At 33.6% G+C, this 57671-nt stretch carries 55 protein-coding genes and 3 pseudogenes (1 of these 58 only partly in view); 16 read left to right on the top strand and 42 right to left on the bottom strand.

Going from position 1 to position 57671, the window contains the following annotated elements; translation table 11 throughout:
- Nucleotides 1-567: the 3' portion of a succinate dehydrogenase/fumarate reductase iron-sulfur subunit gene (locus MK119_RS04515; RefSeq protein ID WP_290671332.1), read on the top strand. Its footprint begins 180 nt before the window's first position; only the last 567 of its 747 coding nucleotides appear in the window; the start codon falls outside the window, past its left edge; it ends in the stop codon at nucleotides 565-567.
- A 186-nt stretch (nucleotides 568-753) separates the two neighbouring features.
- Here MK119_RS04515 and MK119_RS04510 read toward each other — a convergent pair.
- Together MK119_RS04510 and MK119_RS24205 are read right to left on the bottom strand one after the other, a co-directional pair.
- Nucleotides 754-1006 (bottom strand): annotated as a pseudogene (locus MK119_RS04510) (IS3 family transposase); the annotation flags it as partial.
- Nucleotides 967-1161 carry an IS3 family transposase gene (locus MK119_RS24205; protein WP_366512750.1) on the bottom strand — a complete coding sequence of 65 codons (195 nt, stop codon included), beginning with the start codon at nucleotides 1159-1161 and terminating at the stop codon, nucleotides 967-969. The pseudogene MK119_RS04510 and the gene MK119_RS24205, both read right to left, overlap by 40 nt.
- Nucleotides 1162-1901: 740 nt before the next feature.
- Here MK119_RS24205 and MK119_RS04505 point away from each other — a divergent pair.
- Both MK119_RS04505 and MK119_RS04500 read left to right on the top strand, forming a co-directional pair.
- Nucleotides 1902-3680, top strand: coding sequence for a DNA mismatch repair protein MutS (locus MK119_RS04505; RefSeq protein WP_366512769.1), 1779 nt, complete (start codon nucleotides 1902-1904; stop codon nucleotides 3678-3680).
- Nucleotides 3681-3701: 21 nt separating this feature from the next.
- Nucleotides 3702-4664, top strand: coding sequence for a GTP-binding protein (locus MK119_RS04500; RefSeq protein WP_366512768.1), 963 nt, complete (start codon nucleotides 3702-3704; stop codon nucleotides 4662-4664).
- Between the two features lie 6 nt (nucleotides 4665-4670).
- Here the strand turns inward: MK119_RS04500 and MK119_RS04495 are convergent, their stop codons facing one another.
- The gene (locus tag MK119_RS04495; RefSeq protein WP_290671328.1) at nucleotides 4671-5375 is read right to left on the bottom strand and encodes a GldM family protein; all 705 of its coding nucleotides are present in this window, start codon (nucleotides 5373-5375) and stop codon (nucleotides 4671-4673) included.
- A gap of 352 nt (nucleotides 5376-5727) precedes the next feature.
- On the opposite strand from MK119_RS04495, the gene MK119_RS04490 reads away from it, so the two are divergent.
- Complete coding sequence (locus MK119_RS04490) at nucleotides 5728-6192, top strand: hypothetical protein (protein ID WP_290671327.1); 465 nt, start codon at nucleotides 5728-5730, stop codon at nucleotides 6190-6192.
- Between the two features lie 60 nt (nucleotides 6193-6252).
- Here MK119_RS04490 and MK119_RS04485 read toward each other — a convergent pair whose 3' ends face one another.
- On the bottom strand, nucleotides 6253-6456 hold the full coding sequence (locus tag MK119_RS04485; protein ID WP_290671325.1) for a hypothetical protein: 204 nt from the start codon (nucleotides 6454-6456) through the stop codon (nucleotides 6253-6255).
- A gap of 417 nt (nucleotides 6457-6873) precedes the next feature.
- On the opposite strand from MK119_RS04485, the gene MK119_RS04480 reads away from it, so the two are divergent.
- Nucleotides 6874-8016, top strand: coding sequence for a methionine aminotransferase (locus MK119_RS04480; protein WP_290671478.1), 1143 nt, complete (start codon nucleotides 6874-6876; stop codon nucleotides 8014-8016).
- Between the two features lie 364 nt (nucleotides 8017-8380).
- Here MK119_RS04480 and MK119_RS04475 read toward each other — a convergent pair whose 3' ends face one another.
- The 5 genes from MK119_RS04475 to MK119_RS04455 all read right to left on the bottom strand — a co-directional run bounded on the left by MK119_RS04475 (nucleotide 8381) and on the right by MK119_RS04455 (nucleotide 12368).
- Nucleotides 8381-8536, bottom strand: coding sequence for a hypothetical protein (locus tag MK119_RS04475; protein ID WP_290671323.1), 156 nt, complete (start codon nucleotides 8534-8536; stop codon nucleotides 8381-8383).
- 34 nt (nucleotides 8537-8570) lie between these two features.
- Entirely contained in the window at nucleotides 8571-8729 is a 159-nt protein-coding gene (locus MK119_RS04470) for a hypothetical protein (protein ID WP_290671321.1), read from the bottom strand.
- 196 nt (nucleotides 8730-8925) lie between these two features.
- Nucleotides 8926-9066, bottom strand: a complete 141-nt coding sequence (locus MK119_RS04465; RefSeq protein WP_290671320.1) for a hypothetical protein — start codon at nucleotides 9064-9066, stop codon at nucleotides 8926-8928.
- Between the two features lie 115 nt (nucleotides 9067-9181).
- A complete protein-coding gene (locus MK119_RS04460; protein ID WP_290671317.1) occupies nucleotides 9182-10870 on the bottom strand; it encodes a helix-turn-helix domain-containing protein in 1689 nt (562 codons plus the stop codon).
- A 610-nt stretch (nucleotides 10871-11480) separates the two neighbouring features.
- Nucleotides 11481-12368, bottom strand: a complete 888-nt coding sequence (locus MK119_RS04455) for a thioredoxin family protein (protein WP_290671315.1) — start codon at nucleotides 12366-12368, stop codon at nucleotides 11481-11483.
- 224 nt (nucleotides 12369-12592) lie between these two features.
- On the opposite strand from MK119_RS04455, the gene MK119_RS04450 reads away from it, so the two are divergent.
- The 4 genes from MK119_RS04450 (at nucleotide 12593) to MK119_RS04435 (ending at nucleotide 16351) form a co-directional block, all read left to right on the top strand.
- Nucleotides 12593-13561, top strand: a complete 969-nt coding sequence (locus MK119_RS04450) for a sensor histidine kinase (protein WP_290671313.1) — start codon at nucleotides 12593-12595, stop codon at nucleotides 13559-13561.
- 88 nt (nucleotides 13562-13649) lie between these two features.
- Nucleotides 13650-14354, top strand: a complete 705-nt coding sequence (locus MK119_RS04445) for a LytTR family DNA-binding domain-containing protein (protein ID WP_290671311.1) — start codon at nucleotides 13650-13652, stop codon at nucleotides 14352-14354.
- 82 nt (nucleotides 14355-14436) lie between these two features.
- The gene (locus tag MK119_RS04440; protein ID WP_290671309.1) at nucleotides 14437-15219 is read left to right on the top strand and encodes an amidohydrolase; all 783 of its coding nucleotides are present in this window, start codon (nucleotides 14437-14439) and stop codon (nucleotides 15217-15219) included.
- Nucleotides 15220-15274: 55 nt separating this feature from the next.
- Nucleotides 15275-16351 carry an AAA family ATPase gene (locus tag MK119_RS04435; protein WP_290671307.1) on the top strand — a complete coding sequence of 359 codons (1077 nt, stop codon included), beginning with the start codon at nucleotides 15275-15277 and terminating at the stop codon, nucleotides 16349-16351.
- Nucleotides 16352-16353: 2 nt separating this feature from the next.
- Here MK119_RS04435 and MK119_RS04430 read toward each other — a convergent pair whose 3' ends face one another.
- Both MK119_RS04430 and MK119_RS04425 read right to left on the bottom strand, forming a co-directional pair.
- Nucleotides 16354-17925 (bottom strand): Ig-like domain-containing protein, encoded by a 1572-nt coding sequence (locus MK119_RS04430; RefSeq protein ID WP_290671297.1) that lies wholly within the window; start codon nucleotides 17923-17925, stop codon nucleotides 16354-16356.
- A gap of 105 nt (nucleotides 17926-18030) precedes the next feature.
- The gene (locus MK119_RS04425; protein ID WP_290671295.1) at nucleotides 18031-18720 is read right to left on the bottom strand and encodes a phosphoribosyltransferase family protein; all 690 of its coding nucleotides are present in this window, start codon (nucleotides 18718-18720) and stop codon (nucleotides 18031-18033) included.
- Between the two features lie 21 nt (nucleotides 18721-18741).
- Between MK119_RS04425 and MK119_RS04420 the strand changes: the two genes are divergently transcribed.
- The 3 genes from MK119_RS04420 (at nucleotide 18742) to MK119_RS04410 (ending at nucleotide 21407) form a co-directional block, all read left to right on the top strand.
- Nucleotides 18742-19143 (top strand): hypothetical protein, encoded by a 402-nt coding sequence (locus MK119_RS04420; RefSeq protein WP_290671293.1) that lies wholly within the window; start codon nucleotides 18742-18744, stop codon nucleotides 19141-19143.
- Between the two features lie 128 nt (nucleotides 19144-19271).
- Nucleotides 19272-19826, top strand: coding sequence for an rRNA adenine N-6-methyltransferase family protein (locus MK119_RS04415; RefSeq protein ID WP_290671291.1), 555 nt, complete (start codon nucleotides 19272-19274; stop codon nucleotides 19824-19826).
- A gap of 36 nt (nucleotides 19827-19862) precedes the next feature.
- Nucleotides 19863-21407 carry a glycine--tRNA ligase gene (locus tag MK119_RS04410; protein ID WP_290671289.1) on the top strand — a complete coding sequence of 515 codons (1545 nt, stop codon included), beginning with the start codon at nucleotides 19863-19865 and terminating at the stop codon, nucleotides 21405-21407.
- A gap of 87 nt (nucleotides 21408-21494) precedes the next feature.
- Here MK119_RS04410 and MK119_RS04405 read toward each other — a convergent pair whose 3' ends face one another.
- The 13 genes and pseudogenes from MK119_RS04405 to MK119_RS04345 all read right to left on the bottom strand — a co-directional run bounded on the left by MK119_RS04405 (nucleotide 21495) and on the right by MK119_RS04345 (nucleotide 32043).
- Nucleotides 21495-22043 (bottom strand): hypothetical protein, encoded by a 549-nt coding sequence (locus MK119_RS04405; protein ID WP_290671287.1) that lies wholly within the window; start codon nucleotides 22041-22043, stop codon nucleotides 21495-21497.
- Between the two features lie 167 nt (nucleotides 22044-22210).
- The gene (locus tag MK119_RS04400) at nucleotides 22211-25540 is read right to left on the bottom strand and encodes a hypothetical protein (protein ID WP_290671285.1); all 3330 of its coding nucleotides are present in this window, start codon (nucleotides 25538-25540) and stop codon (nucleotides 22211-22213) included.
- A 286-nt stretch (nucleotides 25541-25826) separates the two neighbouring features.
- Nucleotides 25827-26246, bottom strand: a complete 420-nt coding sequence (locus tag MK119_RS04395; protein ID WP_290671283.1) for an arsenate reductase ArsC — start codon at nucleotides 26244-26246, stop codon at nucleotides 25827-25829.
- Between the two features lie 184 nt (nucleotides 26247-26430).
- Nucleotides 26431-26760, bottom strand: coding sequence for a metalloregulator ArsR/SmtB family transcription factor (locus MK119_RS04390; protein WP_290671281.1), 330 nt, complete (start codon nucleotides 26758-26760; stop codon nucleotides 26431-26433).
- 70 nt (nucleotides 26761-26830) lie between these two features.
- Nucleotides 26831-27475 carry a hypothetical protein gene (locus tag MK119_RS04385; RefSeq protein WP_290671279.1) on the bottom strand — a complete coding sequence of 215 codons (645 nt, stop codon included), beginning with the start codon at nucleotides 27473-27475 and terminating at the stop codon, nucleotides 26831-26833.
- 87 nt (nucleotides 27476-27562) lie between these two features.
- Complete coding sequence (locus tag MK119_RS04380) at nucleotides 27563-27748, bottom strand: energy transducer TonB (RefSeq protein WP_290671277.1); 186 nt, start codon at nucleotides 27746-27748, stop codon at nucleotides 27563-27565.
- A gap of 176 nt (nucleotides 27749-27924) precedes the next feature.
- Nucleotides 27925-28197: a hypothetical protein gene (locus MK119_RS04375; RefSeq protein ID WP_290671275.1), complete on the bottom strand. Its 273-nt coding sequence runs from the start codon at nucleotides 28195-28197 to the stop codon at nucleotides 27925-27927.
- Between the two features lie 328 nt (nucleotides 28198-28525).
- A pseudogene (locus MK119_RS04370) lies at nucleotides 28526-28912 on the bottom strand (VOC family protein).
- Nucleotides 28913-28936: 24 nt separating this feature from the next.
- A complete protein-coding gene (locus tag MK119_RS04365) occupies nucleotides 28937-29452 on the bottom strand; it encodes a DUF4199 domain-containing protein (protein WP_290671273.1) in 516 nt (171 codons plus the stop codon).
- Between the two features lie 144 nt (nucleotides 29453-29596).
- Entirely contained in the window at nucleotides 29597-29851 is a 255-nt protein-coding gene (locus MK119_RS04360) for a DUF4199 domain-containing protein (RefSeq protein ID WP_290671476.1), read from the bottom strand.
- 341 nt (nucleotides 29852-30192) lie between these two features.
- A pseudogene (locus MK119_RS04355) lies at nucleotides 30193-31131 on the bottom strand (2-hydroxyacid dehydrogenase).
- A 5-nt stretch (nucleotides 31132-31136) separates the two neighbouring features.
- Nucleotides 31137-31502 (bottom strand): cupin domain-containing protein, encoded by a 366-nt coding sequence (locus tag MK119_RS04350; RefSeq protein ID WP_290671271.1) that lies wholly within the window; start codon nucleotides 31500-31502, stop codon nucleotides 31137-31139.
- A 19-nt stretch (nucleotides 31503-31521) separates the two neighbouring features.
- A complete protein-coding gene (locus MK119_RS04345) occupies nucleotides 31522-32043 on the bottom strand; it encodes a GNAT family N-acetyltransferase (RefSeq protein WP_290671269.1) in 522 nt (173 codons plus the stop codon).
- Between the two features lie 205 nt (nucleotides 32044-32248).
- Here MK119_RS04345 and MK119_RS04340 point away from each other — a divergent pair, with 205 nt between their 5' ends.
- Together MK119_RS04340 and MK119_RS04335 are read left to right on the top strand one after the other, a co-directional pair.
- Nucleotides 32249-32374, top strand: a complete 126-nt coding sequence (locus MK119_RS04340) for a hypothetical protein (RefSeq protein WP_290671267.1) — start codon at nucleotides 32249-32251, stop codon at nucleotides 32372-32374.
- Between the two features lie 185 nt (nucleotides 32375-32559).
- Complete coding sequence (locus tag MK119_RS04335) at nucleotides 32560-32718, top strand: hypothetical protein (protein WP_290671265.1); 159 nt, start codon at nucleotides 32560-32562, stop codon at nucleotides 32716-32718.
- Nucleotides 32719-32776: 58 nt separating this feature from the next.
- Here MK119_RS04335 and mgtE read toward each other — a convergent pair whose 3' ends face one another.
- The 10 genes from mgtE to MK119_RS04285 all read right to left on the bottom strand — a co-directional run bounded on the left by mgtE (nucleotide 32777) and on the right by MK119_RS04285 (nucleotide 42313).
- Entirely contained in the window at nucleotides 32777-34129 is a 1353-nt protein-coding gene (gene mgtE / locus MK119_RS04330) for a magnesium transporter (protein WP_290671263.1), read from the bottom strand.
- Nucleotides 34116-34898, bottom strand: coding sequence for a 16S rRNA (adenine(1518)-N(6)/adenine(1519)-N(6))-dimethyltransferase RsmA (gene rsmA / locus MK119_RS04325; RefSeq protein ID WP_290671261.1), 783 nt, complete (start codon nucleotides 34896-34898; stop codon nucleotides 34116-34118). Before rsmA ends, mgtE begins: the two co-directional genes overlap by 14 nt.
- 3 nt (nucleotides 34899-34901) lie before the next feature.
- A complete protein-coding gene (locus MK119_RS04320) occupies nucleotides 34902-35345 on the bottom strand; it encodes a hypothetical protein (RefSeq protein WP_290671259.1) in 444 nt (147 codons plus the stop codon).
- A 5-nt stretch (nucleotides 35346-35350) separates the two neighbouring features.
- Nucleotides 35351-35665: a DUF4286 family protein gene (locus tag MK119_RS04315; protein WP_290671257.1), complete on the bottom strand. Its 315-nt coding sequence runs from the start codon at nucleotides 35663-35665 to the stop codon at nucleotides 35351-35353.
- A 100-nt stretch (nucleotides 35666-35765) separates the two neighbouring features.
- Complete coding sequence (locus MK119_RS04310) at nucleotides 35766-37559, bottom strand: tetratricopeptide repeat protein (RefSeq protein ID WP_290671255.1); 1794 nt, start codon at nucleotides 37557-37559, stop codon at nucleotides 35766-35768.
- A 161-nt stretch (nucleotides 37560-37720) separates the two neighbouring features.
- On the bottom strand, nucleotides 37721-37897 hold the full coding sequence (locus MK119_RS04305; protein ID WP_290671253.1) for a hypothetical protein: 177 nt from the start codon (nucleotides 37895-37897) through the stop codon (nucleotides 37721-37723).
- 65 nt (nucleotides 37898-37962) lie between these two features.
- The gene (locus tag MK119_RS04300; protein ID WP_290671251.1) at nucleotides 37963-38106 is read right to left on the bottom strand and encodes a VOC family protein; all 144 of its coding nucleotides are present in this window, start codon (nucleotides 38104-38106) and stop codon (nucleotides 37963-37965) included.
- A gap of 359 nt (nucleotides 38107-38465) precedes the next feature.
- On the bottom strand, nucleotides 38466-39737 hold the full coding sequence (gene serS / locus MK119_RS04295; protein ID WP_290671249.1) for a serine--tRNA ligase: 1272 nt from the start codon (nucleotides 39735-39737) through the stop codon (nucleotides 38466-38468).
- A gap of 199 nt (nucleotides 39738-39936) precedes the next feature.
- On the bottom strand, nucleotides 39937-41391 hold the full coding sequence (locus MK119_RS04290; RefSeq protein WP_290671247.1) for an HTTM domain-containing protein: 1455 nt from the start codon (nucleotides 41389-41391) through the stop codon (nucleotides 39937-39939).
- Nucleotides 41381-42313 (bottom strand): bifunctional riboflavin kinase/FAD synthetase, encoded by a 933-nt coding sequence (locus MK119_RS04285; RefSeq protein ID WP_290671245.1) that lies wholly within the window; start codon nucleotides 42311-42313, stop codon nucleotides 41381-41383. Before MK119_RS04285 ends, MK119_RS04290 begins: the two co-directional genes overlap by 11 nt.
- 224 nt (nucleotides 42314-42537) lie before the next feature.
- Here MK119_RS04285 and MK119_RS04280 point away from each other — a divergent pair, with 224 nt between their 5' ends.
- Nucleotides 42538-45885, top strand: a complete 3348-nt coding sequence (locus MK119_RS04280) for a reprolysin-like metallopeptidase (RefSeq protein WP_290671243.1) — start codon at nucleotides 42538-42540, stop codon at nucleotides 45883-45885.
- 51 nt (nucleotides 45886-45936) lie between these two features.
- On the opposite strand, the gene pth is transcribed toward MK119_RS04280, so the two are convergent.
- The 8 genes from pth to MK119_RS04240 form a co-directional block, all read right to left on the bottom strand.
- Nucleotides 45937-46503, bottom strand: a complete 567-nt coding sequence (gene pth / locus MK119_RS04275) for an aminoacyl-tRNA hydrolase (protein WP_290671241.1) — start codon at nucleotides 46501-46503, stop codon at nucleotides 45937-45939.
- Nucleotides 46504-46658: 155 nt separating this feature from the next.
- Nucleotides 46659-47252: a 50S ribosomal protein L25/general stress protein Ctc gene (locus MK119_RS04270; protein WP_290671239.1), complete on the bottom strand. Its 594-nt coding sequence runs from the start codon at nucleotides 47250-47252 to the stop codon at nucleotides 46659-46661.
- A 25-nt stretch (nucleotides 47253-47277) separates the two neighbouring features.
- Nucleotides 47278-48219, bottom strand: a complete 942-nt coding sequence (locus tag MK119_RS04265) for a ribose-phosphate pyrophosphokinase (RefSeq protein ID WP_290671237.1) — start codon at nucleotides 48217-48219, stop codon at nucleotides 47278-47280.
- 403 nt (nucleotides 48220-48622) lie between these two features.
- Nucleotides 48623-50023 (bottom strand): hypothetical protein, encoded by a 1401-nt coding sequence (locus tag MK119_RS04260; RefSeq protein ID WP_290671235.1) that lies wholly within the window; start codon nucleotides 50021-50023, stop codon nucleotides 48623-48625.
- Nucleotides 50024-50109: 86 nt separating this feature from the next.
- Nucleotides 50110-51258: an alpha-hydroxy acid oxidase gene (locus MK119_RS04255; protein ID WP_290671233.1), complete on the bottom strand. Its 1149-nt coding sequence runs from the start codon at nucleotides 51256-51258 to the stop codon at nucleotides 50110-50112.
- Nucleotides 51259-51260: 2 nt separating this feature from the next.
- Nucleotides 51261-52616: an FGGY family carbohydrate kinase gene (locus tag MK119_RS04250; RefSeq protein WP_290671231.1), complete on the bottom strand. Its 1356-nt coding sequence runs from the start codon at nucleotides 52614-52616 to the stop codon at nucleotides 51261-51263.
- Nucleotides 52617-52761: 145 nt separating this feature from the next.
- On the bottom strand, nucleotides 52762-54045 hold the full coding sequence (locus MK119_RS04245) for a TIM barrel protein (protein ID WP_290671229.1): 1284 nt from the start codon (nucleotides 54043-54045) through the stop codon (nucleotides 52762-52764).
- A 16-nt stretch (nucleotides 54046-54061) separates the two neighbouring features.
- On the bottom strand, nucleotides 54062-56167 hold the full coding sequence (locus tag MK119_RS04240) for a bifunctional aldolase/short-chain dehydrogenase (RefSeq protein ID WP_290671227.1): 2106 nt from the start codon (nucleotides 56165-56167) through the stop codon (nucleotides 54062-54064).
- 630 nt (nucleotides 56168-56797) lie between these two features.
- Between MK119_RS04240 and MK119_RS04235 the strand changes: the two genes are divergently transcribed.
- Nucleotides 56798-57061, top strand: a complete 264-nt coding sequence (locus MK119_RS04235) for a hypothetical protein (RefSeq protein ID WP_290671225.1) — start codon at nucleotides 56798-56800, stop codon at nucleotides 57059-57061.
- The last annotated feature ends 610 nt before the right edge of the window (nucleotides 57062-57671 follow it).

Below are 57671 nucleotides of genomic sequence, written 5' to 3'. Positions count from 1 at the left end.
GGAATCTGTGGAATGTGTTCTTTATATATTAATGGAGAAGCGCACGGACCAGATCGTGGCGTAACAACCTGTCAGTTACATATGCGAAAGTTTAAAGATGGAGATACTATTTATATTGAACCATTTAGAGCTAAGGCGTTTCCTGTAATCAAAGATTTAGTGGTAGATAGAAGTGCTTTTGATCGTGTACAACATGCAGGAGGATTTGTTTCTGTGAATACTTCAGGAAATACCATTGATGCTAATGCAATTCCTATTAACAAGCATGATGCAGATACTGCTTTTGATGCTGCAACATGTATTGGTTGTGGAGCTTGTGTAGCAAGTTGTAAAAACTCAAGTGCTATGTTATTTGTTTCTGCAAAAGTATCGCAGTTTGCATTATTACCGCAAGGACAAGTTGAAGCAACAGATCGTGTATTAAACATGGTAAAGCAAATGGACGAAGAAGGTTTTGGAAACTGTACCAATACTGGAGCTTGTGAAGTAGAATGCCCGAAAGGAATTTCACTTGAAAATATTGCACGTATGAATCGTGAGTATTTAAAAGCTTCTTTTAAAGGATAAAATTTAACAATCCATATATCTAAAAAAATCCCAAGTATGACCTGCTTGGGATTTTTTATTTATTTTCATTAAAAAAACGCACTATGTTACGATTAAAATTCTTTCTACCTGTATGCTTGTTAGTAATATCGAATTGTATGGAATAACAACAAAAAATTAGACAAAAAGTTAAGGGATTTATGCTGCTTTTCTACTCATAGATTGTTTGACAAACCCTTTATAACTTTTAAGAACAGAAGCGAATAGATTACTTGCATATTGCGAGCCTCTATCTGAATGAAAAATCAATAATTACAGTTAAATACAGCCAACCTTTGCTAGTGTGTAAATAGGTAATATCATATACCCATACTTAATTTTTTCTATGGACTTTAAAATCCTGATCTAATAGATTAGCTGCTACAGGATAGGTATGATTGCTATCTGTTGTAATTTTAAACTATGTTTACGCTTTACAATTAGATTAAGTTCTCGCATTAATCTTGCTATTTTGCGTTTAGATACATAATGATCATATTTTTCTAATTCAGCTTTCATTCTTTCTGCTCCATAGCTTTGATAACTATATTCAAAAATATGTTTGATGAAATACATAATAGAATGATTGTTTAACCATCGTTTTGATGGACCTTTGCTCAACCAACTATAATAACTACTCCTACTTACTTATAATACTTTACACATCTTCTCAACTGGATACTTCAATTTATGGTGCTTTATAAATCTATAGTTGTCCTGTCGCTCTTGGAAAAGATGCTTACCGCTTTTTTTAATATTTCATTCTCTAAGGGACACTCTGGTAATTGTTTCTTTAGTTTGGCTATTTCTTTTTGATCATCTGTTTGTTTTGGATTTGCGCGTCCTGGAAAACTGTTTTGACCATATTCATTATACGCTTTTCACCAACGTTGCAACACTGATGTTGATAATCCTAATTCTCGGAAAGTTTCTTCTACATTACCCTTTTGATGGCTTAATGCTAGAGCTTTGCGCTTAAATGACTCTGTGTGAGTCTTTCGTTTTGTTGACATCTTTTCAAAGTTGAGTTAATTAATAATTTAATCTCTTAACTCTATGTCCAATCAAATGTAAACATTCCAGTCTGGTAAAACCTTATTAATTGGAATTGTAGATAAAACTAAAAGTATAAATGTACAGCAATTAAGCAAAGGAATGTATTTTATCCAACTAGAAAAAGAGTGTTGAGGTTTATCAAAAAGTAGTATCGAGTACGTATAATTGTTAAACTTTTCTTAGGATGAAATACTAACGAACGCAAAGCTATTTGTTTTGTATTTTTTTTTGTTTCTTGTTACGATATTTCTTAGTGAATCATGATGCAAGACCCTAAAGCCTTTTACACAGAACAAAAAGCCAAATTTGAAGCCGAATTAAAAATACAACGTCGAAAACTCAATCAATCAAGTTTTTTACGATTGGTCGTTTTTTTAAGTATTGCATTCTCAATTTATCTCTTGTTCGGACAATGGGCGTATGTGGTAATGACTTCAGCAGTCGGAATGGCAATTTTTCTATTTTTAGTCTTTCGTCATTCAGATTTGGTGTATAAAAGCAATAAACTAAAAGCCTTGATTCAATGTAATCAACTAGAACTGGATGTGTTAAATGGCGATCTTTCTAAATTGCCTACAGGCGAAGAATTTTTAGATGCGTCTCATGAGTTTAGTTATGATATTGATCTCTTTGGGAATGCTTCTTTTTTTCAATATATAAATAGATCAACTACAAAAGAAGGAAAAAACGAATTAGCAGCTTTGCTAGCGAGTAATGATATTTCAACGATTGCCAAACGACAAGAAGCCATACAAGAATTGGCTCAAAAGGCAAATTGGCGACAACATTTTTCTGCTATTGCTTTATTGATAAAAGTGGAAACAACCTCCAAAAGCATTACGAGTTGGTTGCAGGAATACAAAAGCTTTATTCCTAAACCGATGCGAATTTTACCCATGATTTTTTCTGGAATCTCTATTGCCATTATTACCTTGGTTTCTTTGGGAATATTACCATTTTTAACAGCGCTAATATGGCTTTTTGTAGGATTGGGAATTACAGTTAAATTCTTAAAAAGTATCAATCAACTTTCCATCAATACCAACAAAGCCAAAGATACTTTTCAGCAATACGGACACTTATTACAACGAATTGAAGAAGAAACATATTCGTCAGAATTACTAAAAGAAAAACAACGAAATATTCACAGTAATGTGCAAAAGGCTTCTACCTTGGTTAAAGGATTTTCAAAACGCATCGATGCTTTAGACAATCGAAATAATATTTTAGTTGGAATCTTTTTAAACGGGTTTTTATTATGGGATATTTCGAAATCGTATCAAATAGAAATTTGGATTCAAAAACACAGTCAAAAAGTAGCCCAATGGTTTGAGGTCGTTACTTTTTTTGATGCCTACAACAGTTTAGGGAATTTTGCGTTTAACCATCCACAATTTACATATCCAACAATTGAAACTTCTGCCAAAGAAGTCATCAAAGCAAGACAATTAGGACATCCATTGTTGCGAGCAGCCAACAGAGTTGATAACGATTTTTTAATAGGAAACTCAGAGTTTTATATTGTTACAGGTGCAAATATGGCTGGAAAAAGTACGTTTTTGCGAACCGTTTCTTTAGGCATTGTCATGTCTAATGTAGGATTGCCAATTTGTGCGAAACAAGCAGTGTATTCGCCTATAAAGCTTATTACAAGCATGCGTACGACTGATTCACTAGCAGAAGGCGCTTCGTACTTCTTTTCAGAATTGCAACGCTTAAAAATGATTGTAGACAAAATTGAAAATGACACCTACTTTATTATTTTGGATGAAATTCTAAAAGGAACCAACAGTCATGATAAAGCAATGGGATCTAAAAAAATTGTACAAAAACTCGCTTCTCAAAACGCAGCAGGAATTATAGCTACACACGATTTAAGTCTCTGTGAATTGGAAAAAGAAATTGATCAAGTAAAAAACTATTTCTTTGATGCTGAAATTATCAACGACGAACTTTTCTTTGGGTATTTGCTCAAAAAAGGGATTTGTTCTAACATGAACGCTTCATTTTTGTTAAAGAAAATGAAAATTGTAGAATAATCTTATGTATTATGGGTTTCAATGACAAAAAATGATGTATTTTTAAGGCAAGAAAAAAAGTTAAAAATGGAAGCTATCATCACTGTTGTAGGGTTTTTAGGAGCAGGAAAAACTACCTTGTTAAAACAATTAATGCACAACTATCTTGAAAAAGATTGGAATCCTTTTATTATTTTAAATGATTATGAAAATGCTGATCTTGATGTACAGCAGTTTATGGAAGAAATGAACCCTAAGTGGGTACGATCATTAAGTGGAAGTTGTATTTGTTGCAGTGGAATTCATGAGTTGAGAGAGTTTGTAAACAGAATTCCTGAACGATCCAATGGTGTTACTTTGATTGAGGCCAATGGAACCTCTGATGCTTGTTCTTTGATGAGCTTTTTGGGTGTGGGAATTAACGAACGATTTTTGCCGCCAATTCAAATTTCAGTGGTAGATGTAAAAAACTGGCAAAAAAGAGGCGAACATAACGAATTAGAAGCCAATCAAATTCAAGTATCTTCTTTACTCGTATTAACACATACGGAAAATGTTTCTAAAGAAAGACTAGATACTGTAGTTAATGAATTGAAAACATTCAATCCATTCGCAGAAATCATACACGCGGACGCAATTGACGTTTCGCTATTACCGAAACTTTCGCCTTCAAAAAATAATCCACAAAAGCTAGATCATCTCAAAGCGCATTGGTCGTCTTGCTCTGTAGATTTACCAAACTTGCCAAACAAGGATTGTATTTATGATATTTGTAATGCAATTCCAGAAAGTATTCTACGTGTAAAAGGTTGTACACAAATTCAAAATGAAGAAAACTATGTTTATTTCGAGCGCACTCCAGATGGTGAAGTTACGATAAGACCTTTTAAAGGAATGCCAATAACTGGAGCAAAACTATTAACTATTGGACCGGGAAGTGAACCATCAGTACTTGAAAAAGCGGTTGAGGCTGGATTGGAAAAACAAAACTTTATACAGAAGTAATAATTTTTAAGGGACAATTTCAATATAAATAGACCTTATTTTTTTTAAACTTCCACTGTATCCATAACCCTTGATATTGTGAATATGAATTTTATTTCCAATTTCGAGTTCTTCTATTTGTTTGATTGCTTCGTTATTCAAAGTATTACCTGATACTTTTATTATTTTGTTATTAGGGAAAAGTATGTCAAATTCAGAAACTTTTAAATTTCTAAAGTGAAGAAAGTTGTAAATGTCAAAGCTAAAAACACTTTTAATGAACTCTTTTTTAGTTAGTTTTATAGTAGTGTACGCAAAGCTTTTATTTTTAATAACACCGATTGGATCTCCAATATCTTCAATCCGAAATACTTTTTCGAATTTTATTGTTTTTCCACTTCGCATTTGTGCTACAATCTGAAGAATAACTTCTTTGCCTTTTTGAGGACGCAATACAAAATTACCATTTCCTTTATTTATTAAACCCGGAGCCATTACTGAAATATTTAGAGCATTAGGCACTGCAATTTTTAGTGCATTGTCAATTCCACGATATACGACATTCATTTTTTTAAGCTCCACAATTGCTTCTGATTTTATCTCAGAGAATTCTTGAAATACGGCAGGTGAATCTTTCAATACACGATTTTCTTTAGATAATTTTTGATGTGAATCACAACTCATAAATACAGTAAAAAGTAACATAATTGAGATAGGAAATCTGTGCCTCATAAACTAGGATAGTTTTGCTTGATAATTGAGATTTAAATATTTCGACGCTCACTTCTGATACCATCTTATGCATTACAGATTTAATTAGAAGTTGTGGAATTAAAAACGTAAAATAAAGAGTTTTATTTCAAATTTCTTCAAAACGACACAATCGCTATTTCTACTACTTTTCAATATGTAAATCATACGAAATAATAAACTTTAACAATTTCGTGTTGTTCAATTCGTTAAATTGGAGATTGTTATTGCTATGTCTTTAAAATATCTCCACATAAACGAAAAACATCACAAGAAACAACTGATCATTTCGCATCAGCAAGTCATCATTTTAAAAAATTTCCTGACAGAACTTGTGAAAAGTGAAGTATTGGTCATTAATACCAATTTGGGATTGGAAATCTATTATGAATCTATGTATGATTGCACGCAAATAATCAAGGATACCTTTGCAATTGTAGCGTGTAAAAAATGTAAAACTGAAGATAAATACCGTTTCTACGATTTCCAAAATGAACAAGAAATCCAATTGTTCATGGATACAGCTATGCAAAAACTTGCACGAATGCCTTTGTTTACCAGCTATACCAAAAGTATGCTAGGGCAACTCAACGCGCAGTTTGAAACCAACAGAAGACTTATTGGTCGATTGTTAGAAATATGGCATGAGGTAAGTAGTAATATTCGATACAAAGGAATTAATCTTCAAAAAATTCGCGACTTCCGAAATGATTTTCAGGCTGTTTACATCAATAATGTAGAAAATGATATTCTCAAAGAATTATTCATGGAAATGCTAGAAAAAAAGCATTTGAATTGATGCATGCGTACAATCTTTAATTCAAAAAAAGAAAGCGAACTTCAGTTCGCTTAAAATAATTTAACAGTTTACAAAAGATGGACATCCAAATACAGTTGGACAGGCATCACCCGTCAAGCATCTAATAACATCTTTAGTATTACAGGCATCTAATCGTGTAAAACCAGTTGATCTACTATCATCACCACCAGTAATTGCATTGTTTGCAAATGTAGAAATAGACTTTTTGTTTAACTGTAAAGCGGTAAGTTTTCTTTTTTTCATAATTTATAAGTTTATGGTTATCAGTGTAATACTACGTAATATCTTATAGAGTAAGTTACGGGTTTACCGTAGTAATCTAATGTTTAAGAAAGTGTTTCAAGATGCATATTTTTCTAAGTTTCATTTCGCAGAACCATTCAAATTGACGACTTTTAATAATAAATTCTAAATGTTGAATTTTAAATTATGAATTGTATAATAATTAGAGTTCACAGAAAATTATGTGTCACAAAAAAATATTTATGAATTCGTTACAAAAAGGGAACAAAAAGGTATTTTTAATAACCATTAAATAAATTGGTAGATTAACGAATCAACAACTAAGAAGTTGAAAAGTTTATGAGTTTACCAGCTTATTTTTTGATTTAAAAAGTATTAAAGACAACCCAAAACTCAAAACCCAAAACCCAAAAAATGATCCAGCATACATCCAAACTTCCCAATGTAGGAACGACTATATTTACGGTAATGAGCCAATTATCAGCCAAAGAAAATGCGCTCAATTTAGCACAAGGATTTCCAAATTTCCCTTCCGATCCTGTATTGATTGAAATGATACAGCAAGCTTTGCGCGAAAACTACAATCAATATGCACCAATGTCAGGTGCTAGTATTTTACGAGAAGCTATCGCCGAAAAGATGGAATATATGTATCATAGAAACTATAATCCAGATACAGAAGTTGTGGTGACAGCAGGAGCAACACAAGCTATTTTTACCATTGTAAGTGCCTTTGTACGTCCTAATGATGAAGTCATCATATTTACGCCTGCGTATGATTGTTATGCGCCTGCTGTGGAAGCACATGGAGGAAAAGTAGTGTCGATTCAGTTGAAAGGAAAAGAATTTTCAGTGAATTGGAATGAAGTGAGAAGCAACATTTCTTCAAAAACAAAAATGATGATTATCAATACGCCACATAATCCAAGTGGCACAGTATTTTCAAAAGAAGATATGTTGGAATTAGCATCGATTTTAGAAAATACAAACATCATTCTGTTGAGTGATGAAGTTTACGAACACATTATTTTTGATGGTGAACAACATCAAAGCGCAGCCTTATTTCCCAAACTAGCCGAACGCACATTTATTACAGCTTCTTTTGGAAAAACATTTCACAATACAGGCTGGAAAATGGGCTATTGTGTAGCTCCAAAAGAATTGATGGATGAATACAAAAAAGTGCATCAGTTCAACGTATTTTCTGTAAATCATCCGATGCAAATTGGGATTGGAAAATACTTAAAAAAACCTGAGCACTATATTCAGCTTCCTGCATTTTTTCAAGAAAAAAGAGATTTCTTTCTCAATGAAATTAAAGATTCACGTTTTACATGGATACCTTCACAAGGAACATACTTTCAGGTATTGTCGTATGATGCCATCACAGACGAACAAGATACGGAATTTGCTAAAAGGCTCACAAGAGAACACAAAATAGCATCCATTCCGCTCTCAGTATTCAATACCAATAAAGAAGATCATAAATTATTGCGTTTTTGTTTCGCTAAAACGGATGAAACGCTCGAAAAGGCAGCTGCGATTATTAATAAAATTTAATACTTTGATATACATATTGAAAAAGCAATTGAATAACAATAATAATTAACAAATGAATAACACAAATTTTATGATGCTACTCATTCTCATGTAAATTATCTCAAGTAATTATGGATAACGTAAAAGCTTCTCAAAATGAGAAGCTTTTTTACTGATAAAAAGTATTTACATTTAGGCACAGTAATACTAGGAGAACTAATATTACAGTGCCATCTGTTAAAAGTCAAATTACAAAATTCAGGTTCTCGTGAATCACAAATTATGCTACCCGAAAAACCACTGCCTTTTAACTCTCTATACGTTAAATAATAAACTTTTTGAATTCTTTTTCAGTAGGATTAAAGTTTTAGTCTACATGCATATGTTAGTGCGCGTGACAAGAAGTAATACATAAGGAAGTTCTACTATTGCAATCTCCAATACGCGTAACTCCACCTACAACTTTTAGTGATTTTTTTGTTTCTAAACTAGCGATTGAAGCTTTAATTAATTGTAATGATTTTGTCTTTTTTGTTTTCATGGGTATTGATTTTGTGGTTAATAATTAGTTGAGATTAGTGTGCGTGGCAAGAAGTTGGACACATAGAGTTAAACGTAAGGCAACCTGTCCAAGCACGTGTGCCACCACCGACAATTCTTTCTTGTTTGCTAGCGTCTAAATTTGCTATAGAAGCTTTTACCAATTTCAATGATTTTACTTTGTGGGTTTTCATAAAAAAAATTTTTGAAGTTAATTAATTTTTATGATCTCAAAATATGATTCGTATCTTATGAAAAAAAGAAAGTGTAGCGCAAAAAAACTAAAATTTTAAGGAGTTGAGGTAAGATATCAGTTTGAAAAATCTAAAAATTAGACATAAAAAATCGGAAGTATCGCTTCCGATTTTCAATTAAATTATGGATGCATAATTAATAACATTGTATATCACCACAATGCGAAATTAAAGCAGAATCGTCAATTGCAGAAGTTTCTGAACCACGTGTGCCGCCTTTCAGTAACATAGCTGTTGTTTCATTGATATGAGAGATAGTTTCTTTTTTTAATTTCATTTTTTGTAAATGTTTTACTTTCATAAATAAGTTTTTAAGTTAAATTGTAAGATGAAAGATAACCTATTTATACCCTAAAATGTTAAAAATGGAATTCTTAAAAGACTCAAATTACTTAATTTGAGGTGTTATTTTTAGAAGTATTCTCAAGATTTTTAATATAATATGAAGGATATAGCTTTGTAGAGGCTTTAAAGTATTTTGTAAATGAATTGGTGCTTTTATAGCCAATTTCTTCTGCTATATGCTTTATAGAGTATTTACGAAATTTAGGATCTTCTTTCAAGCGTTTTAACACATATTTTATACGTAAATCATTCAAGTACTCATAAAATTTTTTCTGTTTGTATGTATTGATGATTTTTGATAAATAATTGGTATTGGTCTTTACTTTTTTGGCTAAACTTTGTAATGTGCAATTGCTATTTAAGAAAAATAATGACTCTTCTAATTTTTCTAATCGTTCCAGGATGGCTTCTACTTTTTTGTCTTCAATTTTAAATTCAGATTTTATTTTTTCTGAATTTTTGGATTCTATCGTCGCAACTAATTGCTCAAATGTTTTTTTGTTTTGTTTTTTTACTTCTAAAAATTTCCACACAAAATATCCACATAATGCTACTAAAAAAAGACTAAATAGTATAACGTACATAAGACTGTTTCTTAATTTAGAGGTCATAGAAGAAAGTAATGTATTCTCTTCTCGTGTAGTCTCATACAAATCTTTAATAACTTCTATATTTTCGCCTTCATTAGAAACTTTCAATTCAAGATATTTGGAAGTATATTCAACATATGAATCTAGATTGTTAGTAAGTTCATAGACTTTTGAAAGTGTTAAGTATATATCTTCTAGTTCTTGAGGATTATAAAGGATTTCTTTATTTTTTTTATTAACAATAGCTTCTGCATTTTTTAAAAAAGAAATTACTTCGTCATACTTTTTTAATTTAAAATAGGATTGTCCAATATAGTTGTAAATTTCAGCAAGTCTATTTTGATTATTCAATCCTTTCGTAATTTTTTCTGCTTTTTTTAAGTAGTCAATAGCAACATTAAAATCCTTTTTTAGAAAATATGCAATACCAATATCAATGTAAAAATAACTCACACCTTCATCATCGTTAATTGCAAGACTTTTTTGTAAACCTATTTTAGAGTATTTAAGCGTAGAATCTGGTTGATTTAAACGTAAATATGTGCCACCTACACCCATGTAAGAATTAATGAGAATCGTTTTGTTTTCAAAGTTATACTGTTCGGCCAATAAGGTGTTTTTTTTGTAAATTGAGAGTGCTTCTTCATAAAAACCCATGCGTCTTTTGATCTTTGCTATATTAGACTTAGCAACAATTTCATATTCAATAGCATTGATGTCCTTCGCTATATTTAAAGTATTTAGGTAATTTTCTAATGCTTTTTTATTATCTCCAAGGTATACAACGGCATTTCCTTTTGTTAGATAGACTTCTGCTAAAAAAAGTTGATTTTTTAATGCGGTTGCGGTTGCAATAGCAGAATCACAATGTTGAATAGCAAGTTCATAATTTCCCTCAATATTGGCAATTTTACAACATTGTGCATAGGCATTAAAAAGATGAATACTGTCTTGCTCTTTTTTACTTTTTGCAACTAAAATTTGAGCATATTTTTTTGCAAGTTCAGGATAGGAATATTTGTGTTGAACAATAAAATCAAAAATTTCTTCCGACGTAGCATCTTCAGGCATTTCTTGTGAAAATCCAGAAAGAGATGTCAATACGAAAACAATACAACTCCAAAATGTAATCACTTTGCGCATCATAAAAACTCTTTTTGTTAGCATACATATAAAGAAGCTAAAAATACTAATAATTAAATATAGTCGTCTTCTTTTGGGAGTTTTCTATATAAAAAACCTCTAATTAGAGAAGCTTTATGAAACATGCGTAAAGTAACTACTAATAGTTTGCTTACTTACAAGTTTCTTCATAATTTTTAATTGCATGAGTATCTCTATTGACAAGGCCAACATGCTTCGTCACTATAAATTCGAGTTTTTAAGAATGTTTAACATGTATCCATAGTACAATTTGAATCATGATACATATTTCCTCCTCTAACTTTGTTTGTGTTTTTTGGAGTAATTGAAGAAACGATCTCCTTTTCATAAACAAGAGCTTCTCGAAAGTGAACTATTTATTTGAATTTTCTTGCGGTGATGATTACTTTTTCTAAAATGAAAAAAAGCATTCTAAAACTATAGATGGTGATCATATATGTAGTTTTTAAAGAAAAATACTTTCATGTTAAAAGTAGTGACAATTCAAACAAGAATAGAACCTTCTCTCCATTTTTTGATAAAAACAGAAAAGCAATGCATAATCTCACGTGGAGACGCACTGCCCTTCAAAACAAACTTTACGTTTTAATACTTATTTTGGCATTTTTGCAAGCATGGTTTTTGCATTTTTATCGTTTGCGTCCATTGCCAATACTTTGGTGTAATATTTTGTAGCTGTTTCATAGTCTTTTATGGTAAAATAGGCTTCTGCCAGACTATCATAACTGTTTTTATCGTTTGGAAATAGTTTTGTGTTGATCGTAAATACCGTAATTGCTTTTTTATAATCTTTTGCACGAAGCAACACATAACCATATGTGTTTAATTCTTTTAAACTTTTAGAATACGGTTGTAATTTTGAAACAACTTTTTCTTGATTTTCCTCAATGTAATCACTTCCTTTTTTCTCAAATAAGTTGTGCAATTCCGTTACAATTTGATAGTTGTGCTCGTATGATTTTTTTCTGCAAATTCGAAGTAAATCCATCTCTAAACTTTCCACGGGATGTTCTACGATACGTCCTACTTCTTTTCCACGTTTGTTGTATACAATAAACGTAGGAACACGATGAATGTTCAAGCCTTTTTCCTCTCCATTAGGACTTTGTTTGTAACTTGCTCGCGCATTATTCACTCCAATTATACGTAGCTTTTCTTCTGGAAAATTGGCGGCTTCTAAGAGTTTCATAAACTTTGGAACTTCGCGTTTACTATCGCCACACCAAGTTCCCATAAAAATGGTAATATTATATTTTTTAAGCTTTCTTTTAAGTTTTTTAATGGTCGTTGCATCAGGTTCATACGCTTCATAATTCTTAGAAAACCACGAGTTAAAAGAATTGGAAGTAAAACCTTCTTTGGTAATTTCACCCAATAACATATCACGACCACGTACATCTTTGGTCAATTGATTCACTGATTGTGCCAGTGTAAATTGACACATAAAAAGCATCAATAAAAAAGTAAAGAGTTTGTTCATTTTCTGGTTGATTTTGATTTCTGACTCAAAACTCTAACAAACCAAATGAGAAAACCAACAAAATGTACATAATGCATGAATGTATTGATAAAAAGCAATCTTTAAAAATCTATCTTTTTTTAACAATAATCGGAAGTTAATACAACAAAGCCCGTATTTTGTCCACATATATTTGACGAATTTTGGCTTTCTTAGTATTTTGACAGTTTATAATAAGCGACACAATGAACTTTTTTAATCATACCATTTCTAAAATTCTGATACACATGCTGTTTTGGGCATTGTTCATTTTTGTCTCCTTATTTTACTTTTCAAATTATTATTGGGCAGAAAATCCGTTTCTGCAATATTTGTCCATTTTAGTCATCATTGTATACATAAACGACTTTGTGTTGTTGCCTTTTTTTGAAAAGAAAAAATGGTATACCATGTACATTTTACTCATTACTGCGATTAGTTTTTTTGCGACACAACTGTATTGTTATGTTTTTGCTGAATGTGGTTGTACTATTGTAAAATGTTTGTCGGATTATGTATGGCAAACCATTGTGCCAATTATCTTTTTCTCCTTTATTTGGATGTTATTCCGGTATTTGGAAAAGAAAGATGAAGTAGAAAGTATTAAGCAAAAACATGCGGAAATGGAATTGAAATTCCTGAAATCGCAGATAAATCCACACGTATTATTCAATAATTTAAACACGATATATTCGTATTCTATTGAAAAACCAGCACAAGTCCCTGAGTTGATTTTGATGTTGTCCAACAACCTGAAACATGTGCTGTATGAAAGCAATGTGACTTTTGTTCCATTAGAAAAAGAACTTACGTTTATTGACAATTATATTACATTTCAAGAAATTCGTACAGAAGGGATTAAAACGATTGAGTACCGAAAAAATATATTAGAAGATAATTATACAATTGCACCGTTATTGCTTATTACCATTATTGAAAATGCATTCAAACACAGTGTAATGAATACTACTATTGCTGTCACTATTGAAGTTTCTAATGGTGCACTGACCTGTATTTGCACAAATGAATGTGATGAAACTAAGAAAAGTGAAACCGCACAAATAGGATTGCGAAATTTAAAGAAACGTTTAGACATAATTTATAAAGACAAATACGAGCTGACTTTTAAAGAAGGGAAGTTATACGTTGCTACCTTAAAACTACAATTAACATGAAACATCCATTAATAAATTTTAATCACGTGCTATAAATAGTTATTTTGGAAATTCCATCTGAAAGATAAAAAACAAACCCAACAAACTGATGAACTGTATTATAATAGAAGATGAAATTCCTGCGCAACGTATTCTCAAAAATTACATTGCCAAAGTATCGTATTTGGAGTTAATAGGAACATTTAATGCAGCCTTAAATGCTTATGATACAATCAATACTGAAGAAATTGACTTGATTTTCTTAGATATTAATTTGCCTGATATTTCTGGATTGAGTTTTCTGCGAACACTTAAAAATCCACCTACCATCATTATGACAACGGCGTATCCTGATTATGCAGTGGAAAGTTTTGAATTTGAAACCATTATCGATTATTTGGTGAAGCCTTTTTCGTTAGAACGTTTCCTAAAAGCCATTCAAAAAACACAGCGTACTCAAACAAAAATTATTGAAAAAGAAGTCGAAAAATCAAGTTCAGAAACTTTATTCTTAAATGTAGATAAAACGTTTCATAAAATTCAATTTCAAGAAATATTTTATGTCGAATCGGAACGCAATTATTTGACTTTGGTAAGCAATCAACAAAAACTATCGTTTATTGGAACCTTGCGTACTTGGAAAGAAAAACTACCTGAACATCAATTCATTCAAATTCATAAATCCTTTGTCATTAATAAAGATCATGTCGATAAAATCTCAGGAAATGAAGTGTATATTCACGACAAACGCATTCCGATTGGCAGAACCTTTAAAGCAAAACTTTTTGAAGTATTGGACATTCATGGAAAATAAGTGGTAACTTTACAATACCGTTTTTTCAACATAATTATGATTGATGGAACGTGTTTAATTTACCAAAAATACTTACAGACTCATGGAAAGCCGAGAACTCAAAGTTGCACTTGTCCAAACCAATCTCATCTGGGAACATCCTGCGCAAAACCGAGCGCAATTAACAGAAAAAATCAACGCAATAACTGACACAGTAGATATTATTGTATTGCCAGAAATGTTTACTTCTGGATTTACCATGAATCCTGAAAATGTAGCCGAAACTATGGATGGGGAAACTATTGCTTGGTTGAAAGAATTAGCAAAAGCTAAAAATGCAGCCATAACAGGAAGTTTAGTTATTTCTGAAAATGGAAATCATTACAATCGTTTGGTATTTGTATTGCCTTCTGGAGATATTGAAACTTATGATAAAAAGCATACGTTTACGCTTGCTGGCGAACATGAAGTATACCAAGCTGGAACTGAAAAAACGATCATCAAGTATAAAGGTTGGAAAATTTGCTCACTGATATGTTACGATTTGCGTTTTCCTGTATGGGCACGAAATGTAGATGACTATGATGTATTGTTGTATGTTGCTAACTGGCCAAAACCACGTGTCAGTGCTTGGGATGCGTTATTAAAAGCACGCGCCATTGAAAATATGAGTTATTGTATTGGAGTAAATAGAGTAGGACTTGATGCAAATACGCTGGAATATTGCGGACATTCAGCAGCGTATGATGTATTGGGAGCGCAACTTACCAATATTACTTCTGGCAAAGAAGAAACCGAAATTGTGACATTAGCCAAAGAACACATTGCAACATATCGAAGCAAGTTGAAATTCTTAGACGATAAAGACGTGTTTACCTTGAATTAATTATAGTATCGCTTATACAAACAAATCATTAAAAATATAATCTAAAAAGAAACTCATGGCTGAATTAATTGATTCGTTTGACTCCTATGGCGATTTTGACAAAAGCTCGTATTATATTTTTTGTTTTGATAAAATTGCTTCTATTCTAAGTTTAAAAACACCGCTTGATGAAACGAAAGAAAACATAGAAGCTGTTATAGAAGCGATAGATTTTCAGTCTCAAAACTTAGAAGTTGTTTTTAAAAATTGGAATACTGAAGATGCTAAAAATGCGGATTTTTCAAAAGATTTCCCTTTTCAATACTTTTTAAAAAGTGCTACAAAAAAGCTGCTCATTTGGATCTCATTAGAACATAATGAACTCGATATTGAATTTTACTATGATAACTTAGATTTAGCACTTGAACAATGGATTATTGACATGAATCATACCTTAAGAAGGAAATTTGGATTGGATAGAACACCTGTATTTAAAGTATTGTCAAGAGGTAATCGCGGCTTTTTTACAGAAGATGTGCGAACGGAAGATTTTATATGTGACATTCAATCTATGTACAATGATGATTTTAGTCCAGTGCATGATACGATAGAAGGAGCTTTAGCGCTTGAAAAAGCGGGACTTATTTTATTGCATGGCACACCGGGAGCAGGAAAGACTTCATACATTAAAAGTCTAATCACGAAGCATCATAAAAAGAATTTTATCTTTATTCAGAATGAATTTGTAAATGAATTACTGCATCCAGATTTTATTTCATTCTTACTCAAAAATCAAAACTCAATCCTCATTATTGAAGATGCAGAAAAGGTATTGACTACTAGAGAACAACAAAATGAAAGTTCGGTAGTTTCCACCATTTTACAATTAACAGATGGATTGTTCAGTGATTATTTAAACATAAAAATCATTTGTACGTTCAATACAAGTATTAATAAGATTGATACTGCTTTGCTGCGAAAAGGACGTATGATTGCCTATTACGAATTTAAACCATTAGAGAAGGAAAAAGCAAATGCATTGCTCAATACACTAGCACATGAACCAACAGACAAAGCCTTGACATTAGCAGATATCTTTAACTATCAAAACACGAATTTTACACAAACAGAAAAAAGAAAAATTGGGTTTTAGTCTTACTTCAAGTTTTTAAGATCTTCAATGACATCCCAATTTGCTCGGATTTCTACCTTTTTCGGGAAATACTTTACAATTTCTGGTTGCTTATTTTTTAGATAATTTCCAGTATCCCATTTTCCATTTTTATTGGTATCATATATCACGCGGAAATACACAAATTGTGGATCAATGTAAGGGAAATTATAAGAATCTTGTGGTTCTGTAGCATATTGTTCAGCAATCAGTTCGAGCTTTTCATTGACAACTTGAATTAGTACAGGATATTCAGAACCACCATAGGTAAGTTGAATATTTCCATAGTCTTTATTTTCCTTAGTAATCAAGGTATAATTCAATGTGTCATTGATTTCACCATAAAAGTCAGTAATTGTTTTTGGCAACATTTGAATTTTGTAACGCTGATTCTCCTTTTTCTCAAAAAACACATCCAAACTATTATTCTTTTCATTCAATTTCGTAGTAAATGCCACGGGAATAGAATCTTTATTTTGAATGGAAATCGTGTTTTGATCAATAGCAACAATTGGTGTATTTGATATGACTTTAAAATCACCGTTTGGTGGAATATTTCCTCGGTAATTCACAGATAAATTCATGGAATCTTTTTCCATATCTTTAATTTTTACTGTGAAATCTTTACTGTATGCACCTTTAGAAACTGTAAATAACAGGGAATCGGTTTCTGGTTTTAAATTCTCAAACCAATAACGCAGTGTATCTTTTTCGGGATGACGTGTCGTTTTGAATCTAAAATTCTCAGGAACTTCTGAGTTGATAGTTACTTTCATACTATCTACAGGACCTTCATGCCCAAAAGCAATCATATTTTTAGAAATTTGCGCAGGTCGTGTTGCTTTAAATTCAGGAATTTCTTTGAATAAAGTAATTGTGTAAAAAGAATCTGTAGGAACTGTAACTTCTTGTTCTACATATCCAATTTTATCTGTAAGTGGATTAAAAAGATAGTTGCTTGCTTTATCTTTCAATGCAAGCATTTTGTATTTTCCAGCACGTAAATTAGAAAGCTTAAACTCTGTTAAACTATCTAAAGTATTGGTAATATATGTTGGTGTCTTTTTATAAATAGTAGAATCGTTGTATGTTGAATCAATTTCATACAACATTACCGATACAAATTTTTCAGGATTTCTATCCAATGCATCTTTGATAGTTCCTGTAACTTCTAAAGAATCAATATAGGAACCTGTAGAAAAGACATACTTAAAATAATCATACGGGTTTTCCTCGTTATTATCTACAATACTTTGCCCAAAATTGAAGGAATAAGTTGTATTTGGTTGTAGCGTATCAAGAATTTGAATATCAATATACTTGCTTGAACTTCCTTGTGGATATATAACATAACCACCTTCTTTTATGGGTGGAGAAATAATCAACTGCTTCTGAATATTTTTGACTTTAATATATTCATCAAAATAAATACGGATTCGCTTTTCGTCAAAATTAGTGCTGAATTCTTCAGGTTGTGATTTTACCATTTTTGGCGGTGTTTTATCAGGTTCACCACCTGTTGGAAAACCACGCTTGGCACAATTGAACAATGACATAAGGATCAAAGTCACCAAAGAAAAAGATATAAAACGTTGTTTCATTAACTGATATAAAATAATGCGCTACAAATAAACTAATTATTTTTGGTACTGACGAACGTTTTAACTTGCTATTGACATAGTTGCTACACTAATTTTAATATTTGGTATTTTTTGAAGTGCTAAAGTACAGGCTTCTAGTGTTGCGCCTGTAGTAATAATATCGTCTACTAATAGAATATGTTTTCCTTGTAATAGTGTAGTGTCTGTAACTTCAAATGAATGTTGTGCAGTTAACCAACGTGCTGCACGTTTTTTAAAAGCTTGTGTTTTAATGTTGTTTATTTTGATAAGAATGTCATCTACATATACCGCTTCTAAATGTTTGGCAAGTTCTTGTCCAAAATTAGTTACTTGATTGTATCCACGCTTTTGTAGTCGTTTTTTATGTAATGGAACAGGAATGATGTAATCAATATTAGTGTACGCAGCTTCTTTTTTAAGTCTTTCACCTAGCATGTTTCCTAGAAAATTACCAACATCTTGTCTGTCTTTATATTTTAAATGATGTATTAGCTGTTGTACGATTCCATTTTTCTTGTAATGGAGTAAAGCGGTTGCATTTTCAATATGAACTCTTCCGTAGAATGTTTGTTTTACAGGGTTTTCTGTATGTTTATGAAACTCCGTGAATGGTAAGTTGTGTAAACATTTCGTACAAATATCCTGTTCTTGATGCATCAACTTGTCAGAACAGCCCAAGCAAGTTGCAGGAAAAAAGGAAGAAAGAATATTATTTAATATATTTGCCACACGTAAAAGTACTACTTTTTTATGAGTGGAGCCACAAAAGATACAATTCAAAAAATACTATTAATTGCACTTGCTGCAATGACTTTATCTATGGTCTGCATTTCTGTATACAATCAGAACGATAATGAAAATGAAAAAGATGCGTATTTGGAAAATGAAAAATTACTTGTTAAAGAGGAATTGAGAGAAATTATCAAAAATTACGATCATTTAACCAAAGAGCATCAAGTAAAAACTACTGAAGTACTTGCCGAAAAGCAAAAAGTTAAAAAGTTGCTAGAAGAATTAGAGGACAAAGTTTTAGATTATAGTTCTATTACGAAATACAGAAGGGAAATGTTAGAATTGCGAAAGCGTAATCAATATCTACAACATGAACTTCATGATGGTATGTCTCCAGGTCACATGCAATCCGTTTATTAAACAATTTTCTTAGTTCTTTCTTAAAAAGAAAAGAATCGCATAAAAAATGTGATACTTTCTGAATAATTTCTTTACTTCGCGGTATATTCAAAAATCAAACGAACATTAAGTAATAAAAATTTCCTCGATTGGATCGGTTAAAATTTTTCAGAGAAGCCATACGCGATATTAAAACCTCAGGAACTATTGTTCCAAGTTCTCGTTTTCTTACGAAACGAATGGTAAAAAGTATAAATTTTGATACTGTAAAAGTAATTGTCGAGTTTGGCCCTGGAAATGGAATTATTACCAAAGAAATTTTAAAAAGAGTACAACCTCACACAAAAGTAATCACCTTTGAAGTCAATGAAAAGTTTTTTCAATCACTAGAAAAGATAAAGCATTCACAACTAATTATTGAAAAAGTATCTGCCGAAGAAATTCAGCCTGTTTTAAAAAAATATGGTTTTGACAAAGTAGATTGTGTGGTTTCTAGCTTACCGTTTACAAATATTCCACAAGAAATTAGCGATCGTATTTTAAAAAATACCTACGAAGCTATGGAGGATGATAGTATGTTTGTTCAATATCAATACAGTCCTACCTATTACAAAAAACTCAAAGAAGTTTTTAACGATAAAGTGAAGTTATCCTTTGAAGCTTTCAACATTCCGCCAGCTTTTGTATATATCGCGCAAAAATAGCTTGTAGCTGATATCCAAACGTTTTATATTTGCGGCATGGCAAAACAAGACGATCAATTTAAGAAAGTAGTATCGCACGCAAAAGAATACGGTTATATATTTCAGTCGAGTGAAATTTATGACGGTTTAAGTGCTGTATACGATTATGCTCAAAATGGAGCAGAATTAAAGAAGAATATACGCGACTATTGGTGGAAAGCAATGGTACAAATGCATGAAAATATTGTAGGGATTGATGCTGCAATTTTGATGCATCCAACAACTTGGAAAGCTTCTGGCCACGTTGATGCGTTTAATGATCCTCTTATTGATAATAAAGATTCAAAGAAGCGTTACCGCGCTGATGTTTTAGTAGAAGATCACAGAGAGAAAATAGTTCAAAAAATAAATAAGGACATCACAAAAGCTAAAAAGCGTTTTGGAGATGCGTTTAGTGAAGAAGAATTTCGTTCTACAAACCCAAATGTGTTACGTCGTCAAAAACAAGTTGATGAAATAAGTAACGAATTGGCTCGTGTACAGGAAGAAAACGATTTAGAAGGATTCAAACAACTAATTGAAGATTTAGGAATTGCAGATCCTGTTTCTGGTTCTAAGAATTGGACAGAAGTAAAGCAATTTAACTTAATGTTTGGTACACAATTAGGTGCTTCTGCAGGTAGTTCAACCAAAGTATATCTACGTCCAGAAACGGCACAAGGTATTTTTGTGAACTTCTTGAATGTTCAGAAAACAGGTCGTATGAAAATTCCTTTTGGAATTGCGCAAACAGGAAAAGCTTTCCGCAACGAAATCGTAGCACGTCAATTTATATTTAGACAACGCGAATTTGAACAAATGGAAATGCAATTCTTTGTAAAGCCGGGAACGCAAAAAGAATGGTATGAGAAATGGAAAGAAAACCGTTTAAAATGGCACTTGTCTTTAGGAATGGGTGAGGAAAATTACCGTTTCCATGATCACGATAAATTAGCACACTATGCAGATGCTGCCGCAGATATTGAATTTAATTTCCCATTTGGTTTCAAAGAATTGGAAGGAATTCATTCGCGTACAGATTTCGATTTAAGTCAGCACGAAGAGTACTCTGGAAAAAAGTTAAGATACTATGATAATGAAACCAAAGAAAGTTATGTGCCTTATGTGGTAGAAACTTCTATTGGTTTGGATCGTATGTTTTTGGCAGTATTCTCTAATTCATTAGTTGAAGAAGATTTACCAGATGGAACTACACGTACAGTATTACGTTTACCAGCTGTATTAGCACCAACTAAAGCCGCAGTATTACCATTAGTAGAAAAAGATGGTTTGCCAGAAATTGCCAGAGAAATCATGGATGATTTAAAATGGGATTTTAATATGGTTTATGAAGAAGGAAAAGACTCTATAGGTCGTCGCTATCGTAGACAAGATGCAGCTGGAACTCCATTTTGTATTACGATTGATCATGAAACAAAAGAAGATAATATGGTGACCATTCGTCATAGAGATACCATGGAACAACAACGTGTAAAAATTGAAGACGTACGTGGTATTATCAACAAAGAAGTAGATATGCGTACATGGTTAATGAGCATGTAAAACCTTATGCCAATTGACATAAAAAAAGCGATTGTAAGATGATTACGATCGCTTTTCTTTTTCACAAGTTTTTATCGATTCACTTTTTTAAAATCTATAACCTAATGAAATTCCTCCTCTAAATGTAAATTCAGGCGAATTGTCATCCAATCCGATGTTTCGTCCTCCGCCGAAGGAAATTTCTAACATAAAACCTCTTCTGTTGACCCATTTTTTACCAATGGCTAACCCTAAGGCAGCATCAAAATATTCATCATTTAAATTATCAGGATTCTCACCTGAAGCAAATTTTGAGAATACTTCAGCAAATAACCCTTTGGCACCAAAATCTTCTTTATTAAAGAAGTAAAATCTAAAAAATGGTGTTACTGCAAATTTTTCATAATACGCGGCATTTTCTTTAGGATCTCTAAAGTTAGCAAATACAGATACTCCATAACCTATAGAAGTATCATTTACACGTTCATAACTAATATCTAACGCAGAGAAAAAAGCGGCATCAAATACATCTAATTTGATTTCACTCTTGCGATCACCAACACCAAATTGGTCATCTGAATTCATGTCTTGTGCAGTTGCTAAAAATCCTGTAAAAAGGAATAGTACGAGTAATTTTTGTGTAAAGTTGTTTATCATAATTAACGGTTTTGTTGTTGTATGTTGCTTTATCTAACAACAATTATACCATTAATAGATGTGAAAATTTAAAAAGGTTGCGTTTTTATTTAGAATAAATTAAAATAAATTTAATAAAAAACTTTCAAGTATGATAAATAGAGGCTTTAATTATGGTTTTGTGTATTTTAAAAAAATGCCTTTAGTTGAACATTTCCAGTATGAATTGTTTGTGAAGTTTCACTCTTTCGCCCAAAATAAGAAAGGTTTAAATCTAAAAACTTGGTCAATTTTTTCTGAATTAAAATGTTCCATGTAAAGTTAGTTCCGGGTTGCAAACCTTCTAACATTTGGTATCCGACTGGTGAAAATGCATTTCCTGAAAAGTTATTCTGAAAATAATTAAATTCACCATTTAAGGCAATTTTTTGCTGATTACTATACGCGAACGAAATACCAACTTTTTGTTGAGTTAAGGTTTCCGAATCACCAACGAGGTTTTCTTTATTTTCATACTTGTAAAAGACACTAAAACGACTGTTTCTACTAAATAAATACGAAAGTGTAGGTTCTACTTTGAATAGATTAATTTCAAAATTTTTGTTTAAAAAGTTTTCTGATATGCTTTCTGTTTTTCCAGTACTACCAATCAAATCGGTTAGCCAAAACTTGCCAATTTTGTGTGTAAACTGCAACTGATGTGAAGTATTGATATTTACTTGTGAACCTACAGAGAGTAAGTTTTTCGATTTTGCATTCAAATACGTATATGAAGTTGTGTATTTCTGCTTTCCACGATTGAAAAAGAGTGCATTCCGCAAGGTTTGACTCAAGCCTAATACATTGTCGCCTTCTTCATCGTCAAACGGATTAAAATTGAAATTATCATTTTCACGACGAATCTTTCGATCAATTAAAAATGATGCTTGATTGTAAAAATACGATATAAATTTCTTAAAGCCTTTAGCGTTACTTGTATTCCATTGCGAAGGATTAAAGGTAACGACTTGACTAAATTTGTTTTGATGGGTTTTAATGAAAATCTGATTGGGAAGTAAAACGCGAACATAAATAGCTTCATCGGGAAACTGTGCCAATTCAAATTCATTCAGTTCTTGAATACCATTATTGTTATAATCGTTCCAAGTGTACACACCTTGTCCTGGATCAACTTGTACGTAGGTAAATTCCTGTTGCGGTAAGGTTCCTGAATTGGTTTCGTACACCGTATTTAAGGTGACAATTTTATTGAACAATCGCTGTTGATATACCAAACGCGAATTCAACGATTGTTCGTCTTCCAAGTCTTCATCTACTTGGTTTAAGGTCCTGTAATTGACAAATAATGACAATTGTGTATTTTCATTCTGAATCAATCGTGATTTTAAAAAGTAGGTATTTGAAGTATTTACACGTTGCAGCAAGTTATTACGCAAACTATCATTCACACGATAGGTATACCCAACTTCAGCATGAATTTTTAAACTATCTCCAACGCCAATAAATCCTGTGTAAGCTTTAAATCGCTGGCTTAATGGTGTAAATGATTCCGTAGCAATTTCTTTTTGTTCGTTACTTTCCAAATCGACACGTGTACCAATCCAACTTTTATCAAAACTATAGGCAGAACGTGCAAACAAGCGTAAGAAATCGGAAGTTGTAGTATTTGTTTCATTCGTTAAATAACTTCCGTTAGATTGTACTTGTAGCTTTCCAAACTTTAAATTGGATTGCAATACATGACGATTTCCTGTAGCATTGTTTTGAAAGTCTAAATATTCAAAGCGATACTGTGCGGTTCCATTTTCTTTATTAGAAAAGTCTAATCCAGTAGTTAAAAATTGCTGATTTCCTATATTACCGATGGTATTATCTAAGTTCCAATCACGATTAAATTCAATAGAGTACAAACGCTCTATGGTTTGAAACTTTTCATCAATATAATTGAAATCTACAAAGCTTTCTACTCTCCATTTTTTATCTAACAGTCGTTGTTTTACACGAACTTTAGCCGCCAATCCTTGATTGTTATCATCGTCCAAAGACGAAAATAAATTTTGATCATTATTGCTAAAGCCAACTTCAAACAGTAGATCTGTTTTTTCACTCGGCGTATACGCTCCATTGATAACTGCAACCTGAGTTTTGGTTGGAGAAACTAACTGAATAATAGGTTCATAATTTCCTTGTTGCACACCAGCAATTGGCGAAATATACTCATAAATACGACCGTTGGAAGCTGTATTGGATAGTACATAATTTCCTTGATTATCACCGACAAGTGTAAAGCGAACATCAAACAAGGTATCATCTGGATTGTTAGAAAATACAAAGACTTCCATACCGTCAATGGTTTCTTTTTTGTATAAAATCCTATTTTCCGAAAAGGCTTGTTCTACCGCAGAAGGCGCGGACATTAACTGCTGATTGTCTCCTGCATCTCGTAAAATTTGCACTTGTTCTTCAGATAAATTCTGCTGAATTGGTTGATTCTTAGAATCATTTTCAGAATAAATATATCCTGCTACTTTAAACTTATCACGTTCATATTGTGCACCACCATACGCTACAAATCGTGTATAGTTGTTATCGGTAAACTGATATTCTACCGTAATACGCATTTCTGAGGTAATTGGATAACGAGACGTAAACGTAATTTCTCCTGCATTATAATCAATCACATAATCGTTGTTTTCGCCACGTTCTACAGGCAATCCGTTAACGTATACGGTTTCACTTCCAGAAATGATCAAAATAAATAATTCTTCGTTTGGACCTGTCAATTTATACGGACCTTGATTTCCTTCTTGGCCTTGAAATCTACTTTGTGTATATCGACCACGAACCAAAGCTCCAGAAGCAAAAAGTGTGGTTTTACTATTTTCTCCTGGCAAGGTGGCTGTAATACCAACACCTTGCACTTTTTTCTGAAAACGCATAAAATCGGTTGTAGTATTTTCTAGATTCACGTCTCCAGCACGAATTTTCCAGTTTTTGCTTTCGAGTTCAATAAATACTTGGTCAAACTCATCCAAACGTTGTGAATAACCGCTTTCTTGTATCGGAATATTGGCATCTTGAATGGAAGCACGAAGCGTAACATTTTCAGAGATTTTTCCAGAAATCTGTAAATCTAGCTCAGAGTTCAATACCGAATTTTGATTATTTCCCACAGTGACACCTCGCGAAATACTTCCAGACGTATTCAAACCATCAAAAAGGCGTGTATTTCTTGGTTCTTTATTCGATCGAAGCGAGACAATTTTATCAATATCAATCGGATTTTCGACAATGATGTTCTTATTAAACCCTGTATATTTTTTTGTTAAAAATTCTGGGTATTTGTTATAGCTTACGCGAATGGAATCGGTATTGATTTTTGCCAAATCTAAATACAGAATAGCTTTTGCAAAATCAATTCGGTAGGCTGTGGAATCAATCTTTTTATTTTTCTTATCCGTGATTTTGAATTGAAATGGATTAATACTCACCGAATCTAGCACAATAGAATCTTTCACTGCCACTTTTTTGACACGGCGATTTTCTGTTTGTCCCTGTAATTGCGCAGTGAAAAACAAGCTGATACAAAAAAATAGAAAGAGTGACTTCATCTACAACTAAACTAATTCCGATCAAAAATATTTTAATTTTCGCAGGAAAAGAAGCTTTTTAGTCGAAACGACGCTTTTCTCTTGACAATATCATTGTTAGAAAGTACTTCTCAATACAATTTTTCGTTGGAAAACCACACGAAGTGATAGTTTAAACTTTATATAAAAAAACGATTCTTACTAAACTCAAGACCTAATTCAATTCTGTAGCTACAAAATTTTCGCAAAAGTCTTTAATTTGAATTCTCGTTTTTTTGAACGCATTAAAAACTTGCTCTTCTGAACCAGTCACTTTTGAAGGATCAGAAAAGTTTTGGTGGATGCGTTTGGCATTTTGACTAGGAATGTATGGACAGTTTTCATGCGCATGATCGCAAACTGTAATTATAAAATCAAAATTTATATCCATATATTCTGAAACATCATTTGAAGTATTTTGGGAGATATCAATGCCATCTTGTTTCATAATGGCAACAGCTTTTGGGTTGACACCATGTATTTCAATTCCAGCACTGTAAATAACGGCTTTTTCTTTTGTAAAATGTGTTAGGTAACCATCTGCCATTTGACTTCGGCAAGAGTTCCCTGTACAAAGTACGAGTACATTTTTCATAATTTTATAGTAGGTTGAGGGTTGATTACATCGTTAATTTTAAAGAACTTTTTTAGCTATTAGGCGTAAAGTATTTTAAAAATTAACGCTTTAATGTCGGCAAATGTAAGCAGAAGAAAGGGTATTCTGTGCAAAAAACACAGTATTTAACATAAGTGTACTAAAACTGTTATAAACTTAATAATCAGTTATTTTTGGTATTAACTTGTACTTTTACAAAGAAATCATTGATTTTTCTACGATACTGATTCAGTAAATCCAAATCGATTGCATAAAAGGTATTTTTGCCTTGTTGTTTTTGTTTAAGCAATTGAATTCTCTTGATTTCGGAGAGGTGTTGAGAAACTGTGGGTTGAGCGAGTCCTGTAGCTTTTACCAAGTCATTACAATTGCAATATTCATTTTTGCTAATATGCTGTAAAATAGCAATACGCGCTGGATGTCCTAAAACTTTAGTAATTAAAGCTGTTTCATTTTGATACTCGTCGAAAATGTGATTTTTTGTAATGCCCATAACGTAGGTTGTAACGTGATATTACAATAAAGATAAAAAAAGCTAGAAATATTTCTAGCTTTTGATATGTTTATTTTCCAAACAAGTCTTTAAAGAAACTTTTTGTTTTTTTGGAAGCTTCTTCTAAGGTTTCTTTTGCCTCTTCTGTGAATTCTCCCAAACGTTCGCTGGCTTCTTCTGCAAATTCGCTTACTTTCTCAGAAACGTTTTCTAAAACTTCTTTGGCTTCTTCGCTAATTTCAGCGAATTTATCTTTTGCGACTTCTTTGTATTCGTCATATTTTTCTTTGGCATCTTCTGCAAAGTCAGCTGCTTTTTCTTGTGCTTTTTCAGCGTACTCAGAAAACTTTTCTTTAGCTTCGTCTGCAAATTCAGAAGCCTTTTCTTTGGCATCTCCGAAAGCTTCCTTGGCATCTTCTGCAAAGTCGGCTGCTTTTTTCTGTGCTTGTTCAGCGTATTCAGAAAACTTTTCTTTTGCTTCCTCAGCAAATTCAGAAGCTTTTTCCGTTGCTCCGCCTAATGCTTCTTTGGCTTCTTCTGTAAATTTAGAAGCCTTTTCTTTTGCTTTTTCAGCATATTCAGTAGCTTTCTCCTTAGCATTGTGTAAAGAATCTTTGATTTCATCTCTGACTTCTTCTGCTTTGGTATCTCTGACTATTTTTGCTTTATGTACTTCTTCTGGTTCTTTAGATAAATTATCGTTGTCTTCACTCATGATTGTTCTACTTTTGATGATACTTAATTAGTTTATAAGATCACATATTTGTTACAAATTAATCGTCAAAAATATCTATTGCACACTTTAATTTATAGTAAACATCAGTGTAAGCGAAATTTGTGTGTCTACTGGAATTCCATCTTTTTTACCAGGTTGGGTAACTTTTTGCTTTTGAAGTACTGTTAAAACATTATTCTCTAAACTTTTGGTTGCAGCACTAATTTTAATATTTTTTAGTTGTTTGTCTTTTGTAACTATTAAGCGTACCATACATCTATTTCGACCTTTATTTTCTTTAGAGGCATCAACAATTTCTAGAACTTCTGCTTGTATTTTTTTAGTAAAGTCTGATAGTTTTACTCTATTTTCAATAATAGGTTTTTCATTTACAGCAGCATAAAGATATGGCTTGTCTTTTGCGGCTGAAGTAGCTTTGTTAAAGGTAATTATAGAAAACTTGCTTGTGTTATTTGTGATGAGCGGTTTGATGTTTTCATTGAAATTTCCGATTTTTTTTGTTGCATCTTTTCAATCTCTTCTTTGTATGCATAAAATAGTTCATTGCCAATTTTCTTTGCTTTTAACTCCATGCTGTACATAGTGCCCTTGGAGTCCTTAAAAAAGATGCTGATGAATGTTTTTTTCTCAGCATTCATTGTTTCTCGTTCAAACATCAGCAAATATGGTTTTATCGTTGGTCGTTTTCCATAGTTTTTCATTTTTTTATCAAATTCAGCAAAGAGTTGTTGTGGACTTGCTTGCAATGTTGTCCATAACGAAACTCAATTTTTTTATAATCAGTTTCATCACTCGCCGTAAATATTTTTTTCAAATCTTTTGCGTCACAAAAAAAATCATAAAAAGCCTGCGCATTTTTTGTATTGATGATGTTGGTGAGTTTTGTAATGTCTTTTTTGATGATTTCTTCAATTTATGCTTGTCCAATCGTACAAATTAAAAATAGCAAGAGCGGAAGTTTTTTCATTCATCTATTGATTTTGGTTCAAAAAATTGGTAGGTTTTTGAGCATCTTCAAGATAAAATAAATTATTTAAATGCGTCATCATTTGGTTCCCAAAGTTGAATTTTGTTGCCTTCAGGATCTACAATCCAGCCAAACTTTCCGTAACTATATTCTTCAATTTCTCCAACAATCGTGACACCTTCTTCTTTTAATACTGCTAGAAGTTCTACTAAATATTTAACTCGAAAATTCATCATAAATTGTTTTTCACTTGGCCGAATGTACTTAGTATCATCAGGAAATGTACTCCATTGTGTAGAACAATCGTTTCCTTTTTCATATTTCCACTAAAATGTGCAGTCATAATCGTCTACCGGTAAACCTAAATGTTTGCCATACCAATTTTTTAGTCCTTTGGGATCTTCAGTTTTAAAGAAAAATCCACCTAAACCTGTTACTCTATTTTTCATTTGTTCGTTATTTAATTGTTATTCTTATTCTTGTTTTTTGTGTAGTAGTAATGCAGAAAGTAATGAAATAATAGTTCCAACTACTAACACTAGCATCAGGGAAACAAAGAAAATAATGATTGGATTTTTAAATACTTCGCTTTGTTTTAATACCGTTTCTTTATCAATTTGCACAATTACTTCTGGTAAATTTTGAGTTTCTAATACACGGAACTCATGCGCAATATAGCTTTCTGAGAATTCAGGATTAATGGTAGATATATAAATAGCATCAATCAAGCCAAAGGCAATTGCTGCAAAGCAAACAATGCTGAAACCAACCACAAATGCAGTTTTGAAATCAATTTCTCCATCGAGGCCATGATTTTTGTAATGTTTAATTCCAAAAAACACAAAACTTAAGGAAGCTACAATCGTAAGATATCCAATAATTCCATGTGTTTTAAACGCTAATGCATATCCAAAATAAAGTGCTGACGAAAAAAGTATAGCTGCTAAGATAAAACTGTAAATACCGTATTTGAGCACTGTGCTTTTCATCTCTATGAAGTTTAAAATTTGATACTTTAAAACGAGCATAAACAATGAAATAGTATATGGATACAAATGCTAACTCGTTTTTACTAAGGTAGCAATTTTAGTATATAAGAACTATTGTATGCTATGGATATCTTAGCGTGAATGCTAACTACTTTTTCGTTGTAAAGTCAACATTGTTAGTATTGACATAACGATACCAAGAATAAAAACCATAGAAAACATCAACAAAGTACCAAAAGCAGGTGTTACATAATTTTTCATCATTTCTTTGGCATATGCAATGTCTTTCACTTTTTGTTCAGCAGGTATGTTAGAAGCATTGATTTCGTCCATTTGATATGCTAAATATTTTTTAAGGAATTCAGGGTAAATATAATTTACAAACAGGTAATCAACAATCGTAAAACCGATAGCGTCACATCAAGTAATTATGATGTCAACTTTAAATCTTAATTTAAAGTTTACGGAGTCATTATTTTTTGTAATCCCCATATCATTTGATACCAAAGTATACAGGAAATAAACATTTAACCATGGTTGTATAACCAATGACTTCTTGTATTTTAAATGATAATCCTTCACCAAAATAGAGGACAAGTAAGAAAACAATTTTAATGACAGTACCCCACTCAAAGTATGAATTTTTCAAAAACCAGCCAATTTTTACTTAATTAAAACAAAAGCAGCAATGCAATGATAAGCGCTCCAAATATGAAAATGGTTTTTTTTCATACCTAAATTTAATGAAAATACGCTTTGAATTTATCTATAATGGTTTGTGCTAATTTTTCTTTACTTTCTTTAGTCCAACCAGCAACATGAGGAGATAGTAATACATTTTCTGCTTGAATCAGGTATTGAAAAGCTGTAGGCATTTGATCGTCAGTGAATAGATTTTCAAACGAACTTTTTTCATATTCCAATACATCTAATCCAGCACCTAATATTTTTCCTGATTGTAAAGCTTCCACCAAGTCTTGTGTAACGACACTTTTTCAGCGTGCAGTATTGATGAACCAAAAATTATGTAGAAATGCTTCTATAAACTCTTTGTTGATCATATTCTTGGTCAGTGGAGTTTGTGGTGTGTGTAAACTTAACACCGTAGCGTGTTTTTGCAATTCAGATAATGAAACCTGTGTTGCGTTTTCATCGCCGATACCGTCTTTTAAATCATGAAAAAGAACCTCAATATCAAAACCGCGCAACTTTTTAGCAAACGCTTTTCCCATATTTCCATAACCAATAATTCCTACAGTTTGTCCATCGAGTTCTACACCGCGATTGGCTTCTCGTAACCATTTGCCGTCACGGACTTCACGATCTGCTTTGTTGAGTTTGTTGAACAATGATAGCAGCATTCCTAGTGCGTGTTCTCCAACAGCATTCCGATTGCCTTCAGGTGCAGAAATCAGTTTGATACCTTGTGCTGCGGCAAATTCACAATCAATATTTTCCAATCCAGCACCTACACGACCAATAAATTTTAAATTGGTAGCTTTTGCTAGAAATTCCGCATCAATTTTGAAACGACTGCGAATTATAAAACCATCGTAGTTATGAATTTTGGCTTCAATTTCAGCTTTATTAGACGTATAATCTTCATGATTAATATGTCCAAGTTCTGCAAATTGTGTAATTAGTAACGGATGATTTTCGTCAAGGTGTAATATGTTCACGCGTACTATATTTTAGGATATTCAGTTTGAGTTTTTTCATGTTGTACATTCCCCGTATGTGCTGTGGTGAGTTTTTCAAAAAGTAATAAATGTACTTCTTCATCATCTTTAGTGGCAGGGCAATGTTCTACACCTTTAGGAACTACAATAATTTCGCCTTCGTTTACTGTAACGGTTTTGTCGCGGAACTTCATGTATAAAGTTCCTTTAATCACTTGAAAAAGTTCGTCTTCATCATCGTGTTTGTGCCATACAAATTCACCTTGAATTTTAGCAAGGATGACTTGCATATCGTCAACAATAGCAATTTGACGAGGATGCCATTGCGTGTCAACGAGCTTAAATTTGTCTTTGATATTAATTGCATTCATGCAACTAAATTACGAGATTTTACAATGTTTTCATCATAATATTGAAAACAAAATCTTCTCGTCCTATGGTAAATGATTGTGTATGATGTTTGTGAAAGTCGTTTGCTTTGTAAAAATTTAGCGCACGTTGATCTGTATGGAGTTCTTTTAACCAAACATGTTTGATGCTAAGCTTTTGAATTTCTTCAAAAAAATCTATTTTCAATTTTAAACCGTTTCCTTCTGAAAGATAATCTTTTAGTATATATATTTTTTGAAGTTCAGCGGCTTCAGTATAGTTTGAGTTGGGAACAGGAATATCCTTTTTTAATTTTGCATAGCCTACAGGAAGCGTCTTTACATACGCAATCCAAAAAACATTATCACTCCTTTCAATGGAGTCTGTCATTTTTTCTATGGAAAACTTTTTATCAATATACAGTCGGAGTTCTTCTTCGGAAGCAAATAAATTACCAAAGGATTCAGAAAAGTTAATTTTTGCTAATAATGATATAAATTTTGCATCTGCGGGAACCGCTTTTCTTATTGTATGATTTTCCATTCCTTTTTGAACCTTGAATTCGATAATTATTGGTTTAGTGTTGTTTTATATGCTTGATATTTAAGGTTTTGCAATTTTTGCTTTGTTGAGATATGTTTTTGATTTTCAATGCGCTAATTCAATAATCACGGTTTACATCTCTTTTTTCTCCACAAATTTAGTATTTCATTTGTTTCATCATTAACGATTTAAAATATATAATATTATGAAAAAACACAGTAAAAATTTAAAGTTAAATAAATCAGTAGTATCCGAATTAAGTATTGAAAAAGCAGCAGCTGTTAAAGGGGAAAAACAGGGGCTGGAACATTTTGCCATACTAATCAAGTAGGTTGTTTAACAGGTTGGTGATGCCCTAACGAGTCAGTTGCAACACCTTGTTAAGATATATTACAGTGTAATGAAGCGGACTTCGGGTCACTTTTTCAAATCATTTTTCAAAAATTATAAAAATTATCCATGACAAAACAAGTTACAATATTAAAGTTAAACAAGACAAAAGTTTCTGAGCTTAGCATGTGTAACGCAGCTGAAGTTAAAGGAGGACAAAGTGGAAATTTAGAAGATTGTCCAACTGAACTATGTTTTTCTAGAACAGACAGAGATGACAATTGTGGTATTTCTATCAATAATAACTATTATATGTTTGTAATATACAGTTGGATAAGAACTTAGAGTGAATTGGAGGATTCGCTTTTTTTCAATGACAAGAGCGAACTTCGGTTCGTCTTTTTTATATCCCTATGATTAATTTAGCAATAAGGAAGTAAATTAAAATCCCGAAGATATCATTGCTTGTGGTAATAAACGGTCCTGTGGCAATTGCTGGATCAATGCCTCTTTTGTCCAAGAATAACGGAATAAACGTACCGATAATTCCCGCAACAATAATGACTGCAACTAATGAAACAGATATTGCTAAAGCTTCGACAGGATTTTCTTTCCATATCCAAACTACTGCAAATAATATAATGGCTAAAGCGAGTCCGTTTAATAAGGCTAGAAGCATTTCTTTCCACAATCGGTTATTAATGCTGCCTTTGATGTCGTCATTAGCTAAGCCTTGTACGATAATTGCACTCGATTGTACACCCACATTTCCTGCCATCGCCGCAATTAACGGTGTAAAAAAGAAAAGAATAGAGTAGTTTTCCAGCATTTTATCAAAACCTTCCATAATAGCTGCAGCACCAATTCCTCCTAATAGTCCTAAAAATAGCCAAGGCAAACGTGCACGTGTGAGTTCCCAAATACTGTCATCAGCTTCGACGTCTTGCGTAATACCAGCAGCTAATTGATAATCTTTTTCGGCTTCTTCACGGATAACATCTACAATATCATCAATCGTAATACGTCCTACAAGTCGTTTCATCTCATCGACTACTGGAATGGCTTCTAAATCGTATTTGGACATTACTTTAGCAACATCTTCTGCTTTGTCATTTACATTTACATAATCTACTTTTGGGATGTACACATCTTTGATATGTGCTCTGGTAGAAGTAGTCAATAAATCTTTAAGTGAAAGTCTTCCCTTTAAAATTCCATCATCATCAATTACATAAATAGAATGTACACGTGTTACTTCTTCTGCTTGCTTGCGCATTTCTTTTACGCAGGTCAATACATTCCAATTTTCATTGGCACTCACCAACTCTTTTGCCATCAATCCACCAGCAGTATCTTCATCATAACGAAGTAATTCTACAATTTCTTTGGCGTGTTCTTTATCTTCTAGCTCCGAAATTACTTCCTGTCTTCGTTCGTCAGGAAGTTCGTTAATAATGTCTGCTGCATCATCCGTATCGAGTTCGTCAATTTCTTCGGCAATTTCTTTGGCAGAAAGATTTTCTAGAATTTTTTCACGTACATCATCATCAACTTCCGTAAGAATATCGGATGTTTTTTCACTGTCAAGCAGTTTTATAATATACGTTGCTTCTTCAAGTTGTAACTCATCAATAATCTCTGCAATATCGGCATAGTGCAACTCTTCTAACAATGTTAGAAGTATTGAGTCTTTACGTTGCTCAACATGGCTTTGCACTTGCGCTATGAGCTCATCAGTGAGTTTAAATGGAGTCATTTGCTATCTTGATGGTTAAATCTACGAATCCTTGAACACTTAGTTGTTCAGGTCGCAGTCCAAAGATAGTATCTTCTTTTAAATTATCGGACAGATTGAATGTTTTTAAACTGTTACGAAGTGTTTTTCTACGTTGTTGAAACGCCATTTTTACCACTCTAAAGAACAATTTTTCATCACATGGAAGTGTGTAATCTTCTTTTCTTATGAGTCGCATCACACCAGAATCTACCTTTGGTGGCGGATTAAAAACACCTGGTGGCACGGTAAATAAATATTCCGCATCAAAGAACGCTTGTGTCAATACTGAAAGAATTCCATAGGTTTTGTTTCCATGCGGCGCACAAATACGTTGTGCTACTTCTTTTTGAAACATACCACTAAATTCAGGAATTTGATCGCGCATTTCAAGTGTTTTAAATACGATCTGCGTAGAAATATTATAAGGGAAGTTTCCAATAATAGCAAAAGGTTCGTCCTTAAAAGTTTTTTTGAGATTGTATTTTAAGAAATCTTCTTCCAAAATACGATCCGATAGCTGCAAATAGTGTGCTTGCAAATATGCAACTGACTCTGTGTCAATTTCACATACATAAGTTTTGATTGGTTTTTCAAGTAAGTATTTTGTTAAAACGCCCATTCCAGGACCAATTTCTAAGACATTTTCATAACGGTTGAGTGTCAACGTATCTGCAATGCGCTGTGCAACCTCTTCGTCTTTTAAAAAATGTTGTCCTAAGTGTTTTTTTGCTCTTACTTTATCCGTCATTTGTTATTGTATTGTGTTGATTTGAGCTATTAAAAACGCTTCAATTTCTTGTTGATCTTTTTTGGAAAACCATGAAAGTTCTAAGTCGTATTGCTTTCCATCTTTTGAAATTACATACGGTTCGCTTCCGCCTTTGCTTGGATGATACGATTTTAATTCGTCAAACTTCTTTTTGAAACGATTGGTACGTATGGTCGTCGCCGAAAGGGTAATTTGTGGTTTTCCTCGTAATAGAATGATTAGAATAAGTAACAAGGAAATAATACCGACTAAGATATTGACAACATATTCAATAACCACAAGGTTTTTGCGAAATTTGATACTTAAAGTTTCTGCGATTTTATCGGAAAGTTCTGTAGCGATATAAAAAAACACACCGATGACTACAATGATTAAAATTGCTTTGACAAAGTAAGCAAGTTGTGAATAATATTTTTTCTTTTTCATCTTCGTTAGGCTTTAAAATCTTCTATAATCTTTAATTCCGTACGGAATCCCAACATCTTATCTGCAAATTTTTTCATGCCTTCTTCTCGTAAGCGTGGTGCATCTTCTTCGTAATATGCATCTAAATCTGCTCTAGATTTTGCAGTGTATTGAACAGAATAGGTAGTTCCGCCAGTTTCTTCTTCTACTAATACTTGAGAAAATCGGGCATCGGTAAATTTTCCTGTGGCCAAAACGTCTGGAATGTGTGTTTTCATCCAGCTTAAAAATTCTTCGTGCGCACTGTCTGCAATGTTGATAGTTACACTATAAATGTACATAGCTATGTTTTGAAATATAGTGCAAAATTACGGTTTTAAGCGGAATAAAGTGTGTATTATTTGTTGAATTCAAGTTATTTAAAACAATTTTAGCTACGATTTAATTCACAGCATCACCGCGAAGTCTACGATATGATTTTTGAGCTTCTACGTAATGAATACTGTCTTGATGATTGAAAATGATTTCTTCAAAGAATTGTTTGGCTTTTTCAGGATCGTCAAAGTGATTGAGATAGAGTTTTGCCATTGCAAAGTAAGCGTCATCAACCAAAATATCATCTTTGTAAAACTCAATGATTTTTTTGTAGTTTAAACGTGCTTTGTCAAATTCGCCTCGCTTCTCATAGAGTTTAGCTTGCATTAACAAGGCTTCATCTTCAATTTTTTCACCCTTATGATTTTGTAAAATATCTTCTAAGGTTGCTATGGCTTCTGTTTCTTTCTTTTGATATGATAATAAATCTGCCTTTGCATATTTTTTTAAGGCAGTTTGTGTAGAATCTTCCAAAGAATTATCAGAAATGATCAATTTTAACTGCAATGCATCGTTTGCAATTAATTGTGATACAGATGATTTTAATACTTTGAGTTGCGTTTCTGCCCATTCAAAATCACCTTTGTAGTAACTGGTTCGTGCTACGCGAAAACGTGCTTCTTGTCCAGTAACATCATTTTTCAGGGCTTTCTGTACTTGAGAAAAGTAAATTAATGCTTGATTGAATTGTTCTTTATATACCAAAATATCTCCCAGAGCCAATTTTACGACTGCTTGTTGACGTAAAGTCAATTTTAAGTCTAAGGCTTCTTTTAAATATGTAATAGCAGTCTGTGGATCATTATTTTGAAACGCTAAAAAGTTGGCATAGTCACGTTGTAGCAAAATTGTTCTAAAGTTACGACCGTATTGTGTAAGCAATTCTTTATATCGTTGTTGAATAGCATCATAATTACCATCAGTAACAGTATCAATATCTAACTGCAATAAATTTTGAGAAGCGCCAATAATAGTGGAATCTTGCGTTGAATTTTCTATGATATAGCTTAAAATCTCGCGGGCAGTTTCTGTATCGTTGTCTTCAATGCTTAAGTTTGCCAATTCAAAAATACGTTGCAACGAATAATCTCCATTCATATAGATAGCTTTCTCTTGAATAAAGGCTCTTTTGTATTGTTTTTGTTGAATAAATAGCCAACTTAATAATTCATTCCAGAGCAAATTTGGTTCTTTCTGAATGCGCTTTAATAATAGCTTGCGAAAGAGCGTATTGTTTTCATCGTTTGGATCGTTTCTTAAAAACTGACTGATGATGCGTTGTGCATATCCTTTTTGTTCTACTCTGTCTTTAATTAAATCAAGATAACTAGAAAACATCTTTTCGATATCTCCTTTTTCTCCATAAATTCTGGCAATATTGTTTAAAAAGTTATAGTTAGGATTTTCCTCCATGGCATTTTGATACACACGCAAGGCATAGTCTAACAAAGACTTTTTCTCAAACGCACGACCAATTCCATACGAAGAAGAGACTTTTTGTTGTGTATATGCTACCGCTTTTTCGTAGTATGTATTGGCGTTGATGGAATCGCGTTTTAAATCGAAATTAAAACCAGCTTCAACCAATAAAATAGGGTTTAATCGTTTCGATTTTGGTTTTTCTATTTCTTCTAACAATAGTTTTTCGGCAGTATCAAAATCTTCCAGTTGCTGATAGCTATTGATCATTCCGATAAAAAAATTGATTTTTCGCGGCGATTTATTATAGAGTTTTTCAAAAGCTACAATAGCTTTTTTGTACTCTCCTTTCTCGTAATATTGTTGCGCTAATGCATCACTTTGTGCCAATGTTTGTGTACACATTGCCAAACTAAAAATGATAAATAAGAGGATACGCATAGAAAAGCTTTTATTCAAAGATAATATAAAGTATGTTAAATAAATGGTAATGTTGTCAGATTGTTAGATCGTACTGATGCGCTGTTAGATGTTAGACTGCGCTGGCGTACTTTTAGGTTTGTTCGTTATCGTAAACTTGTAACTTTTGAGCGTGTTAAAAATTAATGCGCAACATAATTACTAAACTCAATCAAATTTTGATCTGGATCTCTTAGATAAATAGATTTAATTTTTCCAGTGGCTCCAGTTCTTTCTACAATGCCTTCGATGATGGTAAGATCTTTATTTTCTAGTGTTGTTTTTACCTGTTCAACATTTTCAGCTACTATAAAGCACAAATCAGCAGATCCGCAAGTTGGATGTTGTGCTTTTGGTTCAAATTCTTTTCCTTTTTAGTGAAGATTTATTTTTGACTTCCAAAAGTCAATGCTTTTCTGTGTTGACCAAACGTAAACACTTCCATTCCGAGAATGTTTGTGTAAAACTCAATAGTTTTTTCAATGTTATGTACTGTTAAAACAAAATGATCAATGCGTTCAATATTCATATCAGACGTTATTTTGATCTAAAATATCAAAACTTTGATTGAGTTTTGTATGCTATGAATGTTTCATATTATAAAGAATGATAAAATCAAAATGCCTGAGCAATCACTCAGGCATTTCTATCAGCTATAAATAAATTTCCATAGATTCAACTATTTAAAAACTAGGTTTGGGTCTATAGCACTTTTGTGTTAAGCTCGAATATGATACGTACTAGCTATCAATCTATGGACTTACGTAACATATTTTTGGTTTTAAAATTGGGAACACAAACCTAATTAAATTGTCGATAAAAAGCAAAAAACATCGACAAAATGCATTGCCAATGTTTGAATTTTCTTTGATTTTTATATGTTTTATACTAAGAAATTATATCGAAACCTGTGTATTTACGCAGAACTTTAGGAATTTCAATCCCATTTTCAGTTTGGTAATTTTCTAAAATTCCTGCTAAAACTCTTGGTAACGCTAATGCACTTCCATTTAAGGTGTGTGCTAGCTGTTTTTTACCGTCTTTATCTTTGATTCTCAGCTTTAAACGATTTGCTTGAAAGGTTTCAAAGTTAGAAACCGAACTAATTTCTAACCAACGATCTTGCGCTGTAGAAAATACTTCAAAATCATACGTTAATGCAGCAGTGAATCCTAAATCGCCTCCGCACAAGCGTAAAATTCTATATGGAAGTTTCAATTCTTCTAGTATTTCTTTTACATGATTTACCATGCTGTCCAATGCAGCATACGAATCTTCTGGACGCTCAATTCGTACAATTTCTACTTTGTCAAACTGATGTAAACGATTTAAACCACGTACATGTGCTCCGTAACTTCCAGCTTCACGTCTAAAACAAGGCGTGTAACCTGTACAACAAATAGGGAGATCATCGGCTTTAAGCAAATCGCCACGAAACATATTCGTTACAGGAACTTCTGCTGTCGGAATCAAATACAAATCATCACCTGTTACATGATACATTTGCCCTTCTTTATCTGGCAATTGACCAGTTCCATATCCAGAAGCTTCATTTACCAAATGTGGTACTTGGTATTCTGTATAGCCTGCATCTGTATTTTTATCTAAGAAATACTGAATCAATGCACGCTGCAAACGCGCACCTTTTCCTTTGTATACAGGAAATCCTGCACCAGTAATTTTATTTCCAAGTTCAAAATCTATGATGTCATATTTTTTTGCCAATTCCCAGTGTGGTTGTGCGTTGTCATGCAATGCAGGAATGTCTCCAGCACGAAATACTTCTTCATTATCATCTTCGCTATTTCCAGCTGGAACCAATGTATTTGGTACATTCGGAATGGTATACAAAAGCTCAGCAACCGAAGTTTCTTTTTCCTTCAAATCAGCTTTCAATCCTTCTGCTTGCGACTTTAATTGTGAACTTTTTTCACGTAAAATCTCAGCTTTTTGACGTTCTCCGCTCTTAAATAACTGTCCAATTTCTTTGGATAATTTATTAGAGGAAGCTAAGGTATTGTCTAACTCAACTTGTAAACTTCTGCGTGTTTCATCAAGCGAAACAACTTCATTTACAACTTCAGTGGCATCAAAATTTCTCTTCTTCAAAGCTTCAATAATGTCTGCTTTGTTTTCTCTAATAAATTGTAATTGTAACATTTTGTTATGTTTATGGCGTTTCCTTCGTTCACTTTGACTTTGTTCAGTGTACTTCGGTCAGGCTTTCGGCAGTCGCTCTCTACGAGGAGCTTCAACAAATGCCTCAATCCTTAACGCACGGATTATTGAAGCCACAAAAATAATCAAATTAAGAGAAAATGAGAGTTATTTTTTTGTAAGAGTTTAAGTAATTAAAAAATCACTTTTTTGAGGTAGTTTTCTTCGTTTTGTATTTGCTTTTAAAAGGTAATAACCAATCGTGATGTGAGAAGTGCGACCATTCTTCAGCAGCTAAATCTACCGTTGGATCAAAAAGTTTTTGATACGGATGATTATTTACGCGGACACGACCTTCAGCATATACTTCAATATCAGTTCCTTTTTTAGCAAAATCTTTCTTTAGAAATTGTACAAATTGCCACAACATATCTGGTTTTACAGCAACACGTGCAGCCTGTTTAGGTTTTATATACGTTACTGGATTTATATACATGCTATCTCTGCTTTCCTTGTCAATTACTTTTAATTGAATGTATCCAGCTTTGGAACGTAACATCATGCGCCAACTCAATCGATGTCCTTCTTCGGTCCATAATACATCATCTTCAAAAGTCCAGTGACGTAATGGCAATAAAATTTGAGAGATAAAGTAGATCACAAATATTGGAACAATCACTTTTCTGTATCGAGGTAAGATGATTTCATCTTCGAGATGGATTTCTTTCCCTTTTTGAATCTCTTTTCCTTTGTAGATTTTTTTCTTCTTCAAGAAAATATTGCGAATCGTTTTAGGCTCAAAGAAGAAAAGACAAAGTGCCAATGACATGTAAGGGAAAATCCCGATATGCAATACAAACGAATTGAATAAGTGGAAAATAATCGAACAAATAAAGAAAAACTTTCGTGTTGGTTTCCATAATAATCCAGGGACTACAAGTAAATCAAACCCAATTCCTACATAAGCTAAGGTGTAGTGAATCCATCGTTGCTGTAAGAACTCGCCAACAATTGGCAACTCTTTTCGCCCTTTCATTAGGTTTGTTGTAACTTCCCCTGAAATCCAATCGGGATACATTTTGGCAACTGAAGCATAGGTATATACAATGAATAGTTGTAAAATGAAAATCCAAAGTACCCAATTGGGCATGTGTATCTTTTTGAGTGCAGGATTTTTTTTCGCATCTACCGAAAGGTAATGATGTGCGGGAACAATCCACATAAACACACACAACAGCACTAATAAGTAATAATGATTGTTATATGAGGTTTTTTGCATCAAATATGCTGTTGTCCATAATACGGTAAATGTTCCAATACTCCAGCGATATTTATAACCAATCATGACTAAGAAACCACAAATTCCCATCAAAGCAAAGTAGAAGTAAAAACCATAGGTATAGTTGGCCAAATTTAGTGCTTCAATTCCAAACAAATTAAAATCTAATAATGGTTTTCGTAAGGTTTGTTGTATTGGTGTTAGGATTCCTTCAAACCCTATAAATGTAAATGTGAATTCAGGATCTACAAATGTGCGTTTTACCCAGCCTGTTAAAATGGCACCAAATCCTTCCAAACATATTAGTAAGCCAAAAAACACTCGAAATACAATGAGTGATGTGTTATCTACTTGTTTGAAAAGAAATTTATTCAACATGATGATTTTGAATTAATGCCAAGGATGTTTGTTTGTCTTTTTGTAATTGCGCTTTTAGTGCTTCGATGGAATTAAATTTTTGTTCGTTACGTAAACGTTTGAGCAATTGAATTTGAATTTTCTTATCATAAATGTCACGATCAAAATCAAAGAAATGTACTTCAATGGTTTCGTTGATACCTTTTACCGTAGGATTGGTGCCAATATTCATCATTCCAAAAACGGTTTTGCCATCAATCATACTTTTTACAAAATATACACCTTGTTTTGGAATGAGTTTATAATCTTCTTCAATATGAATATTTGCCGTTGGAAAATTAATGGTGTTTCCTAAACCTTTCCCAGAAACTACGATTCCTGTCAGCATAAATTCGTAACCAAGATAGGTGTTTGCCGTTGTAATATCTCCTTCATTTAAGGCTCTTCTTATTTTTGTGGAACTGATCGTAATATCGTCAATCTCTTTGGCTCCAATTTCGGCTACGGAAAAATCGAATGCTTGCCCAAACTCACGTAAATCATCAATATTGGCGGTGCGATTTCTTCCAAAACGATGGTCGTACCCAATAATGATCTTTTTCAAGTTTAAATGATCAATTAAAAAATCACGTACAAAATCACGTGCTTTCAATCGTGAAAACTCTCTGTTGAATGGATAAATAATCAATGTATCCAATCCAGTTGCTTCTAATAATTGAATACGTTCTTCAATGGTATTGATTAACTTAATACTGCTGTCTTGTTGTAACACCATTCGAGGATGCGGGAAAAAGGTCAACAGCATGGTGTCGAGTCCTTCAGATTTTGCAATCAGATTTTCAATAATCTTTTTATGACCTACATGAACGCCGTCAAAGGTTCCAATAGTAATTGCGGATGGATTTTCAGCTCTGTACGCTTCAAAAAAATCAATAGTGTTCACTAGGCAGTCTTTTTTACAAAACTATTTAATTCTTTTACAAAAAATAAATATTCTTATTTGAATCTTGTTTTTTTATTGATATGATACATTCATAGATGAAAACACAAGTTTCATCGTTGAAATTCATTTACTTCGTCGAAAAACCGTATGAATTTTATGTTAAAACTATAAAAATCATGATTTTTGAATATTAAAAATTAACCCCTAATCTTAAATAATTAGCTATGAAGCAAAAATTATGCTTCGGTTTGCTTGCGTTTCTTTTTTTGTTTTCCTCCGTTGGGTTTGCTCAAAACAACGATTGGAAAAAGCTACAAACCGTTACCGACGCTGAATCATTATCAAAATTAAACCTAATAGACCAAAAAGTAGACTTCTTTGAGCTGAATTTCGATAATTTTAGACAACAAATCAGTGATGCGCCTTTACGAGGAGAAACTTTTGGTTCCAATACTTTAGTGCAGGTTCCTGGAATTGAAGGAAAACTTGAAACATTTAAGTTATATGAAGCACCTGTTTTTGCACCTGAATTATCAGCGAAATTTCCAGAAATTAAATCATATATTGGGTATAGTCAAGAAAATTATGGTACACAACTGCGTATGAGTGTTTCGCCAAAGGGATTGCAGACAATGATTTCATATATTGACAAACCAACGGTTTTCATGCAGCCAGCAGGGAATGATGCAATTAATTATGTAGTGTATACAAGAGATGCTCGTATCAGTTCAGGTAGTGACTTTCATTGTACAACTGTTGATGAAGTGCAAGAGAAAATGAGAGGAGATGATTTGAGGATTCAACCAAAAGATGCAGATGATCAAACCTTACGTAAATTTCGAATTGCAATTTCTGTAACTGGAGAATATACACAATATCATGGTGGAACTGTTGCAGGAGCAATGGCTGCGATTAATGCTTCTATGACTAGAGTAAATGCTATTTTTGAAGTAGATATGGCAGTAACGTTTGAAGTTATTGCTAACAACGATAATTTAGTTTTTATCAATGCCAATACTGACCCCTATTCTCCTGCGGCTATTGGAACAGGAGGAGCTTGGAACACTGAACTACAAAACTACTTAACAGGTGCTATAGGAAATGCAGCCTATGATATTGGGCATTTATTTGGAGCAACTGGTGGTGGTGGAAATGCAGGTTGTATTGGTTGTGTTTGTGTAGATGATAATCCAGCTTCATCGACTGACACAGAGAAAGGAAGTGCATATACTTCACCTGCTGATGGAATTCCAGAGGGAGATACGTTTGATGTAGATTATGTAGCCCACGAGATTGGTCACCAAATGGGAGCAAATCACACTTGGGCTTTTAGCACTGAAGGAGCAGGAGTAAATGCCGAGCCAGGAAGTGGATCTACAGTAATGGCTTATGCAGGAATTACAGGAGCAAATAATGTTCAGCAAAATAGTGATCCATATTTTCACTATCATAGTATCAAACAAGTTTTGGATAACTTAGTAGCACGTACATGTTGGCAGGCTAATAATCCAACAGCATTGTCGAACAATCCGCCAAATGCAGATGCAGGAAGTGATTATGTAATTCCGCAAGGAACAGCCTATGTGTTGCGAGGAAGTGCCACAGATCCTGATGGTGGAGATGCATTGACCTATTGTTGGGAGCAAACTGATAATGGACAAGTAACGAATACTACTTTTGGTCCTACAATAACTAATGGTTCAATGAACCGATCGCAAGTGCCAACAAGTTCTCCAAATAGATACATTCCAAAATTAAGTAGAGTAGTATCAGGAAACTTAACTCAAACAAATCCAACAATCAATTCTGCTTGGGAAACTGTAGCAACTGTTAACAGAACAATGAATTGGGCTTTAACAGTTCGTGATAGAGAGCCAACAGCTACAGGACTGGGTGGGCAAACTAGTTATGACTTAATGTCTATTCAAGTTACAACTGCTGCAGGTCCTTTTACAGTAACTTCACAAACTTCTTCGGCATTAAGCTGGGAAATGGGCACTACTCAAACAGTGACTTGGGACGTTGCTAACACAAATACAGCACCAGTTAGTACGATGAATGTAAATATTTTATTATCTATTGATGGTGGAGCTACTTTTCCATACACATTAGCATCTAATGTATTAAATGATGGTTCACATCAAATTACAGTTCCTGTAACTGCACCAACTTCACAAGCTAGAATTATTGTTGAAGGAGCTGGAAACATCTTTTTCGCAATGAATTCTGCTAATTTTAATCTAGTAGAGCCAGATTTCGCACTGGTGTTTACAGATAATGATGAAACAGCATGTCAGCCAGCAAATGCAGTGTATAACTTTACATATAGCACTTTTGGTGGCTTTAATGGAACTACTACTTTTTCAGCAGCAAACCTTCCTGTTGGAGCAGTTGCAACATTTAACCCAACAAGTGCTTCTGTAGATGGAACACCTGTAACGCTTACGATCTCTAATACAGCAGGAGTTTCTCCTAGCACCTATTTATTTTCAGCACAAGGAACTTCTGGACCAACGACACGATCGGCAGATTTAACATTAAGTGTATTATCTGGAACACTATCGCCAGTTACCTTAGTGTCTCCATCCGATAACTCGTCAAATGTTCCTGTGAGCTCGAATTTCACATGGTCAGTAAATACCCTTACAGATGGTTATTTATTTGAGATTGCAACAGATGCTGGATTTACAAATATTGTAGAATCAGCAACAGTAGCAAATGCAAACTATACACCTACATCTTTAGCACAATCAACTACATATTATTGGAGAGTTAGTATTTCTAATACTTGTGCTTCAACAGTATATTCTAGTACATATTCATTTACGACACAATCTTGTGCTGTATGTGCTTCTGTAGCAAATACTAGTTTTGCAACCAGTACTACTTTGGTAAACTTTGAGAGTATCAATAGAAGTTCAGGAAAACCTTCGGGATATAGTGATTATACTGCAACAGATATTGCGACTGTAATTAAAGAATCATCGTATCCAATTACTATAAACGTAAATACAGATGGTAACTATAGAACGCAAACGAAAGTATGGATTGACTGGAATCAGAATTGTAGTTTTGATGATGCAGGAGAAGAGTACGATTTAGGAGATGCATTTGGCGTTTCTGATGGACCGACTGCTAATTCAGGAATGATGATTATGGTTCCAAGTACAGCATTAACAGGATCAACAACAATGCGAGTATCAACAAAATATACACCAAATAATAATATTGTATTCCCAACTTCGTGTGAAAATGGAGCAGATGCTGAGGTAGAGGATTATCGCGTGGATGTACAAAATACATTGTCAACTTCAGAAAATGAATTGGAAAACTTTGCTATTTGGCCAAATCCAACGCGAGGGAAGTTTATTGTGAAGTTTACATCTACATCTTCGGAAGATATCTCGATTGATATTTTTGATATTCGCGGACGTGCTATTCTCTCAAAGAAATACAACAATTCGGCAAACTTTACGGAAGAATTAAATATTAGTTCAGCACAATCTGGATTGTATATGGTTCGTGTAAATGATGGAGAGCGTGTAACTGTAAAAAAACTAATTGTTCAGTAATATTTATATACCTACTAAACTGAATAAAAAGAGAGGCGAAAGCCTCTCTTTTTATTTGCCGTTAAATGAATTCATTGTGTTAGAAACTCCTGCGGTTCCAAAGGATTTAATGAGTTCTGTGCTCTTTTCTAATCGTTCAGGTAGTATATTACTTTCTTCTGAAGTCCATTCGCCTAAAACATAGTTTACTTGTCTTCCTTTGCTAAATTCAGCACTAATTCCGAATCGGAATCGAGGATATTTTGTAGTGTTTAATAATGCTTGAACACTTTTTAATCCATTATGGCCGCCATCGCTTCCTTTCGTTTTTACACGAATTGTTCCAAATTCAAGGTTTAAATCATCTGTAATAATTAATACATTCTCTATAGGAATTTTTTCTTTTGTCATCCAATAGCGAACGGCTTTACCACTGAGATTCATATATGTGCTAGGCTTCAAAAAGATAAATGTTCTTCCTTTGAATCTGTATGTAGTTATATCGCCTAACTTATCGGTTTTAAACGTTAGTCCTTCTTTCTTAGCAAAATAATCTAGTATTTTAAATCCGATATTATGACGAGTGTTTTCATATTCACTTCCAATATTTCCTAAACCTACAATGAGAAATTTTTTCATAGGATCTGTTTCTTCTATAATTAATGATGCTTTTGAATGAGACGCGCTCAATAGTTTTCTGAAAAATTGAAGCATGCTGTAAAAATTTGTGTAAAAATAAAAAAAAGCATCCCATAATGGAATGCTTTTCAAAAAGATCGTACGATCAATTATTTTTAACCTTGCTTTTCTGCTTTTGCAGCTTCTTGAGCAGCTTTCATTGCAGCACGTGAAATTCTTACTTGGCAAACAACTGTGTTGTCTGGGTGTAATAATTTATAGTTTTCGTTTGCTACGGCTGTAACGTATAATTTGTTTCCAATTTCTAATTCAGAAATATCAGCATCGATAAAGTCAGGTAAGTGCTTTGGTAAAGCTTTTACTTTCAACTTACGTTTGTTTAAACGTAAAACTCCACCGGCCAAAACTCCAGGTGCATTTCCTTTGATTGCTACTGGAATGTCCATAGTAACTTCTTTGTCGTCGAATAAACGGTAGAAGTCAATATGTAAAATTTTGTCACTTACAGGGTGAAATTGAATATCCTGTAAGATAGCATTGTGTGTAGAACCGTCTTCTAATGCAATCACAACTGTGTGCGCATTTGGAGTATACACTAATTTAGAAAATGATAATTCTTCTGCTGAAAAGTGTAATGGGTTGTCTCCTCCGTATAATACGCAAGGAACCTTTCCAGCATTACGTAAGGCTTTAGTTGCTACTTTACCTACGCTTTCTCTTTGAGATCCATTGATTGTAATTGATTTCATTTTGAAAATTTATATTAATAATTAATTACATTAAAAACTTTGAGCTAATCGAAGTATTTGTCTGTACTCTTTGCATCACATCTGCAAATAAATTAGCACAGCTTACTACTTTAATTTTGCTTGATTCTTTACGTAAAGGAATAGAATCTGTTACGATTAATTCTTCTAATTTTGAATTTTCTATTCGTTCATACGCTTGTCCTGATAAAATAGGATGTGTACATATTGCACGTACAGATAATGCTCCTCTTTCTATCATTACTTCTGCAGCTTTTGTTAATGTTCCGGCAGTATCTACCATATCATCTACTAAAACCACATTTTTTCCTGTTACATCACCAATTAATTCCATGTGTGAAATTACATTGGCTTTTTTACGTTGCTTGTAACAGATAACAACATCGCTTTCTAAAAACTTAGAATACGCATACGCTCTTTTTGATCCTCCCATATCTGGAGAAGCAATCGTTAGCTTATCCAAATTCAACTTTCGTAAATATGGTAAAAACACGGTAGAAGCAAATAAATGATCTACAGGTTTTTCAAAGAAACCTTGAATTTGATCTGCGTGCAAGTCCATTGTAATGATGCGTGTTGCACCAGCTACTTCTAGCATTTTAGCAATTAGTTTTGCACCTATCGGAACTCTTGGTTTGTCTTTACGATCTTGTCTTGCCCAACCAAAGTAAGGAAGTACCGCTGTAATATGACGTGCAGATGCTCTTTTTGCAGCATCTAACATTAAAAGCATTTGCATCAGATGATCAGAGTTTGGAAACGTTGATCCTATGATAAATACTCTTGCGCCACGAACCGATTCTTCAAACGAAGGTTGAAATTCACCATCACTATATGTTGAGAACGTAACTTTCCCTAATTCTGATCCATATTCTTTCGCAATCTTTCTTGCGAGTTCGTCACTTTGCGTACAAGCAAAAATCTTTGGTTCAGGGACAGTATAGGCCATTTAATATTCTGTTTAGTAGTTAGTTAATTGTTGTGTTGTGTTAAATGAGGTGCAAATTTAGAAATTTTATACAACTCTAAAAGCTTTTATTTCTTTTTTTAAGGGAGTAATTAAAATTATTTTCTAAATTTGCACTCCTTTTGAGAGGAATATTTGCTCGAGTGGCGGAATTGGTAGACGCGCTGGATTCAAAATCCAGTTCTCGCAAGGGAGTGCGGGTTCGATTCCCGCCTTCGGTACTATTATGAAGAGCACAAATCTTGAAAAAGGTTTGTGCTCTTTTTGTTAATACAGATAATAATAGATTTTTTCACTCAAAAGTTATCCTATCACATGATGCCCTTTAGCTAGATCTAGATATTTGAGATTATAGGCAATGAATATAAACTCATATCTGATTACTTTATTCCTCTTTCCTTTTCTGAAAGTATTTGCTCAATATTAGAAATAGAGCTCCACAGCTTAGCCAGGCTGGTAAAGTCAAAAATGAAAGAAAGATACCTTGCGAAATAGAAATAAAGTAAAAAATACCAAAACTTATTCCCCAAGCAAAGAGCACAGACTGGTTAAAGGATATTCCCGCTTCTTCAGCATAGTTTTTTATGATTCCGACTTTTTTAGCGAAGAAATGTTCAAACACAATAACCGCACCAACAGGGGCTAAAATAAACCCATATAGTGCTACAAAGCCCAATAATTTCATTGCAAATGCTGGAAACAAGCCTGCTATAGTAGCAATTGTTCCGGCGAGAATGCTTGTCCAAAATGTAGAGATTTTAGGCATAATAGCTTGAAAAGCAAGCCCAGCTCTATAAATCGTTGGATTGGCGGTGGTCCATCCGGCAATAATGACCGCAATGATACCAAATATTCCAATAGCATTATACGCTAAAGGGCCAGGGGCTACAGGTGGTGCTTCCCCATTGTTCAGAAAACCCTGTGCCTCTGGCGACTGGATATAAACAGCGTATAAGAGAGATGCTGCGATCCATGCCGCATAATGCCCCACATACATTCCTGCTGCTGTCGTCCATCCTGAAGATGCATTCTTTGCATAACGAAACACTACAAGGTCAGACATCCCGATGTGCATAGCTGCATTGCAAAACCAGGACCAAAAGACCACATGCCAAAAGGTATATTTAATCTGCCCGGGGAAGGGAGCAGAACCTTCTCCCCAGATGTTCCAAAAATCAGCAAAGCTCTCCACCTCCAATTGACCAAGGGCCACAAAACCACATGCTAAAAAAGCAAGTACGATAAAAGGTGACATCCAATTGGCTGCTTTTGAAACTGAATCATAACCTCTTGCTGCTACAATGGAAATGATTGTTCCAATGACCAGTACGATGATCATCCAAGTTGGCCCATTGGGCATGGTGTCGCTTAATTTTGGCATCTCCATGTCAAATGGAATACCAACAGCAGTTGCGGAGACTGTAATCATCGCACCTGCCAAAAAACAAAATAGAATACCATTGGCAATATTATAAAAGGTAACTAAGTTTTTACCACAGATTTTTTCTAAATGATAGTATAAGGTCCATCTATTTTTAACAGCAATTTCTGCTGTTAAAAAACGCCAGCTCAATACAGCCATCAAATTTCCTAAAAGGAGACCTACTATAAGGTCAAATGCACTTACACCTGCAGTCAGAAATAGTGGTCCGATCATGAACTCTGTTCCAGCTGCATGTTCTCCTGCATACATTCCTAGAAAACTTTTCCAGCTTTTTAAATGTGATTTGGGAACGGCTTGGCGTTCAAATTCTTCTGATTGAATACTTTGTTTTTCGTTTGTCATGATTCAATTTCAGATTTGTGATTTCAGATTTTGGAAGACTCAGGCACTTATGCAACATTTACTACTTCAAAATCCTATATTCGAATTTATTTAATTAGATGTTTGGGTAAATCAGTTACATTCTCACAACCTAACTGCTCCATTACCTGCTGAAATTGCGTTTTTAAAATTGATATGGTATGGTTGCCACCTTTTTGCCCTAATGCCGATACACCATACATAAAGGATCGTCCCAAAAAGGTAAAAGCAGCACCCGAAGCCAGTGTCCTAGCAATATCTGGCCCTGAACGAATACCGCTATCCATCATGACTTTAATTTGATCACTATATTTTTCAGCAATTTCTGTCAATGGCTTAATTGTCGCTTGCCCAGCATCCAATTGTCGTCCACCGTGATTAGAAATTATGACTCCATCCAAACCCAAGCGGATAGCTTTTTGAGTGTCTTCTTCGCTTGCAACGCCTTTTAATACCAATTTGCCTTTCCACATATCTCTAATTGGCTTGATTTTTTCTTCATTCATTCGACCAGTAAAAGTCTTATTCATAAACAAACCTAAGTGACGAAGACTCATACCTTTAGGAATATAGGGTTTCAATGTTTTAAATTCAGGTTGGCCAGCAATCAAGGTCTTGATCGCCCATGTTGGACTACCTATTATTTGTAGTATATTAGAAATGGTCATTTTAGGTGGAATGGCTAATCCATTTTTTATTTCTTTAGGACGATATCCGAAAGTAGGTGTATCAGATAGAATAACCAATACTGGATAATCCGCTTCTGCAGCTCTTTGAATCAATTTATCTCTCAGTTCATCTTCTCTTGGATGGTATAATTGAAACCAAGCTTTCCCTGCTGTAATTTCGCTAATTTTTTCGATGCTTGCGGTACCAACAGTACTCAAAATATATGGAATATTATGCTTAACGGCAGCAGTGGCTAATATCTCTGAAGCTTTTGGCCACATTAAATCCTGTAAGCCGATTGGAGCTATACCAAAGGGCGCATCATAAGAGTGACCAAATAGTTCAGTTTGCATGGATGCTCCTTTGTAATTCTTTAAATACCAAGGCTTTAATTCAATTTTTCGAATGTCTGAAGTATTCTTTTTTAAATTAATTTCCTGATTACATCCTCCATCTAAATACTCAAAAGCAAAACGGGGAATCCGCTTTTTTGCTTTATTCCTTAAATCATCAATAGAGGGATAATTCGGATTATAGGATAGATCCATAATTACTGTTTTTTCAGAGTATAATGCTTTTTTAAAAAGTTCATGTTTACTTTCCGGGTAGACACCACCATCGCAGACCCTAAGGCAGATCCTATGGCAGATTGGGTGGTTCGAATTTTATAATTTTTAAAATGTAGCCTAATTAATTTTACAAATAAATCGTTATCTGCAAAGCCGCCATCGATAAAAATTTTTTTGATGGGAGTTTTACCAATGGCTAATTTTGTAGATTCAACTTGTAATTTCACAATTTCCTGCATCAATTGATGATAAGCTATCTCAAATGTAGGAAAAGCTTTTAAGTTGGTTTTATCGGGTTGTTCTCTTTTTGATTTTAACGACTCAAAAGCAAAGTATTTTTTGAATTCTTTATTCAGTTCATTAAATATAGTTTCATTGAATTGTATCCTTTTATGTATATTTTTTTTAACATTAAAATGCTTTCGTAATTTTTCTAACTGCAGTTCATATTCATTACCTAAAAATAAGCGGCTGGCTCTGACCGTATTTCCATCAATTCGTAAAAAATTTAAACAATCATTTTGAAGTTCTTTTTTGCTTAAAATATCTTGACTAAATGGATTTAGAGTGATACTCCAGGTGCCGGTTGAAATTAATACAAAGGTGCTATTACTTGTACGCATATATGGTAGGAGCGCAGCTGAGCTATCGTGAATCCCGACACCAACTTTGATGAATTTTCTGTTTATTTTGGTATTAATACTGGTATCCGTATCTACAATAGGGGGGAGTTTTTTATCAAAATCTTCCTCGTAAATCCAATGGTGATAATCATGTTTACTATAATCCCATAATCTTGTATGACAGCCTATACTGGTGAATTCACTAATGGGAATACCTGTAAACAAATAACTCAAATACTGAGGAAAATGAAGAGACCTATGTATTTTTTGATAAACTTTTGGCTGGGTATATTTTAACCAATATAATTGAAAGCCAGAATTGAGCATACCTAAAAGCGGAGATGCAGTTTCCCGAGCAATCTGCTCTTCTGAACCGTATTTTTCATAAAAGGAATTAAGTAGTTCTTTAGGGTAAGGTTTGAGATAATTATATAAAGGCGTTACTGGTGATCCTTTTTTATCAATATGCATAAAACTCGCCCCGTAAGTGGAAAAGTTAATGGCTTTTATATCAAATTTCTTGTTCTTAAGTAGTTTTTTAGTGGTCATTTTTACCCACTCTCCAATAGCTAATACATCATCACAAGGAAAACCACCTTCGTCTTCAATTTCTTTAAACCGGAAATATTCTCTCCATACTTCCCGATATTCTTCATCAAAAACAAAGCACTTTTTATTGGTTTTTCCTATGTCGAAGATTATTGTATGACACATTGTTTTGCATTTAAGCTCTTTACATTTTGAGTGAATTGACCATTTTTCTATTTAAATGTAGAGAAGCGGGATATTCAAATGTCTCCCGTCGAACCCTAAACCAAATTATTTTCCTCACATATTTTATATGTGGCTTGTGATTTTATCACAAGCCCGTAGCTACCACATTTTCCCCACGATCTCTTATCAATTGCTTCCTTACTGCATGTTGCCTGAAAAATTCAATTGGGTCAATTGCACCACCGCTTAGTCGCCTTGCTTCCACCAATAAAGGTCGGACATCAGTCCGATAAGCTTGTTGTATAATTTCTTGACATTGAGCAACATCATTTTCCATTTGTGCAATACTCAAGGCTGCTCGGTCTACTAATAGCGCTTTGGCGAAAGCTTCCCGAATAGCTTCAAGACTTTGCATTAAATCTTCCAAAGGGTCTTTAAGGTTGTGACTAGCATCAATCATCCATGCTAGAGTAGGGTTGGCAGCTTCATTATTTTCCATCCCATCGACTAATTCATTAAAAATCAAAAATAACTGATAGGGTTTGATGGCCCCACAAGTCAAATCATCATCACTATATTTACTATCGTTAAAATGAAATCCCCCGAGTTTACCTTTCATCATCAAGATGGATACAATTTGTTCAATATTGGTGTTGGGTAGGTGATGTCCTAAATCGATTAAGGTATACGCTTTTTCTCCGCATCCTTCTGCTAGCATGAGGGAAGTTCCCCAGTCTGGAATGACCATAGAATAAAAATTAGGCTCGAAAGGCTTGTATTCAATAAACATCTTCCAATCACTAGGCATATGTTGATAAATTTCTTTTAAAGAATCTTGAGTATTTTGAAATGCTTTACGGAAATTATGTTGCCCAGGAAAAGAAGTGCCATCAGCTAACCAGATAGTTAGTGATTTTGATCCTATAGCTTCTCCGTATTTAATGACTTCAATATTATGCTCAATCGCTTGTTGCCTTACTGCTCTATTGGTATGACATAATGAACCAAATTTATAAGAATGTTTTTGCTTATCCTGATCTTGAAAAGTATTGGAATTGACAGCGTCGAAAAGGATACCAAGTTCAGCTGCCTGTTGTTTAATAGCTAATTCGTCCTTAGGAATATCCCATGGAATATGAAGTGAAATAGCACCGGCAGATTGGGTCAGAGCATGTAAAAGACCTACGTCATCAATTTTTTGTTCCAAATTACAAGGTTCCCCTCCAAAAGAAAATCGTCCAAAGCGAGTTCCTCCTGCACCCAATGCCCAACTTGGAATGGCGATCTGAAGATTTTGAATTTGTTTCAAGATAGCCGAACAATCCAATCCTCTTTTGACAAGTTGGTTTTGGAAGAAATCCCAATTTTCCTGATGCGTCCTAAGTCTTTGCTGGTTGAAATTTTCGATTTGTTCTTTTCTAATTTGCATATTTCATAGAACTTGATTAGCGTACAAATGCATTTGCTATTCCACCATCTACATTGATGATGTTTCCGGTACTTTTGTCCAATATACCGACTAATGCAAAGACCCCATTAGCAATATCTTCTGGTTGAATTACTTTGTTCATCAGGTTGCGTTTGGCGTAAAAATTAGGTAATTCTTCTATCGTTATGCCATATGCTTTTGCTCTTCCTTCTGCCCATGCTCCTTCCCATATTTTGCTTCCAATAATAACGCCATCTGGATTAACTGTATTTACTCTAATATTCTCAGGACCTAGTTCTGCAGCTAGCAAACGTGTCATATGTTGTTGTCCAGCTTTGGCAGTTCCATAGCCCACATTATTCTTACCTGCTACTAGGCCATTCTTGCTAGCAATATGGACAATATCACCTCCCAACTCCTGTTTTCTTAAGATTTTTACAGCTTCTTTAGCCATATTGAACTGGCCTTTTACTAATATATTCTGTAGTAGGTTCCAATCATCTTCGGAGGTTTCCGTTAAGGATTTTGAAATGGCTAAACCTGCTGAGTGAACAATAATATCTACACCTCCAAACTCCAAACAGGCTTTTTCAAAAGCCTGTTTAACAGACTCGGAATTGGTGACATCACAAAGGGCATAAGTGGAAATATCTCTTTTATAAGCGGCATTAGCTTCTATCAGTCGTTCTTCATTAATATCTGTCAAAATCACATTTGCTCCTTCTTCTGCCAGCTTAGTTGCTATGGCTTTCCCAATGCCACCTCCTGCACCACTTATCATAGCTACTTTTCGGGATAAGGGTTTTTCTTTGGGTTGGCGCTGTAATTTTGCTTCTTCTAACAACCAATATTCAATGTCAAAAGCCTCTTGGCGTGGCAAGGCTGTATATTCAGAAATAGCCTCTGCTCCTCGCATTACATTGATGGCGTTGATATAAAACTCGCTAGCTACTCTAGCTGTTTGTTTGTTTTTGGCGAAGGTGAACATTCCGACGCCAGGATATAATATCACTACAGGGTTGGTATCTCGAATGGCGGGGCTATTATCATATTTGCAATTTTCATAATAATTAGTATAGTCTCTTCGGTATTGTTCAAAGTCTGGTTCAATGGTAGCCTTAATAATTGAAGCATCTTCTAAATTGCTATCGGGCGATAGACGGAGAACCAAAGGTTGGATTTTAGTCCTTAAGAAATGATCAGGACAGGAAGTGCCTAGCGGGGCCAATTTGGGTAAGTCATTACTATTAATAAACTCTAAAACTCTGTCGTCATCTGTAAAGTGCCCGATCATTCTTTGATGAGAGGAACACAATCCTCTAAGTATAGGAGCTAGTTTTGCGGCTTGTTTCTTACGTTCCTCTTTTGGCAAACTCTCAATGATTTGACCACCGAAAACAGGATGTTCTTTACCTTCCCTTTGAGCAATATATTCTGCAGCCATTTCAATTACTTCTAGGCTGTTAATGTAGGATTCATAAGCGGTATCCCCCCAGGTAAACAAACCATGTCCACCTAGAATAATCCCTCTAATACGAGGGTTTTCTGCTAAACATTTTTCCAATTGTAAGCCTAAATCAAACCCGGGGCGCTGCCAGGGTATCCAGCCCATTGTATCACCCCAGATCTCTCTGGTAATAGCACGGCTATCTTTAGCCGCAGCTATTGAAATCAATGCATCTGGATGCAAGTGATCAATGTGTTTGAAAGGTAGTAAAGCATGCAAAGCAGTATCAATAGAAGGAGCTCGACTATCTAGATCGAATAAACAATGGTAGTAAAGGGGCACTATTTCATCCTCGAACTCTAGGCCTTTATAAACATTTTTTAACGCTCTCAACCTTTTTGTGTAAAGGCCAGCAACACCATCACGGGATAAGGTGCCTATATCACCACCTGATCCTTTTACCCACATCACCTCAACTTCCTCACCAGTCAAAGGATCCTTTTCAATGGTTTTACAAGAAGTATTTCCACCTCCAAAATTAGTAATTCTTAAATCGGCTCCTAATAAGTTGGAACGATAGAGAAATAAAGCTATTTGATCATCACCAAAACTATCTGCTTTTTCAAAATCCCATAGATAATCTACGTATTTGAAGGTTTTATTAGATGTTATCATAATATAATCTCTTTTGTTCTATTTATTTTGATAATTAGTGAGTCGTATTTACAAATATAAGCTGGTTTTAGGTGTGATTATCAATACAATTTGATTAATAATTTGCACTTTTTGAACTATAGTTTTTTAAATATTTCTGAATTATTATATCCGTGTAAAAGATTTTTATGGTTCTTTACCATAAATGAAGCACATAAAAATTGGGATTTATTTCTAAATATGGCTGGGAAAGCAGACATTGACTATTATACGATTTTTCTTCTATCAGAACATTTTTATGGGTACCAATGTAATTGGAACATCAGCAGATTCCTTTGAGAATACCAACTTAATAATACAAATAATGAAGTCGGAGTATTAGAAAATAATTTTAAAACTTTTCCTATTAATTCCGGTAAGATTATAATTATTTATCTAGGTTTAAAGCACTGATTCCATAAACTTATAATTAAGAATAGTTGGAAAATTGCATAGATTTTACGAACAGGCATAATATCATTGAAAATCAATTACCTCTCAATATATTGTTCGGGACTGTTCATACAATATTGTCATGCGAGTAATGACTAAACTAACGAAATTCCATCAAACTAAACAAAAACGTCAGCTAAAGAGTAAAAAGTAGCGAGCTTGGAAGACTTTGCGCGCCAAGCAGCTGGACTTCAAAGAGAAGAGGAGCTGAGTGGTAAAGATGGAGTTTTGATTCCCTTAATTAAGCAGATCATGGAATTGAGGATAGAAGGCGAGTTGGATGCACACTTAGAAGAAGAAAGAGCTGCGCTGAGAGCAAATCGTCGTAATGGTAAAATCGCAAAAAACTCAAGACTGAATTTGGAGAGATCGAACTGTAAAACAGCTGAGATCACGCCAGTACTTTTTAGCCTCAAGCAGTAAGAAAAAGGCAAACGAGCCTGGGAGTTGGTTTAGATAATTAAATCATCGCTATCCATAAGTGCCTAGACAAAATTTCATTGTACCAACTTTTCGGACAAACTACTTAGTAGAAGGATGCTATGTAAAGTAAGACATAATGGCCGAGTTGAGCTCAGAGCGATGTACTGCGTTTTAGCCTTGGATCAACATCGTTATAAGTAATTTTTGGGTTTGTATGTGTCTGAAAATGAGTAGGCTAAATTCTAGTTGAATGTTTTGACAGACTTACAAAACCAGAGAGAAAAAAGAGTGGGGAGAAAAATACCGAATAGTACTGTTATTATGTCGTATTAATAAGCAAAGACTAAGCCAAAATTTTAAAGGATAGATTAGACTACTGCTTTTCCAATTCGCATATAATCCTACCGGACATTATGGTGCAAATCACGGAGCATATGTTCTACTCTACTGATTTTATATATATTTATACCCTTTAGTTTTTTGTTCAATGAAAATATTTTTGACAAATACATAAATGCAAGTAAAACTATTGGAATACGAAGTAAAAAATAGTCTCTTTAGGGTGAAATACCACCGAGCTATGCTTCTTGATAGTCTATTTTGGTTAAAA

The organism is Kordia sp. (genome assembly GCF_022447245.1).
Taxonomy (GTDB): domain Bacteria; phylum Bacteroidota; class Bacteroidia; order Flavobacteriales; family Flavobacteriaceae; genus Kordia.
The sequence above is the reverse complement of the archived record's forward strand: the minus strand, read 5'-3'. Positions and strand labels throughout refer to the sequence as shown.

Bases quoted from the DNA above. Each gene is read 5' to 3' on its own strand.
- MK119_RS24205 (WP_366512750.1), bottom strand. From the start codon at position 1,161: ATGTATTTCATCAAACATATTTTTGAATATAGTTATCAAAGCTATGGA.
- MK119_RS04505 (WP_366512769.1), top strand. From the start codon at position 1,902: ATGATGCAAGACCCTAAAGCCTTTTACACAGAACAAAAAGCCAAATTT.
- MK119_RS04500 (WP_366512768.1), top strand. From the start codon at position 3,702: ATGACAAAAAATGATGTATTTTTAAGGCAAGAAAAAAAGTTAAAAATG.
- MK119_RS04495 (WP_290671328.1), bottom strand. From the start codon at position 5,375: ATGAGGCACAGATTTCCTATCTCAATTATGTTACTTTTTACTGTATTT.
- MK119_RS04485 (WP_290671325.1), bottom strand. From the start codon at position 6,456: ATGAAAAAAAGAAAACTTACCGCTTTACAGTTAAACAAAAAGTCTATT.
- MK119_RS04475 (WP_290671323.1), bottom strand. From the start codon at position 8,536: ATGAAAACAAAAAAGACAAAATCATTACAATTAATTAAAGCTTCAATC.
- MK119_RS04470 (WP_290671321.1), bottom strand. From the start codon at position 8,729: ATGAAAACCCACAAAGTAAAATCATTGAAATTGGTAAAAGCTTCTATA.
- MK119_RS04465 (WP_290671320.1), bottom strand. From the start codon at position 9,066: ATGAAATTAAAAAAAGAAACTATCTCTCATATCAATGAAACAACAGCT.
- MK119_RS04460 (WP_290671317.1), bottom strand. From the start codon at position 10,870: ATGATGCGCAAAGTGATTACATTTTGGAGTTGTATTGTTTTCGTATTG.
- MK119_RS04455 (WP_290671315.1), bottom strand. From the start codon at position 12,368: ATGAACAAACTCTTTACTTTTTTATTGATGCTTTTTATGTGTCAATTT.
- MK119_RS04450 (WP_290671313.1), top strand. From the start codon at position 12,593: ATGAACTTTTTTAATCATACCATTTCTAAAATTCTGATACACATGCTG.
- MK119_RS04445 (WP_290671311.1), top strand. From the start codon at position 13,650: ATGAACTGTATTATAATAGAAGATGAAATTCCTGCGCAACGTATTCTC.
- MK119_RS04440 (WP_290671309.1), top strand. From the start codon at position 14,437: ATGGAAAGCCGAGAACTCAAAGTTGCACTTGTCCAAACCAATCTCATC.
- MK119_RS04435 (WP_290671307.1), top strand. From the start codon at position 15,275: ATGGCTGAATTAATTGATTCGTTTGACTCCTATGGCGATTTTGACAAA.
- MK119_RS04430 (WP_290671297.1), bottom strand. From the start codon at position 17,925: ATGTCATTGTTCAATTGTGCCAAGCGTGGTTTTCCAACAGGTGGTGAA.
- MK119_RS04420 (WP_290671293.1), top strand. From the start codon at position 18,742: ATGAGTGGAGCCACAAAAGATACAATTCAAAAAATACTATTAATTGCA.
- MK119_RS04410 (WP_290671289.1), top strand. From the start codon at position 19,863: ATGGCAAAACAAGACGATCAATTTAAGAAAGTAGTATCGCACGCAAAA.
- MK119_RS04405 (WP_290671287.1), bottom strand. From the start codon at position 22,043: ATGATAAACAACTTTACACAAAAATTACTCGTACTATTCCTTTTTACA.
- MK119_RS04395 (WP_290671283.1), bottom strand. From the start codon at position 26,246: ATGAAAAATGTACTCGTACTTTGTACAGGGAACTCTTGCCGAAGTCAA.
- MK119_RS04390 (WP_290671281.1), bottom strand. From the start codon at position 26,760: ATGGGCATTACAAAAAATCACATTTTCGACGAGTATCAAAATGAAACA.
- MK119_RS04385 (WP_290671279.1), bottom strand. From the start codon at position 27,475: ATGAGTGAAGACAACGATAATTTATCTAAAGAACCAGAAGAAGTACAT.
- MK119_RS04380 (WP_290671277.1), bottom strand. From the start codon at position 27,748: ATGGTACGCTTAATAGTTACAAAAGACAAACAACTAAAAAATATTAAA.
- MK119_RS04375 (WP_290671275.1), bottom strand. From the start codon at position 28,197: ATGAAAAACTATGGAAAACGACCAACGATAAAACCATATTTGCTGATG.
- MK119_RS04365 (WP_290671273.1), bottom strand. From the start codon at position 29,452: ATGAAAAGCACAGTGCTCAAATACGGTATTTACAGTTTTATCTTAGCA.
- MK119_RS04350 (WP_290671271.1), bottom strand. From the start codon at position 31,502: ATGAATGCAATTAATATCAAAGACAAATTTAAGCTCGTTGACACGCAA.
- MK119_RS04345 (WP_290671269.1), bottom strand. From the start codon at position 32,043: ATGGAAAATCATACAATAAGAAAAGCGGTTCCCGCAGATGCAAAATTT.
- MK119_RS04340 (WP_290671267.1), top strand. From the start codon at position 32,249: ATGAAAAAACACAGTAAAAATTTAAAGTTAAATAAATCAGTAGTATCC.
- MK119_RS04335 (WP_290671265.1), top strand. From the start codon at position 32,560: ATGTGTAACGCAGCTGAAGTTAAAGGAGGACAAAGTGGAAATTTAGAA.
- mgtE (WP_290671263.1), bottom strand. From the start codon at position 34,129: ATGACTCCATTTAAACTCACTGATGAGCTCATAGCGCAAGTGCAAAGC.
- rsmA (WP_290671261.1), bottom strand. From the start codon at position 34,898: ATGACGGATAAAGTAAGAGCAAAAAAACACTTAGGACAACATTTTTTA.
- MK119_RS04320 (WP_290671259.1), bottom strand. From the start codon at position 35,345: ATGAAAAAGAAAAAATATTATTCACAACTTGCTTACTTTGTCAAAGCA.
- MK119_RS04315 (WP_290671257.1), bottom strand. From the start codon at position 35,665: ATGTACATTTATAGTGTAACTATCAACATTGCAGACAGTGCGCACGAA.
- MK119_RS04310 (WP_290671255.1), bottom strand. From the start codon at position 37,559: ATGCGTATCCTCTTATTTATCATTTTTAGTTTGGCAATGTGTACACAA.
- MK119_RS04300 (WP_290671251.1), bottom strand. From the start codon at position 38,106: ATGAATATTGAACGCATTGATCATTTTGTTTTAACAGTACATAACATT.
- serS (WP_290671249.1), bottom strand. From the start codon at position 39,737: ATGTTACAATTACAATTTATTAGAGAAAACAAAGCAGACATTATTGAA.
- MK119_RS04290 (WP_290671247.1), bottom strand. From the start codon at position 41,391: ATGTTGAATAAATTTCTTTTCAAACAAGTAGATAACACATCACTCATT.
- MK119_RS04280 (WP_290671243.1), top strand. From the start codon at position 42,538: ATGAAGCAAAAATTATGCTTCGGTTTGCTTGCGTTTCTTTTTTTGTTT.
- pth (WP_290671241.1), bottom strand. From the start codon at position 46,503: ATGAAAAAATTTCTCATTGTAGGTTTAGGAAATATTGGAAGTGAATAT.
- MK119_RS04270 (WP_290671239.1), bottom strand. From the start codon at position 47,252: ATGAAATCAATTACAATCAATGGATCTCAAAGAGAAAGCGTAGGTAAA.
- MK119_RS04265 (WP_290671237.1), bottom strand. From the start codon at position 48,219: ATGGCCTATACTGTCCCTGAACCAAAGATTTTTGCTTGTACGCAAAGT.
- MK119_RS04260 (WP_290671235.1), bottom strand. From the start codon at position 50,023: ATGACAAACGAAAAACAAAGTATTCAATCAGAAGAATTTGAACGCCAA.
- MK119_RS04255 (WP_290671233.1), bottom strand. From the start codon at position 51,258: ATGGATCTATCCTATAATCCGAATTATCCCTCTATTGATGATTTAAGG.
- MK119_RS04250 (WP_290671231.1), bottom strand. From the start codon at position 52,616: ATGTGTCATACAATAATCTTCGACATAGGAAAAACCAATAAAAAGTGC.
- MK119_RS04245 (WP_290671229.1), bottom strand. From the start codon at position 54,045: ATGCAAATTAGAAAAGAACAAATCGAAAATTTCAACCAGCAAAGACTT.
- MK119_RS04240 (WP_290671227.1), bottom strand. From the start codon at position 56,167: ATGATAACATCTAATAAAACCTTCAAATACGTAGATTATCTATGGGAT.